Raw genomic sequence first — 56,203 nt, forward strand, 5'->3', positions numbered from 1 at the left:
AGGTCGGCGCGCACATCGTTCGAGCTGCCCTGGTCCCGGCCGTAGCGGTCGAAAAAGCCCTTCAGATAGTAGTTCGACGGGTCTTGCAGATCGATGCCCGTGTAGTCGACGTGCAGGGTGCCGTTCTGGTTGGTATTGATGGTGGCGTTCGGCACGACGGTGATGGCGTCGAGAATCGGATTGCGCCAGGCATACGTGCTTTTGGTGCTGGCCACTTCCGACGTGAAACGCCATTCCGGGTTGATATCCCACAAGCCGCCCACGGCAAACTGATGCGTCTTCGTCTCGTTCTTGTTCGCCTGCGTCGACATGATGGTGTTCACGTTGGTCGAGGTCAGGGTTTGCAGCTGGTTGGTGCCGGGAATTTTTGTTGCCGACACAGGCGTGCCCCACCAGGGCAAGCCGACAAAGTAATCGGACTCCGCGTCGAGCAGGAAGCGCGTGGCCATGCCCTCGGCATACAGCTCGACGTCGGCGTTCGGACGCCATTGCAGCACGGCATTGGCGGTGCTGCGGCGGCGGTCGCCCTTGATCGGCAACAAGCCCACCTGGTCCGGCCCCGTCAAACCGGGCGACAGGAAACCTTTATCCACGGGCGCCGTATTGAATGCGCGTTCCTCATGGTAACGGTGCTGCTGCTGCGACAGACCCAGCAGCGCGCCCACTTCGCCGATGCCCGTCTTCCAGCGGTTCGCCACCATGCCGCTGATGTTCGGGTCCGTGGCTTTCGATTTGTCGCTGTAGACGGCGCGCGTGTTGACGCTGGCCGTGAAATCCTTGAAGTCGAACGGGCGATTCGTGCGCACGTCGATGATGCCGGCCACGCCGCCTTCGACCTGGTCCGCGCCTTGCGACTTGTACACGTCCACGCGCTGCAGCATGGTGGCAGGAATGTCGGCCAGGTTGACGTAGCGTCCCGTCGTCGTGAACAGTTCGCGGCCATTGAGCAGGGTCGTGACATCGCGCAAGCCGCGGATCATGACGGCGCTCGCCTCGCCCGAATCGCGGCGGATCTGGATGCCGGAAATGCGCGCCAGGGTCTCGGCCACGTTGTTATCGGGGAATTTGCCGATGTCGTCGGCCACGATGGAATCGATGACCTGGTCCGAGCGCATCTTGATCTGCTGCGAGTTCTGCGCCGAGCGGCGCACGCCGCTGACGGTCACGACCGACACTTCCGCCGCAGCTTTGTCACTGGCGTCCGCCACCACCGCGTCCTGCGCCCAGACCGAAGCAGTGCTCAGCAAGCCGATACCGGCCAATGCCGCAACGGCTGCCTTCAAGGTGAATGGACGAGGGAAAGTAGCCGCGAGCGGGCCGGTGGCGTTGCGCATCATGAATCTCCAGATATTGTATTGATATTGTTGTACCGCTTGCATGTCGTGCGCATGCTCGGCGTTTATCTTAGGGGCTGGGCGATAATCTCTCCAATCAATTTTTCCACTGTTTCGATATCAATTTTGATATCGGAAGCTGGAGGACTTTGGAGGTTGCAAACAGACAACAGCAGGGGCGTCAGAGGTGTTTCCGAGAGGATGGCGCACATGGCATCCCCGGCAAGCTGGTAAGCTGGCAAGCAGCGATACACGCCTTGTCAGGCTTGCTGAAGTAATAGTGGGGATACAGCATGCAGCCGTATGGCAATGCCGGCTGGATAGAACGGGGGTCTTGATTTGTCTGGTGCGGCTGGCGGGGATCGAACCCACGACCCTTGGCTTCGGAGGCCAATACTCTATCCACTGAGCTACAGCCGCGTAGGGGGAATTTCTGAAGTGATGCGAAGGATACCGTTTTTCTTTACCTACGTCTACGGAAACTGTCGTATCGCTGGCAATTGCATGTCACTGCTCAATTTTTGTGCCTATAATTGTGGGTTTCATAAAGGTTTACATACAAGCATGTAAAAATGCTACCTTACACGGCCATCAGTTTCAAATCTGGACTAAGGACATCATGAGCGACGCACATAACGAACAACAATCAGCGATCAAAACGCCTAAACAATTGCTTGCCGCCGTAGCTGGCTTCTTCCTCGTCACCGTCATCGGCATCATCCTGCTGGTGCAGTTCGTCACGGCGCAAAAACTGACGGGCGCCGGTACGGACAGCCAGTCGCCGGAAGCCATCGCCGAGCGCCTGAGCCCCGTCGCCAACGCTGGCTTTACCTTCAAGGATGCCAGCGGTCCGAAAGTGCTGCAAAGCGGCGAAGCCGTCTACACGGCCACCTGCGTGGCTTGCCATGGCGCCGGCGTGGCTGGCGCACCGAAATTTGGCGATGCGGGCAGCTGGTCGGCCCGCCTGGCCCAGGGCTACGATACGGTCCTGAAACACGCGATCGAAGGCTTGCGCGCGATGCCGGCCAAGGGCGGCAATCCCGACCTCGACGATGTGGAAGTGGCGCGCGCCGTCGTCTACATCGCCAACGCGTCCGGCGGCAAGTTCAAGGAACCGGAAGTGCCGGCACCGGCCACAGCCGCTGATGGCGCCGCTGCGCCTGCCGCGGAACCTGCCAAGTAAGCAGCGCAGCACCCGTCTCCAGGAACCGCCCGCCAGGGCGGTTTTTTTTTACCCGCAGTTTGCGCCAGATCATGCGACGCAAAAAAGCCGCCCGGCTTGCGCGGGGCGGCTGGCAACTTTGGCCTGGGACTAGCGTCTTACCACATGATGACGCGGTCTTTCGGCGGCAGGTACATCTTGTCGCCCGGTTTCACATCGAAGGCTTGATAGAAGCCTGGCTGGTTGCGCATGGTGCCGTTGGCGCGGAACTGGCCTGGCGAGTGCGGGTCCGTTTTCAGCAGCACGAGTTGCTGCGCTTCGCGCATCTTCATGCGCCAGACCTGGGCAAAGCCAGCGTAGAAGCGCTGCTCGCCCGTGAAACCGTCGATGACGGGGGCTTTCTTGCCATTGAGCGACAATTTATACGCTTTGTACGCGATCGCCACGCCGGAATTGTCGGCGATGTTCTCGCCCAAGGTCAGCTCGCCATTGACGAAATGGCCTGGAACGGGGCTGAAGCTGTTGTACTGCGCCACCAATTGCTTGGTTTTCTTGGCGAAGTTTTTATGGTCGGCCTTGGTCCACCAGTCGCGCAGGTTGCCGTCGCCATCGTACTGGGCGCCCTGGTCGTCGAAACCGTGGCTGATTTCATGGCCGATCACGCCGCCGATGGCGCCATAGTTGACGGCGTCGTCCGCGTTGGCGTCGAAGAACGGCGCTTGCAGGATGGCGGCCGGGAAGACGATTTCGTTCAGTTCCGGGTTGTAATAGGCGTTCACGGTCTGGGGTGTCATGCCCCACTCGTCGCGGTCGATAGGCTGGCCCAGCTTGTTCAATTCGCGGTTGTAGTTGAGCAGGTGCGAACGCTGGATGTTGCCGATCAAGTCGTCCGGCGCCACCGTCAGGCCCGAGTAATCGCGCCATTTGTTCGGATAGCCGATCTTGGTGGTGAACTTGGCCAGTTTAATTTGCGCCTGTTTCTTGGTGACAGGGCTCATCCAGTCGAGCTTGTCGATGCTTTGCTTGTAGGCCGTCATCAGGTTTTTCACCAGCGCTTCCATGCGCACCTTGCGCTCGGCCGGGAAGTATTGCTCGACGTACAGCTGGCCCACGGCTTCGCCCAGCGCGCCTTCGACCGCGCCCACGCCGCGTTTCCAGCGCGGACGCATTTCCGTCACGCCCGTCAGGGTGGTGCCATAAAAGGCGAAGTTTTCATCGACATACGCTTTCGGCAGGTAGCCGGCGTTAGCGTGCAGCAAGTGCCACTGGAAATACGCTTTCCATGTCTCCAGCGGGGTCTTGTTGGCGATCTCGGCAAAGCCTTTCAGGTAGCTGGGCTGGCTGACGATCACGTAATTGACCTTGCCGGCGATGCCCGTGTCCTTCAGGTAGCGGGCCCAGTCGTAGCCTGGCGCCACGCTGGCCAGTTTCGCCAGTTCCACCTTGTTGTAGGTCTTGACGGGATCGCGGTTCTGCACATTGCTCCATTGCGCCTTGGCCAGTTCCGTTTCCAGCGCGAGGATGGCTTTCGCATTCGCGGCAGCGTTCGCGTCGCCGGCCAGGCTGAGCATTTTTTCCACGTGGGCCAGGTATTTGGCGCGCGTGTCGGCCTTGCCCTCTTCCAGGTAGTAATCGCGGTCAGGCAGGCCCAGGCCGCTTTGCACGATGTCGGCCACGTATTTGGTGGAATCCTTGGCGTCCTGGTGGATGCCGAAGTCGTACGGCGAGGTCACGCCCAGCTTGCTGAAGTGGGCGATCACGCCCGGCAATTCCGCCTTGTCCTGCAGCGCGGCGATCTTCGCCAGCTCCGCGTTCAAGGGGGTCAGGCCCAGGCTTTCCAGCTTGGCTTCATCCATGAAGCTGTTGTAGAAATCACCGATCTTCTGGGCATTCGAACCGGCCGCGCGGGCCTTGTCGGCCGCCGCGCCTTCGACGATGCCGCGCAACTGGGTTTGCGTATCGTCGGCCAGCTTGGCGAAGCTGCCCCAGCTCGACTTGTCGGCAGGAATCACCGTTTCCGCCAGCCATTTGCCATTCAGGTGCTGGAACAGATCGTCCTGCGCGCGCACGGCAGGGTCGACGTATTCGATGGCGATGCCGGACGTCAGCGCGGCCGGCGCGACGGCTGTGGCGGCTGTGGCGGCGGCTTTCTTGGCAGAATCAGCGGCGCCAGCCATGCCGGATACGCCGGCCAGCAAGCTCAGGGTCAATGCACTTAACAAATAACGATTCACGGTTGTCCTCTATATTGTATTGTGTGAAATATAAGGGTCAGAAGGCCCAAGGCTTCTGGCCCGGTTTTTGACTGTAGCATACCGGCCGAAATGACAGAAAAAACTTTGGCAGGAATACAAAAAAGACCACGTAAGTGGTCCTTTTTGTTGTGACAAGATAACGTTTACATGACGTAGGTCGGCTTAGCCCGGAGGGCGTAAGCCGACAACATTGTTAGTACCGGCGGTATTGTCGGATTACGCGCTGGCGCGCCTCGGCGGCCCCGCTAATCCGACCTACTTAGCTGGATCTAAATGACACTTACCAGATGATCACGCGGTTTTCCGGAGCAACATACATCTTGTCGCCCGGTTTCACGCCAAACGCTTCATAGAATCCAGGCTGGTTGACCATGGTGCCATTGGCGCGGTACTGGCCCGGCGAATGCGGGTCGGTCTTGATCTGCACGATTTGCTGCGCTTCGCGCATCTTGCTGCGCCACACCTGGCCAAAGCCCATGTAGAAGCGCTGGTCGCCCGTCAAGCCATCGAGCACGGGCGCCGGCTTGCCGCCCAGCGAGATTTTATAGGCCTTGTACGCGATCGCCACGCCCGAGTTGTCGGCGATGTTTTCGCCCAGGGTCAGCGCGCCGTTGACGTGGTAGCCAGGCAAGGGGCTGTAACCGTCGTATTGCTTGGTCAGCGCGTCGGCCTTGGCGGCGAAGTTCTTGCGGTCGGCCGGAGTCCACCAGTCGCGCAGGTTGCCGTCGCCATCGGACTGGCTGCCCTTGTCGTCGAAGCCGTGGCTGATTTCATGGCCGATGACGGCGCCGATGGCGCCATAGTTGACGGCGTCGTCCGCGTTGGCATCGAAGAACGGCGGCTGCAGGATGGAGGCGGGGAAGACGATTTCATTCATCGTCGAGCTGTAATAGGCGTTCACCGTTTGCGGCGTCATGCCCCATTCTTCGCGGTCGATCGGTTTGCCGAGCTTGGCCACCTGGCGCGCGGAGCCGAAATTGGCGGCGCGCATCATGTTGCCCACCAGGTCGCCCTGGACGATTTGCAGCTTCGTGTAATCGCGCCATTTGTTCGGATACGCGATCTTCGGCGTGAACTTGGCCAGCTTGGCTTGCGCTTCCTTCTTGGTTTCCGGGCTCATCCAGTCCAGGGTATCGATGCTGTCCTTGTAGGCGGCCAGCACATTTTTCACCAGTTCCTGCATGTGCGCCTTGCGCTCTGCGGGGAAATATTGCGCGACATACAGTTTGCCGACCGCTTCGCCCAGCACGCCTTCGACGGCGCCCACGCCACGCTTCCAGCGCGGCTGGTTTTCCGTCACGCCGCTCAGCACCGTGCCGTAGAAGGCAAAGCTTTCGTCGACGAAGTTTTTCGACAGGTAGCTGGCATAGCTGCGCAGCAACTGCCATTCGAAATACGCTTTCAGGGTATCCAGGTCGGTGGCGGCCAGCACCTTGTCGTAGCCGGCCAGGTAGCTCGGCTGGTTGACGATGACGTAGTCGACCTTGTTGGCGATGCCCAGGGCGGCCAGACCCGACTTCAGGTCGTAGCCCGGGGTCAGGTCGTTCAGTTTGGTGAGGTCGGTCTTGTTGTAGCGTTTCACGGGGTCGCGGTTTTCGACCTTGGTCCATTGCACTTCGGCCAGCGAAGTTTCCAGGGCGACCACGGCCTTGGCGCGCGCGGCGGCGTTCTTGTCGCCCGCCATGGCCAGCATTTTTTCCACGTGCGCCTGGTATTTTTCCTTGACGCCAGCCTGCTTGGCTTCCAGGTAATAGTCGCGGTCCGGCATGCCCAGGCCGCTTTGGCTGACATACGCCGCGTATTTGGTCGACGCGCGCGCATCCTGGCCCACGTAGACGGCGTACGGGGTCGACACGCCCGTCTGGCTCAGGTGGGCGATCAGGGCGGGCACGCCCTTCTTGTCGCGCAACGAGCGGATGCGGTTCAGTTCGCCGGCCAGCGGCTTCGTGCCCAGTGCCTCGAGCTTGGCTTCATCCATGTAGCTGGCGTACAGGTCGGCGATTTTCTGCGCTTCGGAACCGGACTTCTTGTTTTTATCTTGTTGCGTAGCTTCGATGATGCCGCGCAATTGCGGCGTGGTGTCATCGCGCAGCTTGGCGAACGAACCCCAGCTCGACTTGTCGGCCGGAATCTCGGCCGTGGCCAGCCACTTGCCATTCAAATGGGTGAAGAAGTCGTCCTGCACGCGCACGGCAGGGTCGATGTACTGCACATCGATGCCGGAAACGACGCCGGCGGCGGCAGGTGCGGAAGGTGCGACGCCGGGCGCCACGGTCGGGGCGGCAACGGCGGATACGGGTTCGGCGGCATGGGCAAACGCAGCCAACAGGGTCAGGGTCAGACTGCTTAAGAGATAGCGATTCACGGATTGTCCTTATGGGGCATGTCAAAAAGACCGGGCGGATAGCTTCGGGCGGATAGCCTGCCCCGCCGGGCGCTACGGGAATGTAGCACGCGACCATGCCTTTTGGCCATCATTGCCCCGGGAACTGCCCGGGAATCGCCGCTCAGTTCGGCCAGGCTCAAGGGAGTTTCCTTATCCGGTCCAGCGCACATGGCGTGGACGGGAAAAGCGCATGCAGCGCTTATCCATACTGATACAGCAGCTCGTCGATCAGCGCCAGCTCCTGTTGCGTGAACTGCGTGTCGTTGAACCGCCCGATATCTTCGAGCACACCTCGAATCGGCACCTGCCGTGACGGATCCTGAACGATGTCGATCAGCAGGCCCGCATCAGCATCTCGCCCCCGCAGATACTTTTCAATCAGCGCCGTGAGCGCGGCACGTGCCTGCAAATCAGTTAACATTTTTTATCCGCTGCCAAGGAAGAAGCGCCAGTCTAAATGAGCTTGAACCCGCCGACAAAAAAAAGCCTGCGTCCGAAGACGCAGGCAAAACCACTTCGGGTCGAGAATGCGAGTCCACTATAGGGCCGCCGCACACGCTTTTTTTCGACTCTTACAAATGCTTACTCCCCTCAAGAGTAACCATACATCGCATACAAAACTGCAACATATGGCAAGCTGGAGAGCCCGTTTTCGCGCGTAGACTGGGTCCAGGCACGCTTTTTCCGCGGCCGGCCCACGCCGGCAGGGATTCAGGTCTATACTTTCAACAAAGCGCCGCTCCACGGGGACTGGCGCTTGTGCAAGACACGCTAGCTGCAAAGGTGCAATGATGGGCAAACTCAAAAATACCGGCTTGATCGGCCTGGGCGTGGTGGCCGGCGTCGCCGTGTCGCTGCAATTTTCCGCCATGGCGCAAAAAACCGTCGAGCCGCCCCTGCCGCTGGAAGAGCTGCGCCAGCTGGCCGATGTGTTTGGCCTGATCAAATCCGATTACGTCGAGCCGGTGGAAGACAAGAAACTGCTGGAAGACGCCATTTCCGGCATGGTCGCCTCGCTCGACCCCCATTCTGCCTACCTGGACAAGAAAGCCTACGCCGAGCTGCGCGAAGGTTCCGAAGGCAAGTTCGTCGGCCTGGGCATTGAAATCGGCCTGAGCGAAGACGGCTACATCAAGATCGTCTCGCCCATCGAGGATACGCCCGCCTACCGCGCCGGCATCAAGGCGGGCGATCTGATCACCCGCCTCGACGGCCAGCCCGTGAAGGGCGTCAGCCTGGACGACAACGTCAAGCGCATGCGTGGCGAACCGGGCACCAAGGTGTCGTTGACCATTGCCCGCAAGGATGAACCGCAGCCGCTGGCCTTCACCATCACGCGCGAGGAAATCCATCAAAAGAGCGTGAAGGCGAAGATGGTCGAGCCGGGCTACGCCTGGCTGCGCGTGTCGCAATTCCAGGAACCGACCGTCGACGACATGGCCGCGCAGATCACGGCGCTCTACAAGCAGGACCCGAATATCAAGGGCATGGTGCTGGACCTGCGCAACGATCCGGGCGGCGTGCTGCAGGGCGCCATCGGCGTCTCGGCCGCGTTCCTGCCGAAGGACGCGGCCATCGTCTCGACCAACGGCCAGTTGCCGGACTCGAAACAGGTGTTTTACGGCCGCGCCGAATACTATATGTTCCGCTCGGAAGGCGACGCGCTGGCGAAATTGCCGGCCGCCATCAAGAAAGTACCGCTGGTGGTGCTCGTCAACACGGGGTCGGCCTCGGCCTCGGAAATCGTCGCCGGCGCCCTGCAGGACTACAAGCGCGCCACCATCATCGGCACGCAAACCTTCGGCAAAGGTTCCGTGCAAACCATCCGCCAGCTGACGGCCGACACGGCCGTCAAGCTGACGACGGCCCGCTACTACACGCCGAACGGCCGCTCGATCCAGGCCAAGGGCATCGTGCCCGATCTGCTGGTCGACGAGAATGCGGACGGCGACGGCTTGAACGGCTTGCGCATCCGCGAAGCGGACCTGACCAAGCACCTGAGCAACGACCGCGACCAGGAAAGTGCCAAGGCCGCGCCCGTCAACGACGAGATGGAAGAACAATTGCGCATCATCGCCCTGGAAAAGACCCGCAAGCCGCTGGAATTCGGCAGCCAGGACGATTTCCAATTGCACCAGGCGCTGAACCACCTGAAGGGCTTGCCGGTCCAGCTGGCCAAGGCCGAACCGGTGGTGGTGCAGGCCGACGTCAAGAAAGAACAGAAAAAGTAGGTAATTTGGGGACAGACCCGCCGGGTCTGCCCCCAAATTACCCCGTCCACGCGACAAAAATCAATCTTCCGCCACACATCCGCCTTCCCCGCAACACGAAACTCTCTACAGTCGAGCCCGTTTGTGTAAAATTTGCCTCACTTATCGGCGCACGCCGATTGCCAAATTTGAAAGTTGAACCATGAAACAAGTCGTCATCAGCGGTACCGGACTGTACACGCCGCCATTTTCGATCTCCAACGAAGAGCTGGTCACCTGCTTCAATGCCTACGCGGAAAAGTTCAATGCCGACAACGCCGGCGCGATCGCCGCGGGCGAGGTGACGGCGCTGGACCTGTCGAGCGTGGCCTTCATCGAAAAGGCGTCCGGCATCAAGTCGCGCTTCGTGATGGAAAAGGAAGGCATCCTCGACCCCGCGCGCATGGTGTCGCGCATTGCGGAACGGGGCGATGACGAACTGTCCCTGCAGGCGGAAATGGCCGTCGCCGCCGCGCGCGATGCGCTGGCCCGCGCCGGCCGCACGCCGGCCGACATCGACATGGTGCTGGTAGCGTGCAGCAATATGCAGCGCGCCTACCCGGCCATGGCCGTGGAAGTGCAGGATGCGCTGGGCATCGACGGTTATGGTTTTGACATGAACGTGGCGTGTTCGTCCGCCACCTTCGGCATCCAGCAAGCCGTGGCCGCCGTGCAAAGCGGCCAGGCGCGCGCCGTGCTGGTGCTGAATCCGGAAATCACCAGCGGCCACCTGAACTGGCGCGACCGCGACAGCCATTTCATTTTCGGCGACGCCTGCACCGCCATCATCGTCGAAGCGAAAGACACGGCCGTCTCGCAGCACCAGTTCGAGATCATCGGCACGGAACTGAAAACGCGCTTCTCTAACGCCATCCGCAACAATTTCGGTTTCCTCAACCGTTTTGACGAGTCCGGCGTGGGCAAGGCCGACAAATTGTTCCGCCAGCAAGGCCGCAAGGTCTTCAAGGAAGTGTGCCCGATGGCGGCCGAAATGATCAAGACGACCCTGGCCAAGGCCGGCGTGGAAGTGGCGCAAGTCTCCCGCTACTGGCTGCACCAGGCCAACCTGAACATGAACCTGCTGATCGCGCGCCTGATCCTGGGCCGCGACGCGGAGGCCAATGAGGCGCCCGTGATCCTCGACACCTACGCCAACACCTCGTCGGCCGGTTCCATCATCGCCTTCCATACCTATCAGGATGACATGGCGGCAGGCAGCACCGGCGTCATCTGCTCGTTCGGCGCCGGCTATTCCATCGGCTGCGTGGTCGTGCGCAAGCTCTGAGCGCATGGGTGTAACATCGCCTGATTCCTGAATTAGACGATGTTCGTGACGGATAGGCATGCGTTCGCGGCCACCTGGACGAAGATATAGCACAGGTTTTTTGCGATAAAGCCGCAGGAAATTTTCCGGCAAGGGCTTTGATGCGTTTATACTTGGTCGCTGAGCAACATCTTTTTCCATCCGCACGTCCCCATAAGGAACCCCACACGCATGCCCCATGACATCAGCCTGATCACCACCATCGCCGCCGCCCTCGGGTTCGGCCTCATCTTCGGCTTCATCGCCGCGCGCCTGAAACTGCCGGCACTGGTCGGCTATCTGGCCGCCGGCATCATCATCGGACCGGCCACGCCCGGTTTTGTGGCGGATGCGGAAATAGCGGGACAATTGGCGGAAATCGGGGTGATGCTGATGATGTTCGGTGTCGGCTTGCACTTTTCCATCGAAGATTTGTGGGACGTGCGCAAGATCGCGCTGCCTGGCGCCATCCTGCAGATCGGCGTCGCCACGGCGATGGGCATGGGCCTGGCCCACTGGTGGGGCTGGACCCTCGGTGGCGGGCTGATCTTTGGTCTGGCCCTGTCCGTGGCCAGTACCGTGGTGCTGCTGCGCGCGCTGGAAGAACGGGGCATCCTCGACTCGCTCAATGGGCGCATCGCCGTCGGCTGGCTGGTGGTGGAAGACCTGGTCACCGTATTGGTCCTCGTGCTGCTGCCGGCGTTCGCCAGTGTGCTCGGCGGCAAGGTCGCGCCGGATGCCGAAGCCGTCAGCCTGTGGCAAACCCTGGCCGTGACCCTGGGCCAAGTGGCCGGCTTCATCATCTTCATGCTGGTCGTCGGCCGCAAGCTGTTCCCGTGGATTCTGTGGCAGGTGGCGCGCACCGGTTCGCGCGAACTGTTCACCCTGTGCGTGATCGCCGCCGCCGTCGGCATCGCCTACGCCTCGACCAAGCTGTTCGGCGTGTCGTTCGCGCTGGGCGCCTTCTTCGCCGGCATGGTGCTGCGCGAATCGGAACTCAGCCACCGCGCCGCGGAAGAATCGCTGCCCCTGCGCGATGCGTTCGCCGTGCTGTTCTTCGTGTCCGTCGGCATGCTGTTCGAGCCGACCATCCTCATCGACAAGCCCCTGCAAGTGCTGGCCGTGTGCGCCATCATTATCTTCGGCAAGTCGATCGCCGCCTTCCTGCTCGTGATGGCGCTGCGCTATCCGCCGAAAACGGCCATCATCGTCTCGGCCAGCCTGGCGCAGATCGGCGAATTCTCGTTTATTTTGGCCGCCCTGGGCCTGTCGCTGGGCCTGATGCCGCAGGAAGGGCAAAGCCTGATCCTGGCCGGCGCCATCCTCTCCATCGCATTGAATCCCCTCGTGTTCAGCATGGCCAAGCCGCTGCTGCGCGTGATCGGCAACAGCGATTTCGCCCGCAAGTTCGAACGCACCACGGACCCGCTGGCCGAGCTGCCGATGACGGTGCCGCAGGAAAAACTGTCGGGGCAGATCGTGCTGGTCGGCTATGGCCGCGTGGGCCGGCGCATCGCCGCCGCCCTGATGGAGCGGGGCATTCACTTCGTCGTGGCCGAGGAAAACCGCGAAATCGTCGACCAGCTGCGCAAGCAGGGCATTCCGGCCGTGGCCGGCAATGCGGGCGAACCGGCCGTGCTGATCCAGGCGCATATCACGCACGCCACCATGCTCGTCATCGCCACGCCGGACACCTTCCACGTGCGCGCCATGATCGAGACGGCGCGCGCGCTGAACCCGCACATCCTGACGGTGGTGCGCACGCACAGCGAGGAAGAGGCGGAATTGCTGCGCGCGGAAAACGCGGGCAAGGTGTTCATCGGCGAGCACGAGCTGGCCAATGGCATGGCCGAGCACGTGCTGCAGAGTTTTGAGACGGCGAAGAAGGGGCATGGCCATTAAGGTTCTTTGATGCCGAACCTCTTGCCGGGGTCGGTCCTTGCGGGATCGGGATGTGCCCCACTGGGGCGCATCCCCCCATCGGGTCTGACCCCAGCCCTCAATTTACAAACTGGCGGCCAGCTCCGCCCCTTCCCGTATCGCCCGCTTGGCGTCGAGTTCCGCCGCCAGCGCGGCGCCGCCGATTTTATGGAAGCGGGGGCCGCCCGTCTGCAGGGGCTTGCCATCCTTGTCGACGGGCGGCATCAGTTCCGTCAAGCTGTCCTGGCCCGCGCAGATGACCACGTTATCCACCGCCAGCAGGCGCTGCTCGCCGCCCACGGTGATGTGCAAGCCCTGCTCGTCGATCCTGTCGTACGTCACGCCAGCCAGCATGGCCACGCCGTTTCGCGCCAACGCCGCGCGGTGCACCCAGCCCGAGGTCTTGCCCAGCCCCGCGCCCACTTTCGAGGTCTTGCGCTGCAACAGGAAGATTTGCCGCACGGGATGCGGCGCCGCGGGCGGCACCAGGCCGCCGCCCGTCGCCGCATCCAGGTCCACGCCCCACTCGCCCGCCCAGGTAGCCACCGGTTGCGGCAGCGGGTGCGCCGGATCGTGCAGCAGATACTCGCCCACGTCGAAACCGATACCGCCCGCACCGATGATGGCGACACGCGCGCCCACGGGCTTCTTGGCTTGCAGCACGTCCAGGTAGGACAGCACGGTCGGGTGGTCAATGCCGGGAATGGCGGGCAGGCGCACCTTGATGCCGGTGGCGATGATGACGTCGTCATAGCCGCCTGCCAGCAATTGCTCGCGCGTGACGCGCTGGCCCAGGCGCAGCTTGATAGTCGACAAGGCGATGCGGCGTGCAAAATAACGGATGGTTTCCGTAAATTCTTCCTTGCCCGGTATCTGCATGGCCACCTTGAACTGGCCGCCCACGCTGTCGCTGCTGTCGAACAGGGTCACCTCGTGCCCGCATTCGGCCGCCACGGTGGCGGCCGACAAGCCGGCCGGTCCGGCGCCGACGACAGCCACCCGGCGCGGCACGGCTTTTTTCGCATAGACCAGTTCCGTTTCATGGCAGGCGCGCGGGTTGACCAGGCAACTGGCGCGCTTGTTGGCGAACGTGTGGTCGAGGCACGCCTGGTTGCAGCCGATGCAGGTGTTGATCTCGTCCGCGCGCCCTGCGGCCGCCTTGGCGACAAAATCCGGGTCGGCCAGGAAGGGACGCGCCATCGACACGAGGTCGCAGTCGCCCCGCTCGAGGATGGCGTTCGCCTCGTGCGGCATGTTGATGCGGTTCGACGCCACCACGGGAATCGTCACTTCGCGGCGCAGGCGGCCCGCCACGCTGGCAAAGGCGGCGCGCGGCACCGAGGTGACGATGGTGGGCACCCGCGCCTCATGCCAGCCGAAGCCCGTATTGAGTATCGTCACGCCCGCCTGTTCCAGCGCCTTGGCCACCGTCACCACGTCGTCCCAGGTATTGCCGCCTTCGACCAGGTCGAGCAGCGAATGGCGGTACATGATGATGAAGTGGGGACCGACGGCGGCGCGGATACGGCGCACGATCTCCACGGGCAGGCGCATGCGGTTCTCGATCGTGCCGCCCCAGCGGTCCTGGCGCAGATTCGTGCGCGCGCACAGGAACTGGTTCAGCAGATAGCCCTCGCTGCCCATCACTTCGATGCCGTCGTAGCCGGCCTTTTGCGCCAGGCGCGCGCAGCGCACGTAGTCGCAGATGGTGCGCTCTATGCCCCGTTCCGTCAGGGGACGGGGGCGGAACGGCGAGATCGGCGATTTCTTGGCCGACGCCGAGACGACGAACGGCTGATAGCCGTAGCGGCCCGCATGCAGGATCTGCATGACGATCTTGCCGCCCTCCTCGTGCACGGCGCGCGTCACCTTGCGGTGGTTCGGCACATCGCCGAGGAAATTCAAGGTGCCGCCGAACGGCAGCAGCCAGCCCTGGCGGTTCGGTGAGATGCCGCCCGTGACGATCAGGCCCACGCCGCCCCGTGCCCGCTCGCGGTAAAACGCGGCGAGCTTGCCATAATGATAAAAACGGTCTTCCAGGCCCGTGTGCATGGACCCCATGATGACGCGGTTGCGCAAGGTGGTAAAACCCAGGTCGAGCGGGGCCAGCAGATGGGGGTAGGCAGTCATGGTGATCGGTCCGGTAAGGTGGTTGCAGGCCGTACGGTAGCAAGCATTGCCGATCGCCGCAGCGACTTTCTCTAGACCGGGAGTTCTAAATCGCCCCGCCCGCCCGCCGGCGGCGCGTACAGCTTGTGCCGGGCGGTACTTTCCCGTAGGCTAGGTGGCATGAAGCGACTCTTCCTCTGCCTGTTGATGCTGTGCGCCGTCCCCGCTACCGCACTGGCACAGGCGATACGCCTGGACAAGCTGAAGGTCGAGGTCAAGCGCATCGAGGTCGACGGGCAGCGCATGTATGAAGTCGATGCCAGCGGCAGCGTGCAGGCGCCGCCGGCCTCCGTGTGGAAAACCCTGACCACCTACGAGCGCATGAATGAATTCGTGCCCGACCTCAGTTCCTGCCGCGTGCTGTCGCGCAACGGCAATGAAGTCATCATCGAGCAGCAGGGCATGGCGCGCTTCCTGTTCATGAACCACCCCATCCACCTGGTGGTGCGGGCCACGGAAACGCCGTTGACGGCCATCGACATCGCGCTGATCTCGGGCGACATGCGGCATTACGAATCGCGCTGGAACTTGTATCCCGTACCCGAGACGGGCGGCACGCGCATCGTCTTTTCCAGCCGGCTGATGCCGGGCTTCTATGTGCCCGGCATGCTGGGCACGACCATGATACGCGGCGATATCGAGCGCATGATGGCGGCCGTGCTTGCACGCATCGACAGCCAGTACGCCGATAAGTCCGGATAACGACACCGGACAAAACCTACTGCGCGTCGCGATTTGCAGCCTCCGCTGCTCAGCTACAACTCCCATCCGCTCGCTACGGTTTCATCCGGTGTTAAAAAATCAGGCCAAATAGGTATCGCGGTCGCGGATTTCCGCGAAGTTTTCCAGGCTGCCCAATTTCACGGTGACGGGGTTCAGGCTCGCCTGCGGCTGCATCGAGCGCCAGGCAAACAGCCATTCCTGCTCGGGCGCCTCGGCGCGCGTCTTGGTGAAGGCGGCGCCCAGGGCCGCGCGCTGGCCGTATTCGACGAGGCCATCGATGCCGGCCCAGCTGGGCAAGGTGCGCTGCACGGCGCGGTGCAGGCGTTCGCCGAATTCCTCCGTATTGTGGATGATCAGACAGGCGTCGGCCGGGGCGAACAGGTCGAACAGTTGCTTGTCCCACACTTGCGAAAAACTCAGGGTCAAACAATTGCCCGCTGGCATCAGGCGGAACTGGCCCAGGCTCAGCGCCAGCTCGAGTTCGCTGCGCTGGCCGTAGCGGTGCAGGGTGGGGGGACGTTTGTAATCGTGCATGCTGGACTCGTTCTTCAATAGTAGGGTAAACCGGCGCGCCGCCTAGCGGGGCGGGCGGATATGGCGCCGGATGCGCTGGGCCCTGGCAGCCAGGTAAATTTCGCGCAGTAAATAAATAAAACAGCCGATCAGGCAAATCACGGCCAGCACAAAGAAGGCCGCGATGTATTTGTCCAGGGTCAGGTTCAGAATATCGCCCAAAAACAGCATGGCGATGATGACGCAGACGAAGAAACCGCACGCCGTGCTCAGCGAAATCGAATAGTTGATCAGATGGGTACGCCGATACAGGGTATCTAGCTCATCCATATAGAAATCGTTGTAGCCGATGTCGAGCCGGTCTTCCAGCACGCGCGTGCGGTCGATGATGCGGCCCAGGCGGTTGGTCAGTACCACCAGCATGGTGCCGATACCGGTCAACAGGAAGACCGGCGCAATCGCCAGCTGGATGATATGGCCGATGTCGCCGATCTGTATGTTCATGGATAAAAAGTCGTGGGTTCACACCGGCGCCCGACCCTGGCGCCAGCACAGGCCATAGTGTAGCAGGTGGCGCACGCCGGCTGGCCGCTTTGCCAACCGGCGTGCCAGAACGTCATGCGAAGCCGCGCCCCGGCACGAAGCGCTCGGTGGCGCGCACCAGCGCCGAAGCGATGCCATGCTCGAGCGCGCCGTGGCCCGCGTCCGGGATCATTTCCAGCTGCGCGCCGGGCCAGGCCTGCCGCAGGCGGTAGGCCGACAGCGGCGGGCAGATGGCGTCGTAGCGTCCCTGCACGATGACGGCCGGCAAATGCGCGATGCGTCCCATGTTGCGGATCAGCTGGTCCTCCTCGAAGAAACCGAAATTGGCCATGTAATGCGATTCGAGCCGGCCCACGCCCAGGTCGAGCGCATCGTTCGGCGCGTCTTCCGGCTGCGGCATCAGGTACACGCGGCGGCCTTCGAAGCGGCTCCAGGCGCGCGCGGCCGGCCAGTACACGGCCGGGTCGCTGCTGAGGATGCGTTTCACGTAGGCGGCCAGCAAGTCGCCCCGTTCCTCTGCCGGGATGGGCGCGGCGAATTCCGCGTACAGTTCCGGATAAAACCAGCGCACGCCTTCGATGAACCAGTCGATTTCCGCCTGCGTGCACAGAAAAATGCCGCGCAGCACGAAACCGAGGCAAGCCGCCGGGTGCGCCTGGCCATACGCCAGCGCCAGGGTCGAGCCCCAGGAGCCGCCAAACACCAGCCATTGATCGATGCCGAACTGGGCGCGCAGGCGTTCGATGTCGGCGATCAGCAGCTGCGTCGTGTTGTTGCGCCATTCGCCCAGCGGCGTGGACTTGCCGGCGCCGCGCTGGTCGAACAGGATCACGCGGTAGCGCTGCGGATCGAAGAAGCGGCGGTGCTGCGGCGACAGGCCCGCGCCCGGGCCGCCATGCAGGAACAGCACGGGAATGCCGTCGGGGTTGCCGCACTCTTCCCAATAAATGGTGTGGATGTCATCGACCGCCAGCATGCCGTGCCGGTTCGGCGTCAGGGCGGGAAACAGGGGTGACAAAGAATCGGGCATGGCGAGCGGTCCTTGGAATGGCGGTCAGGGCGCCAGGCAAGAATCCTGGCAACTGTTCCAATTATAGTGCGCCCCCGCCGGCTCAGGCCAGCAGCAAGGGCAGGCGGTTCGACGACTTGATTTCGCGCATCGACAGGCTGGACTGGATTTCCGCCACGCCAGGCAGGCGGCGCAGCACGGTCGAGACAAATTCGCCATACGCTTCCAGGTCGCGCGCCACCACTTGCAGGAAATAATCGGCTTCGCCCGCCACATTGTGGCAGGACAGAATTTCGGGAATCGTCGCGATGGCTTGCTCGAACTGCGACGGCTGCTCGCCGCCATGGTTGGCAAACACGACGCGGACGAACGCCACCAGGCCGATGCCCAGCTTCTTGCGGTTGAGCAAAGCCTGGTAGCCGGTAATAAAACCTTCCTCTTCCAGGCGGCGCAGACGGCGCCAGACGGGGGTTTCGCTCAGCTTCAAGCGCTCGGCCAGGCGCGCGTTCGACAGCCGTCCTTCATCCTGCAACAGCCTGAGTATCTGCAAATCGGTGGCATCGAGGCTAACTTCTGGAATTTTCATCTAATTTTTGTGTTGATACGAGTGGAATCCACCCGAATACTAGGGCATGCAGGGCAGGAAAAGCAAGCACATTTCATCGCGGCGAGAACATAATAAGGCCCGGCGAGCAGGCCGCACCGTGCGCATGCTCCCGCTTTTCTTTTCGACCGAGCCATGTCCGATTCTATCTTCCTGATGTACCTGCTGGCACTGGCCGGCGCCTTTTTATTGCCGGGCCCCGACATGGCGCTGGTGCTGGCGACAGGCGCCGCGCGCGGCGTGGCCACGGCGCTGGTGACGGCCGTAGGCATCGCCGGCGCCCGCGCCGTCCATGTGGCGCTGTCGGGCGCGGGCCTGGCGGCGCTGATGGTGACGCATCCGCAAGCCTTGCAATGGGTCAAATGGGCGGGCGCCGCCTATCTGCTGTACCTGGCGCTGCGCCTGCTGCAGTCGGCCCTGTCGACGAAGACAACGCCGGAAAAAGCCGCCCCCGCCACGGCGCACAGCGCCCGCGCCAGCCTCGTGCGCGGTTTCCTGACGAATCTGCTCAATCCGAAGGCACTGCTGTTTTGCAGCATGTTCCTGCCCCAGTTCGTCATCGGCAGCGACAGCGTCGGCATGCAATACCTGCGCCTGGGCGCCGTCCTGGTGCTGGTGGGCCTGCTGTTCGACACCCTGTACGCCGTGCTGGCCGCGCGCCTGGCGCGCCGCCTGCGCGGCAAACCTTCACCTTACGGCAAGTTCGTGCTGCCCACCGTCTTCGTCTTGCTGGCGGGACGGCTGGTGCTGGGCTGAACTGTCGGCGGCAGCGGCGCTCCGCCGGCAAAGAAGGCGGGGTAATCCCTCAGCAAGCCCTGCTCCAGATCGTTGACCTTGCGAAATTGCCGCAACGTGGGCGCCATGGCCCGGCCCGCATCCCAGCTGCGCCAGGCATTCGGCGCATCGAATTGCGCGTATAGCGCGTCCCCCAGGTCCTGGTACGCGGCCGCCATGTGCGGCTTGGCCTGCAGTACTTGCAGATACAAGGCCATCGCTGCCTGCCGTTGCCCCAGCTTGGCGCGCAGATTTCCCTCGAACAAAGCCAGAACCGGCTGCTCCAGGCCGTGCTGCTGGCGCAAGCCCTGCACGGTGGCCAGCGCGGCCTGAATGCCTTCCTTGTCCTTGGCCAGCAGTGCCCGCGTCAAGTCATGGATGGGCTGGCACGCCTGCATGGCCAGTTGCTGCTGCGGCGACAGTTTGTCGACCAGCGCGCCTGTGGAAAAATGATCTTCCAGCATGCTCAAAAAAGCCTCAAAGGGCTTTTCTGCCGCAAACAGGCGCTCCGCTTCGGCGCGCAGCGCCGGATGCGCCTCGGGTCCCGGCGGCGGCAACCGCGCCGCCTGCGCCAGCACGCGTTCGAGCACCGGTGCATCGGCGGCCAGCGGGCGTGGCCGGTAGGCGGCCAGGGAATACGTGGCGGGCGCGCCCGCCGTCATGGCGCTGATACGGAAATGGCGCGCGACTTTGCCAGCAATCTGCTGGTGATGCAAGGTGAATGCGGCAGGAATGCGCTTGCCGTCGGCCAGCATCGTCAGCACCGCCGGGTGGCCGCCCCAGGTGTAGCGCAAATACTGGGCAAACGCCGCAGCATCGTCGCCGCTGACGGGGCTTCCAGCAATATCCAGGCGCAGCAGGGGCTGCCCGTCGAGCGACCACAGTACGGCGCCGTCGAGCACTTGTGGCAGCAAGGGTCCTCGCCGCTTGTTGTCCAGCACCGACAAAGCTTGTTCCTCATACACAGGCGGCGTTGCGTGCTGTTCAAGGCCGCTCAGCTTCAACATGCCGGCGATCCCCTGCCGGTGGTGCAGCTCGGCGGCGCGAGAACCCGCCACGTCGAACAGCGAATACGTGTCGTAGGTGGACGCCGCCGTATCGATCATGTAGCGGCGGCGCGTGGCAAAATCGAGCACGGACAAGGTGTGGCCGTTGCGCACGCTGATGAAATGATCGCCCAGCACCACGTCGCTGTCCTGCGTCTCGCGCGCGGGCAAGCTGGTGTTCACGCCAGGCTGGTTGACGCGCTCGGTCACCACCGTGACGTGGAACGCGACGCTGGCCTGGACAGCGGAAGTGCCCAGGAGAAGGATGGCAGCCACGCTGGCGCGGCGCAAGACAGGAAGCAAAGGCATGGAGGATGATGCAATGGAGAAATGCTGATTCTAAGGCAAAGCACGCGCTTGTCCCGTTTTACTCGCCAGCATAAAAAAAGACAGCCGCAGCTGTCTTTTCTGTTTTACCGCAACAGCGATTACGACATGTGCTGGCCGCCGTTGATGGAAATGTTGGCGCCGGTGACGAACGCCGCTTCATCGGAAGCCAGGTAGGCGACCAGGCCGGCCACTTCTTCCGGCTTGCCCAGGCGCGCCATCGGAATTTGCGGGATGATTTTGCTGTCGAGCACTTCCTGCGGAATCGCCATGACCATCTTGGTGCCGATGTAGCCTGGCGAGATGGTGTTGACGGTGACGTTCTTGCGCGCCACTTCCAGCGCCAGCGACTTGGTGAAGCCATGCATGCCCGCTTTCGCGGCCGCATAGTTGGTCTGGCCGAAAGCGCCCTTCTGGCCGTTCACGGACGAGATATTGATGATGCGGCCCCAGCCGCGTTCCACCATGCCGTCGCAGACGGGCTTGGTCATGTTGAAGACGGAATCGAGATTGGTGCTCATCACGGCATCCCAGTTCGTCTTGTCCATCTTCTTGAACGTCATGTCGCGCGTGATGCCGGCGTTATTCACCAGCACGTCGACAGGACCGATTTCCGCTTCCACGGCCGCCACGCAGGCAGCGGCCGAATCGTAGTCGGCCACGTCGCACGGATACGCCTTGAAGTCGTAGCCCATGTCCTTGGTCGTCGCCAGCCACTCCGCGACCTTCGGATTGCCTGGAGAATATGTGGTCACCACGCGATAGCCGAGCGCCGCCAGCTTGAAACAGACCGCTTCGCCCAGACCACCCATGCCACCAGTTACCAATGCAACTCTTGCCATTATCATCCCCTCAGTGTCGTTCTGTTGCTAAAAAGTTAATCATTTAATCAAAGCAATCCAGCTCCGCCGCGTGACGGCGGCCAACCGCATCGAACCAGGCCGCCGCGCGGTACGCGCAACAGCCTGGATTCGTGCCGGCTACTTAATCGCGCTCAATCGCGAGGGCAACACCCATGCCGCCGCCGATGCACAAGGCTGCCAAGCCTTTCTTGGCGTCGCGGCGTATCATTTCGTGGATCAGGGTGACCAGGATGCGCGCGCCCGAGGCGCCGATCGGGTGGCCGATGGCGATCGCGCCGCCGTTCACGTTGATCTTGCTGGTATCCCAGCCCATTTCCTTGTTGACGGCAATCGCTTGCGCGGCAAACGCTTCGTTGATTTCCATCAGGTCCAGCTCTTCATGCGTCCAGCCGGCTTTTTTCAGGCACAGACGCGATGCGGAGACGGGGCCCATGCCCATGACGGCCGGGTCCAGGCCCGACGAGGCGTAAGCCTTGATGCGCGCCAGCGGCTTCAAGCCCAGTTCTTTCGCTTGCGAGGCCGACATCATGATGACGGCGGCGGCGCCATCGTTCAGGCCGGAAGCATTGCCGGCCGTGACGGTGCCGTCCTTGGCGAACGCGGGGCGCAGGCCGGCCAGCGATTCCAGGGTCGAACCGGGCTTGATGTATTCGTCGCTATCGAAGACCACGGTGCCTTTTTTATTGGCGATTTCCAGCGGCAGGATTTCATCCTTGAACTTGCCCGCCTTTTGCGCCGCTTCCGCCTTCAGTTGCGACTGCAGCGCGAATTCATCCTGCTCGGCGCGCGTCACTTCGTATTTCTTGGCGACGTTTTCCGCCGTGATGCCCATGTGGTACTGGTTGTACACGTCCCACAGGCCGTCGACGATCATGGTGTCGATCATCTTGAAGTCGCCCATGCGGAAACCGTCGCGCGAGCCGTTCATCGCGTGCGGCGAAGCGCTCATGTTTTCCTGGCCGCCGGCAATGATGATGTTGGCGTCGCCGCACTTGATCGCTTGCGCCGCCAGGTGCGTGGCCTTCAGGCCGCTGCCGCAGACCTTGTTGATGGTGAAGGCCGGGATGGAGCTGGGCAGGCCGGCCTTGATGACGGCCTGGCGCGCGGCGTTCTGGCCGACGGCGGCCGTCAGCACCTGGCCCAGGATCGCTTCGCCGATCAGGTTCGGGTCGATGCCGGTTTGTGCCAGCAAGCCTTTGATTACATGCGCGCCCAGTTCGGACGCAGGAATCTTGGCCAGGCTGCCACCGAATTTGCCGACTGCGGTACGGCCGGCGGCCACGATTACGACATCATCCATTTATTTCTCCGATATGCAGGCCACGAGGGCCAAGGTCAAGGTGTTAATAGAATCCAATGAGAATCCGGGAAGACGCAGCACGCTGCGTTTCATTCTAGCGCGGCATGCGCCGCAGTTCCAGCGCCGCACCGCAGGCGGCGGCGATGATAGCCTGCTTGCGGTAACTGGCGGGCGACCTGGCGCGGCGGATAGCCGCTGCCGGGCCGCAAAACGCTTAGGCCTGGCGAGCAGGACGCGTGTTTTTATTTTTATCATACCCTTCATCGGCGCCGCCGAAAGTGGTTTTTAAAAAATTATTGAAGGGAATAATCAGGGGCACGGGCGTTTGCTTTACCACCTGCAACAGCTCGCCAAATTTTTGACGCGATGCAGCAAACTCACCCTTTGTCACAGTCTCAAATTTCTCCTGGGTTTCTTGAGCAACATCCTTTGCCTGGCGGCCATATGCACCGATGCGTTCGATGGCCAGTTGCGACTGCGTGCGCGACAGTTGCAGCAGCGCTTGCGGGTCCTTCACGGACAGCAGCTGATTGCCCGCCACCGTAGCGGCCGCCAGCGCCGCGCGGGCCGCATCGAGCTGCAAGTCCAGCACGCTGGCGCCGCTGTCGACGGCGGCCTGGGCATACGCTTGCGCGCTGATCAATTGCGCTTCCACCACGGCCTTGCCAGCCAGTGCCCATTGTTCGGAAAATGAAAACATCGTGTTCCTCCCCCAAAGAGTAGGCAGCGCCATGTTGCGCCGCACAGTGCTCAACTGTAAGCGGTGGTTCATTGCTGAACCTTGATATTTATCAAGCTTTGCTGTTGGTTTGTTTCCAACTCAACGTTGATCAAGACAACAACTTGATACCATCGAGCGAAGCCGCGCACTGCTCGCGTATCACGCTGACGAAATCGCGCACATAGGCCTTGTCCTGCAACTGCTCCGGCACGGACACGTACAAATCGCTCCACAAGCCGTGCTCGCCCACCGGGCGCGCCACCACATAATCGTAATCGACGTAATTCTTGATGGCCCAGTTCGGCAAGGCGGCGATGCCGCGCCGGCTCGCCACCAGCTGCAGCACGGCCACCGTCAATTCGGCCGTGCGGCGCTCGAAGACGATGCCGGCGGGCTTCAGCACTTCGCGGATCAGGTCGATGCGCTCTTCCGGCACGGGATAGGTGATCAACGTCTCGCCCGTAAAGTCGGCCGCCACCAGCCGGCGCTGCGCCTGCAGCCGGTGCTTCTGCGCCATCACCACCAGCATTTCATAGCGGAACAGGGGAAACACGGTGAAATCGGGGCCGTACGGCGAGCCGATCACGAGGTCCGCCTCGCCCGAGCGCAGCAAGTCCGCCGGTTCGCTGTGAAAGCCGGAGACCAGGTCGATCTCCACTTCCGGCCAGCGCTGGCGGAACGCATCCATCACGGGCATGAGCCAGTCGAAACAGGTATGGCATTCGAGCGCCACGCGCAACTGGCCCTTGTCGCCCTGCGACAGGCGCGCCACGTCGCGCTCGGCCAGTTCGATCTCGGGCAACAGCTTGTCGGCCAGCTCCAGCAATCGGCTGCCCGTGGCCGTGAAGGCGATCGGCATCGACTTGCGCTCGAACAGGGGCGCGTTATAGCGCTCTTCGAGCAAACGGATCTGGTGCGACAGGGCCGACTGGGTCAGGTTGAGCAGCTGCGCGGCGCGCACCAGGCTGCCGGACGAACGCAAGGCACTCAGGGTGCGCAGGTGGCGGATTTCTAGCATCGGAAAAGTGGGGGCTGTACGTGAATTATTTTCATGTTATTCGGCAAAATGTTTCGTTTTGATTATAGACCAAGTTGCCGCACACTCTAGCGCATTCACATTAAATCTCGATGACATCATGACCATTCGTACCCACATTCTTGGCTTTCCCCGCATCGGCGCCGCGCGTGAGCTGAAACTGGCGCTGGAAAGCCACTGGCGCGGCGAGCTGTCCGAGGCGGCGCTGGAAGCGACGGGCCAGCAATTGCGCGCGCGCCACTGGGCCTTGCAACGCGATGCCGGTCTCGACTACGTCACCGTGGGCGACTTCGCCTTGTATGATCAGGTGGCCAGCCATATTCAGCTGCTGGGCTGCGAACCGCCCCGTTTCAGCTTTGCGCCGGAGCAGTCGTCCCTGTCGCGCTATTTCACCATGGCGCGCGGTGCAGAGACGCACGCGGAGCACGCGGGCTGCGGCCACGCGCACCATGCACACGCCGCAGGCACTGCCGCGCTGGAAATGACCAAGTGGTTTGACACCAATTACCATTATCTGGTGCCCGAATGGTCGCCGCAGACCCAATTCTCTCTGGCTTGCGAGCGCCTGCTGGCGGAAGTGGCCGAGGCGCAGGCGCTCGGCCACCAGGTCAAGGCGGCCCTGATCGGCCCCCTCACCTTCCTGTGGCTGGGCAAGGAAAAGACAGCAGGCTTCGAGCGCCTGGCCCTGCTGGAACAATTGCTGCCCGTCTACGGCGCCCTGCTCGACCGATTGAAACAGCAGGGCGTGACGTGGGTGCAGCTCGACGAACCGATCCTGGGCCTGGACTTGCCCCATGCGTGGCGCAGCGCCTTCGAAAGCACCTACTGGCAGCTGAACCAGGTGGGCGTCAACATTTTGCTGGCCACGTATTTTTCGCCGCTGGAAGAAAACCTCAGCCTGGCATGCCGCCTGCCCGTGGCCGGCCTGCACGTGGACGGCATCCGCGCGCCGCATGAACTGATCAGTGTCACGGACTGGCTGCCCGCGCATAAAGTCTTGTCGATCGGCATCGTCGATGGCCGCAACATCTGGCGCACCGACCTCGACGCGGCCCTGTGCGTGCTGCAGCCGCTGGCCGCCAAGCGCAAGGGGCACCTGTGGCTGGCGCCGTCGTGCTCCCTGCTGCACGTGCCGTTCAGCCTGGAAGCGGAAACGGCGCTCGACGGTGAAATCACGAGCTGGCTGGCGTTTGCCACGGAAAAACTGACGGAACTGTCGCTGCTGAAGGGCGCGCTGGCGGGCCACCCCGACGATACCGCGCTGGCCATTTCCCGCCTGGCCATTGCCGGGCGCCGTGGCAGCGCCCGCGTGCACCGCCCGCAAGTGGCGCAGCGCTTGCGCACGCTCACCCCCACCGTGGACCGCCGCGATTCCAGCTTCCCGCTGCGCCAGGCCGTGCAGCGTACACGCTTCCAACTGCCCGACTTCCCGACGACGACCATCGGATCATTCCCGCAGACGGCAGCCATCCGCGCCGCCCGCGCCAGCCATCAACGGGGCGAGCTGACGAGCGCCGAATATGAACAGCAGATGCGCGCCGAAATCGCCCACGCCGTGGCACGCCAGGAAGCGCTGGGCCTGGACGTGCTCGTGCATGGCGAAGCGGAACGCAATGACATGGTCGAATACTTCGGCGAGCAACTCGACGGTTTTATCTTCACGCGCCTGGGCTGGGTGCAATCGTACGGCTCGCGCTGCGTCAAGCCGCCCATCATCTACGGCGACGTGCAGCGCCCGGCCCCCATGACCGTCGCATGGACGGTCCATGCGCAAAGCCTGACGAGCAAACCGATGAAGGGCATGCTGACGGGCCCGGTGACACTCTTGCAATGGTCGTTCGTGCGCGACGACCAGCCGCGCGCCGCCACGGCGCTGCAGCTGGCCCTGGCCATCCGCGACGAGGTGGCCGACCTGGAAACGGCCGGCATCGGCATCATCCAGATCGACGAGCCGGCCATCCGCGAAGGCTTGCCGCTGCGCCGCGGCCAGTGGGACGCCTATCTGGACTGGGCCACGCGCGCCTTTCGCATCGCCGCGTCCGTCGTCAGCGACGCGACGCAGATCCATACCCACATGTGCTATGCCGAGTTCAACGACATCCTGCCGCAGATCGCCGCCATGGACGCCGACGTCATCACGATCGAGACGAGCCGTTCGGACATGGAGTTGCTGACGGGTTTAGACCCGTTCCAGTATCCGAACGAAATCGGCCCCGGCGTGTACGACATCCACTCGCCGCGCATCCCCTCGACTCCCGACATGGTCAAATTGCTGCAAAAAGCCAGCGCGGTCATTCCGCCGGCCCATTTATGGGTAAACCCGGACTGCGGCCTGAAGACGCGTGGCTGGGTGGAAACGGAAACAGCGTTGCGTAATATGGTGGAGGCGGCACGGCAGATGCGCGCAGCGTAATCGGACATGGCGCCTGAGGGCGCATGGGCGGCGGCTTTCGGGGCGGCGCACCGGTTTTCCGGGGCGCCGCCCGTTTTTTTTGACATGAAGTAGGTATTGCCCTGCGGAATAGCACGCGCCAGGCCCCTGACGCTGATTTTTTTGCAGTAGAATGCAAGAAATTTACTGCTCCCATTGTTGCCTTACGGAACATCTGGCCTGCCGCAGTTTCACTTTGATAAATGTTTATGTCCAAAAGCCCGTCGCAGAAGCCTATCGAAATCAAGATTTCCACCGTCGTTGCTGTCTCCGCCATTCTGCATAGCGCCGATACGCAGGCACTCGATGCCGCCTTGCGCGACATGACGGGAGGCGTGGCGGACTTTTTCGAGGACGACCTGGCCGTGCTGGACGTGGCGGCCTTGCCGCCCGGCAGCGTGCCCATCGACTGGGCCGCCCTGGTGGCCCTGCTGAAAAAATACCGTTTGAATGCCGTGGCCGTGCGCAATGCGCCGGCCGACATGCATGACGCCATCCTGGCGCAAGGCTTGAGCCTCGACAGCGGCAAGACGCGCGACGATGCCCCGCCCAAGGATGGCCCCAAGGATACGCCCACGGCGGCGGCGCAGTCGGGCGCCGACGCCCAGGTGATGGTGATCGACACGCCCGTGCGGGCCGGCCAGCGCATCTATGCGCGCGGCTGCGACCTGATCATCACCGCTGTCGTCAACAATGGCGCCGAAATCATCGCCGACGGCAGCATCCACGTGTATTCCTCGCTGTACGGCCGCGCGCTGGCCGGCGCCTCGGGCAATCCCCAGGCGCGCATCTTCGCGCTGGCCATGGAACCGGAACTGGTCTCGATCGCGGGTGTCTACCGCACGTTCGAGGATGGTTTCCCTGCAGAAATGGCGCGCGGACCCGCGCAAATTCGTTTGGCTGGAGACAGAATCGATATACACTCTGTCAATCCGGTCACTCCCGTGAACCGCTCTTAAGCTGCACAATTCAAGAGATATCTGAAAAGGATTATTTGTGGCAAGAATTATTGTTGTGACGTCCGGCAAGGGCGGTGTCGGCAAGACGACCTCTAGCGCCAGTTTTTCCACTGGCCTGGCCATGCGCGGCCACAAGACAGCCGTGCTCGATTTCGACGTAGGCCTGCGTAACCTCGACCTGATCATGGGTTGCGAGCGCCGCGTCGTGTATGACTTGATCAATGTGATCAATAAAGAAGCGACCCTGAACCAGGCCCTGATCAAGGACAAGCACTGCGACAATCTGTTCATTCTGCCCGCCTCGCAGACGCGCGACAAGGATGCCTTGTCGGAAGAAGGCGTGGAACGCGTGTTGAACGACCTGATCAACATGGGTTTCGAGTTCATCATCTGCGATTCGCCGGCCGGCATCGAGCATGGCGCGCTGATGGCGCTGACGTTCGCCGACGAGGCCATCATCGTCACCAACCCGGAAGTGTCGTCGGTGCGCGATTCGGACCGCATCCTCGGCATCCTGCAAGCCAAGTCGCGCCGCGCGCAGACGGGCGGCGAACCGGTCAAGGAACATTTGCTGATCACCCGCTACTCGCCGAAACGCGTGGAATCGGATGAAATGCTGTCCTACCAGGACGTGCAGGAAATCCTGCGCATCCCGCTGGTGGGCATCATTCCGGAATCGGAGCAAGTGCTGGCCGCCTCGAACCAGGGCAATCCGGCCATCCATTTCACGGGCACGGACGTGGCGCAAGCCTATGAAGACGTGGTCTCGCGTTTCCTCGGCGAAGAAGTCGAGTTGCGCTTTACCAACTATGAAAAGCCTGGATTACTCCAGCGCATTTTTGGGGCGAAGTGATATGGCCTTGCTTTCTTTCCTCTTCCCCCCCAAGCCGAAGACGGCCACCGCGGCCAAGGAACGCCTGCAGATCATCATCGCCCGCGAACGCAGCGGACGCGATGGTCCGGACTTCCTGCCCGCCCTGCACAAGGAATTGATCGCCGTCATTTCCAAGTACACGAAGGTGAATGCCGACGACATCAAAATCTCGCTGGACCGCCAGGGCAACCTGGAAGTGCTCGACGTGAACGTGGTGCTGCCGGACGCATAAGGTCTACTCCGGCCTGACCGTGAGCAATTCCTGCGCCACCGAGGCGCAGGCGTTCACGTGCTGGTTGCCGATCTGGCGGAACACGGCGTAGCCGATGGCTGCCGCCACCGCCTGGCCGGCGAACGGCACGAAGCGCGCCACCTGCTTGGTGGCGATCTTGACGCCACTGCGCTTGAGCAGGTGGAGGATCAGTTCGCGCGACACCAGCTTTCCTACCAGCATGCCCCCCATGCCCACCGCCGCGCGGTAGGCCATCATCTTGAACTGCGGGTTCAGGCGCTCGATCTGCTCGGGCGTCAGGCCGAATTCGTGGTTGATATCGTTGATCAACATGGAAAACAGACCCACATCGGACATCAGGTCGATGCCGGGAATGGGAATGGCCGAGGCGCCGGCCGACATCATGGCGCGCCGCTGCACCAGGCGCCGGCAACGCTCGCGCACTTGCTCGATTTCGGCACGGCTGGCCGGTATCAGTGTCCAATCGGTAGTGCTCTTGTCTGGCATGGCCGCTTCTCCGCTAGTAGGGGTAGATGAACAAGTGTAACGTAAAGGATCTGCCCTCCGATTTCACTGGACACAGTTGCAATCTCTGTTATATTTCACTTCAGCATTCCTTAACATTACGATAAGCAGAGCAGACCGTCTGTTTGTTGCTACACACTCCAGCCCATTATGCGAATTGCCGTACTCGATAGCGACCATAGCCAGGCAGAACTGATCTGCCAGGTGCTCACCGCCGCCGGCCACGCTTGCCACGAGTTTCAGAGTGGCAAGGAAATGCTGGGGCAGCTGCGCAAGGACAGTTGCGACATGCTCATCCTTGACTGGCATGTGAGCGATCTGGACGGTGCGGAAGTCTTGCGCCGTGCCCGGGAAAAACTGGCGCCGAAGGCGCCCGTGTTGTTTATGACCAACAGTTCCGGCGAAGACGACGTGGTGGCGGGCATGACGGCGGGCGCCGACGACTACATGATCAAGCCCCTGCGGCGCAGCGAACTGACCTTGCGCACCCAGGCGCTGCTGCGCGTGGCGTACCCGGCCCAGAATGGCGCCGAGTACTTGCAATTTGGTCATTACACGTTTGAAACCCGTCCCGGCCGCCTGCTGCGCGATGGCGAAGTGCTGGACGTGACGCACAAGGAATTCGCCCTGGCGCTGCTGTTTTTCCGCAACCTGGGCCGTCCCCTGTCGCGCGCCTACATCCACGAAGCCGTGTGGCAGCGCGACACGGCCTTGCCCTCGCGCACCATGGATACCCACGTCTCGCGCGTGCGCAACAAGCTGCAGCTGAAACCGGAACACGGCTACAGGCTCGTGCCCGTCTACAGCTACGGTTATCGCCTGGAAAAACTGGGCGGCTGAACGGCGGCAAACGGCTGACCTGCTCAAAGCGCGGGCACAAAGCGTTATAATGTCGCCATAAGTCATCCAACAGCCCTGAAATGCAACTGCTCGCCGTCGGCCTCAACCATACCACCGCTCCAGTGTCGCTCCGCGAACAGCTGGCGTTTGCGCCTGAGCACTTGGGTTCGGCGGTGATGGCGGCGCGCACCTGGTTCCAGCGCATCGACTTGCGCGACAACGACGAAGCGGCCATCCTCTCGACCTGCAACCGCACCGAGCTGTATGCGGCCAGCCATGTGCCCAACCCGCTCGACGCGGGCGCGCATTTCTTGGCCGACTACCACCAGCTCAACTACAGCGAGCTGCGCCCCCACTTGTATATGCTGCCGCAGCACGATGCCGTGCGCCACACCTTCCGCGTCGCCTCCGGGCTCGACTCGATGGTGCTGGGCGAAACGCAGATCCTGGGCCAGATCAAGGACGCCATCCGCACGGCCGACGAAGCGGGCGGCCTGGGCACGTATCTGCATCAGTTGTTCCAGCGCAGCTTTTCGGTGGCCAAGGAAGTGCGCAGCAGCACGGAAATTGGCGCCCACAGCGTATCCATGGCGGCCGCCGCCGTGCGCCTGTCGCAGCGCATCTTCGACAAGATCGCCGAGCAGAACGTGCTGTTCATCGGCGCCGGCGAAATGATCGAATTGTGCGCCACGCACTTTGCCGCGCAAAACCCGAAAAGCATCACCATTGCCAACCGCACCATGGAGCGGGGCGAGGAACTCGCGCACCGCTTCAACGGCAAGGCGATCCGCCTGGCCGACCTGCCGGAGCAGCTACACCAGTTCGACATCGTCATCTCATGCACGGCGTCATCGTTGCCGCTGCTGGGCCTGGGCCTGGTCGAGCGCGCCATCAAGGCGCGCCGCCACAAGCCCATGTTCATGGTCGACCTGGCCGTGCCGCGCGACATCGAGGCGGAAGTGGGCCGTTTGAACGACGTCTTCCTGTACACGGTCGACGACCTGGGCAAGGTCGTGCAGACGGGCCTGGAAAGCCGGCAGGCGGCCGTGGCGCAAGCCGAGGCCATCATCGAGACGCGCGTGCAATCGTTCATGAGCTGGGTCGACGACCGCGCCATGGTGCCCGTCATCCAGCATTTGCATGAAAACAGCGAAACCTTGCGCCTGATGGAAGTGGAACGGGCGCGCAAGATGCTGGCCAAGGGCGCCGACATCGACGCCGTGCTCGAAGCGCTGTCGAAAGGCTTGACGGCCAAGTTCCTGCACGGCCCGCAGCAGGCGCTGCACCATGCGCAAGGCGACGAGCGCAAGCAGCTGGTCACCCTGCTGCCGAAACTGTTCCGCCCCCGCCGTTAGCGCAGCCCCGCTGGCCGCCCGCGCGCGGCTACCTCTGCCCGCCTGCCGGGCTTGCATCATTCCTACACTCTTTTTACCGCGAATCGCTATGAAACCATCCATGCTGGCCAAACTCGATCAACTGGCGAACCGCCTGGTCGAACTCGACGAACTGCTGATGCACCCGGACGCCACGTCGAACATGGACAGCTACCGCAAGATGACGCGCGAGCACGCCGAGCTGGGCCCGCTGGTGGCCCTGTACCGTTCCTACCAGGAGGCGGGCAACGACATCACCACGGCGCAAGAGATGCTGGGCGATCCGGACATGAAGGAATTCGCCCAGGAAGAGATCGAGGCAGCCAAGGCCACCATGGCGCGGCTCGAACGCGAACTGCAGACCATGCTGCTGCCGAAGGACGTCAACGATGAGCGCAATATCTTCCTGGAAATTCGCGCCGGCACGGGCGGCGATGAATCGGCCCTGTTCGCCGGCGACCTGCTGCGCATGTACACGCGCTTTGCCGAGCGCAACCGCTGGCAGGTGGAGCTGGTATCGTCGTCCGATTCCGACCTGGGCGGCTACCGCGAGGTGATCGTGCGCGTGGTCGGCAATGGCGCGTATTCAAAGCTGAAATTCGAGTCGGGCGGCCACCGCGTGCAGCGCGTGCCGGCCACGGAAACGCAGGGCCGCATCCACACGTCGGCCTGCACGGTGGCCGTGATGCCGGAAGCCGATGAAGTGGAAGACGTCAACATCAACCCGGCCGACCTGCGCATCGACACCTACCGCGCCTCGGGCGCCGGTGGACAGCACATCAACAAGACGGATTCGGCCGTGCGCATCACCCACTTGCCGACCGGCATCGTGGTCGAGTGCCAGGATGACCGCAGCCAGCACAAGAACAAGGCGCAAGCGATGAAAGTGCTGGCCGCGCGCATCAAGGACGTGCAATTGCGCGAGCAGCAGTCGAAGGAAGCGGCCACGCGCAAGAGCCTGATCGGCTCGGGCGACCGCAGCGAGCGCATCCGCACTTATAATTTCCCGCAAGGCCGCCTGACGGACCACCGCATCAATCTGACCTTGTACAAGCTCGACTTCATCATGGATGGGGATTTGACGGAACTGACGAATGCGCTGGCGGCGGAGCACCAGGCCGAGTTGCTCGCGGCGCTGGGAGACTAAACGCTGGCGCCGTTGTGTCGGCTTACGCTGCGCTAAGCCGACCTACGCCGACCTACGCCGACCTACGCCGCAATTTGTAGGTCGGCTTGGCGCGCAGCGCGTAAGCCGACAGCTTTAAGTAGCGGCTAAGCAATAAAAATCGGCCCTTGTGCGAAAATGACCAGCTCGATTCCATCCACCTCACCGTGTCGCCCATGAAAAATTCACGCACCGTCCTCCTGTTGACCGCCGCCCTGTGTTTCCTGATGCTGGGCGTGGCCATGTATTTGCAGCATGCCATGAACATGGCGCCGTGTCCGCTGTGCGTGATCCAACGCTACCTGTTCCTCGCCATCGGCATCGCCTGCCTGGCCGGCGCGGCCGCGAACAAGCCGAAAATCGGCGCCGGCATCGGTCTGTTGGCGGCCCTGGGCGGCTTGGGCGTGGGCGCCAAGCATTTGTACGTGCTGGCCAACCCCGGCTTCTCGTGCGGCATCGACCCGGTGGAAACGGCCCTGAACAAGGTCTTCACGGCCGAACTCATGCCCTTCATGTTTGAATCGTACGGCGCCTGCGAAAACGCCGGCGAGCCGTTTTTCGGCCTGTCGATCCCGCAATGGGCCTTCGCCTGGTTCGCCATCTTCGCCATTGCCATGCTGTGGACTTTGCTGCGCCGCAAACAATAATCAATTATCTATGCCAGAAACACTGATCCCCGCCGGCAGCACTGTCGGCGCCTTGCAAATCCGTCCGCTGCTCGACCCGCTCGACAACCGCATCCTGCTGGGCCATGCGCTGGGCTTGTCGCGCGTCTCGCTGATCACACAATCGGAGCGCGTGCTCACTGCCGCTGAAGCCGAACGACTGTCCGGCTTGCTGGCGCGCCGCCTGCAGGGCGAGCCGATCGCCTACATCGTCGGGCGGCGCGAGTTTTTCGGCTTGCCCTTCGAAGTCAACGACGCCGTGCTGATTCCCCGTCCCGACACGGAAGTGCTGGTGGAACTGGCGCTCGAGCGCCTGCCGCCGGGCGGACGGGTGCTCGACATGGGCACGGGCAGCGGCGCCATCGCCGTCGCGCTGGCCCACACGCGGCCCGACGCCGTCGTCACGGCCCTGGACGTGAGCAGCACGGCGCTGGCCGTGGCGCGCCGCAACGCCAGCGCCAACGGCGTCAACATCACCTTCATGGCCAGCGACTGGTTCGAAGCGCTGGGCACGGAAAAATTCGACCTGATCGTCTCCAATCCCCCGTACATCGCCAGCGGCGACCGTCACCTGGCCGAAGGCGATCTGCGCTTCGAGCCGGCGGGCGCGCTGACCGATCATGCCGATGGCCTGTCGGCCCTGCGCACCATCGTTGCCGGCGCCGCGCGCCACCTGGCAACGGGCGCCTGGCTGCTGATGGAGCACGGCTATGACCAGGCTGCCCAGGTGCGCGAGCTGCTGGCCGCTGCCGGCTACAACAAGGTGCAAAGCTGGCGCGACCTGGCCGGCATCGAACGGGTCAGCGGCGCCCGCCTGGGCTGACCGTTGCCACCTGCGCAAAGCTTGACCCGGCGGCGCGCCAGATCCCTCCGCAGTTTGTTAAAATATCAAGCGAATTCCTGACCGAAGCGCCGTCCCCGTTCCCCGGGGCGGACGCTGGCGACGCGGCGTTTTTTGGGCCGGCGCCGACGCATTTGCCAAAATTCGGTTAATCTCAGCACAAATTATTTATATGCTGCACAAGAAAGGAAGCTCAAATTGCCCAACCTGTTGACTCGCCGCCTGGCATTGCTGACCGAAGATGCCAACCGCGCGCTGCTGGGCGGCTTGCGCGGCATCGAGCGTGAAACCCTGCGCGTCGACGCCGCCGGCCATCTGGCTTCCACGCCCCACCCCGCCGCCCTGGGCTCGGCGCTGACGCACCCTGAAATCACCACCGACTACGCCGAAGCGCTGCTCGAATTCATCACCCCGGCCGAAGCCGACATCGCCACGACATTAAGCAAGCTCGATACCGTGCACCGCCACGCCTACAGCCGCCTCGGCGACGAGTTGCTGTGGAGCCAGTCGATGCCGTGCCAGCTGCCGCCCGAGGAGGATATCGAGATCGCCAACTACGGCACGTCGAACATGGGCATGCTCAAGCACGTCTACCGGCGCGGCCTGGCCTTGCGCTACGGCAAGGCCATGCAATGCATCGCCGGCATCCATTACAACTATTCGCTCGACGAGCAGCTGTGGCAAGTGCTGGCCAGCCATCCGCACACCAGCGCCAGCCCGCAGCACGCGGCGGCCACGCCGAAAGATGTGCAATCGGAAAGCTACCTGGCGACGATCCGCAATTTCCGCCGCTACAGCTGGCTGCTGATGTATCTGTTCGGCGCTTCGCCGGCCCTGTCCGCCGGCTTCCTGCGCGGCCGCGCGCACAAGCTCGACACCTTGTCCGACGACACCCTGTTCCTGCCGTATGCGACCAGCCTGCGCATGAGCGACCTCGGCTACCAGAACGACGCCCAGTCCGGCCTGCGCCCGCACGAAAACAGCCTGGAAGACTACGTCAACGCCCTCACGCATGCCGTCAACGACCCGTATCCGCCGTACGCGGCGCTGGGCACAAAAAAAGATGGCGAGTGGATACAGTTGTCCACCAACGTGCTGCAGATCGAAAATGAATACTATTCGACCATCCGCCCGAAGCGCGTGATCCGCACGGGCGAGCGGCCGATCCAGGCCCTGTGCCTGCGCGGCGTGCAATACATCGAAGTGCGCTGCATGGATGTCGACCCGTTCGAACCGGTGGGCATCAGCCTGGAAACGGGCCGCTTCCTCGACGCGTTTTTGCTGTTCTGCGCGCTCGACGACAGCGGTCCCATCTCGGCCGAGCAAAGCGCCTGCTACACGAACAATTTCGCCCGCACCGTCAAGGAAGGCCGCAAGCCCGGCCTGACCCTGCGCCGGGATGGCGAAGAGATCAGCCTGCAGGCATGGGGCGAGGAATTGCTGACGCGTATCGCGCCTGTGGCGGCGCTGCTCGACTCTCGCATTGGCGGCACGCAGCACGCGGACAGCCTGGCCGCGCAAGCCCGCAAGCTGGCCGACCCGGACGCGACGCCATCGGCGAAGGTACTGGCCGAGCTGCGCGCCAACGGCGGCTCATTTGCCGCCTTCGGCCTGCAGCAAAGCGAACGCCATGCGGCGTTTTTCCGCGCACATCACCCCACACCCGAGCAAAGCGCGTATTTCGACGAGATGGCCGCCAGCTCGCTGGCCGAGCAGCGCGCCATGGAAGCGGCGCCCGCCGGCAGCTTCGACGATTTCGTCGCTGCCTACCGCGCCAGCACCCTGTGTTCGCACACCTGATCCTGCCTGACTTTTTGCCTGGCGCCCCATGCTGACCTTCTACAATGAATTGCACGGCCAGCACCGGGGCCGCTTCGAGCTGTTTCGCGGCACCATGGTGCCCTGCTTCGAGACGCCGGAGCGGGCCGACATGGTGGTGGCCGAGCTGGGGCGGCGCAACCTGGGCCGTATCGTCACGCCGCACGGCGTGCCGCTGACGTCGCTCGAACGCATCCACACGCCCCGTTATCTGCATTTTTTACGCCATGCCTGGCACGACTGGCTGGCGCTCGACCCGGACAATGCCAACAAGGATGCCTTGCCCTCCGTCTGGCCCGTGCGCACCTTGCGCAGCGACATCGAACCGGACGACTTCACGGCCAAGCTGGGGCTGTACTCGATGGACAACGGCACGCCGCTGACGGCCGGCACCTGGACGGCGGCCAAGACGGGCGCCGACTGCGCCGTCAACGCGGCCCACGCGCTGCGCCTGGGAGAACGGGCCACGTTCGCCCTGACGCGCCCGCCGGGCCACCACGCGGGCAGCGATTTCTTTGGCGGTTACTGCTTTCTGAACAACGCGGCCCTGGCCGCGCAGCACCTGCTCGACGACGGCGCGCGCAAGGTCGCCATCCTCGATATCGATTACCACCACGGCAACGGCACGCAGAGCATCTTTTACCAGCGCGACGACGTGCTGTTCGCCTCCGTCCACGCCGACCCGCGCGGCGAATATCCGTTTTACCTCGGTCACGCCGACGAGACGGGCAGCGGCGCGGGGCTCGGCTACAACGTCAACCTGCCGCTGCCGGCCGGCACGTCCGCGGCCAGCTGGTTCGCCGCGCTGGAAACGGCTTGCCTGCGCATCAATATGTATGCGCCCGACGCGCTGGTGGTCTCGCTCGGCGTCGACACCTTCGTGGGCGACCCGCTGTCGCACTTCGCCTTGCAAAGCGGCGACTACCTGCGCGTGGGCGAACGCCTCGCGCACCTGAACCTGCCCACCGCCTTCATCCTCGAAGGGGGCTATGCGGTAAAGGAAATCGGCATCAATGTGGTCAATGTGCTCGAAGGCTTTGAAACGGCGGAGTAATTCTGGGGTCAGACCCCCGTCCACGTTGACGGTGAGCCTGGCGTTAGCGGTGTTGAGGGTCTGACCCCGGCTTTAGCAGCTCTACATATTCCTGAACAGCGCCATGAACGGCTGGCTCACGGCCAGGGTTTCCGGCCGCGTCTTCAGGCGCAGGACGCCGCGTCCCACCTCGTCGCGCGTCACCGACGCCACCATCTTCATGTTGACGATGGTGGAGCGGTGGATCTGCTTGAAGATGGCCGGATCGAGCACGTCGAGCAGTTCGCGGATCGGCTTGCGCAGCAGCGCCTCGCCGTCCGCCGTCATCACGGCCGTGTACTTGGTGTCGGATTGAAAATAGGCGATGTCTTCGACCATGATCAGACGCGTATCCTTGCCGCTGCTGGCCGTCAGCCACACCAGCGGCGGCGACTTGGCGGCCGCCGGCAAGGCGCTGCTCAATTGCTGCAGCAGGCCGGCGAGCGCGCCGTCGCCCGCCCGGGTCTTGCCGGCCCGCGCCTGCACGCGCTGCAGGGTCGCCTGCAGGCGCTCGCGGGCGACCGGTTTCAATAAATAATCGACGGCGCCCTTGTCGAAGGCGTCGATCGCGTACTGGTCGTAGGCGGTGACGAACACCACCTGCGTGGCGGGACTGGCGTCGAGCGCGCCGGCAGCCACTTCCAGCCCCGTCAAGCCCGGCATGCGGATGTCGAGGAAGGCGACGTCCGGCTTGCGCGTGGCGATGGCATCGAGCGCCGTGCCGCCGTCGTCGCAGGCGGCGACGATGCGCAAGTTGGGCCACTCTTCGGCCAGCAGGGCCACCAGCGCGTCGCGCAGCAGGGTTTCGTCTTCGGCGATGACGCAGGTCATCTCAGGCGGATGCATACGACACTCCTTGCGCCGTGCTGTCGGGCACCGTGATGGTGGCCGTCACGCCATCGGGGAAATTGGCGACGATGGCAAACGCGGCGGCATTGCCGTAGATCAGGCGCAGGCGTTCGCGCACATTGCGCAGGCCAATGCCCGTGCCGGCGCCGTCGTCGCTGAAGCCCTTGCCGTCGTCGGCCACCGTGACGATCACCGTGCCATTGCCGCTGCGCGCCATGATCCAGATGGTGCCGCCGCCGCTTTTCGGCTCCAGGCCATGCTTGATGGCGTTTTCCACCAGGGTTTGCAGCATCATCGGCGGCAGCTCCACCTGGCGCAGGTATTGCGGTACCTCGATCTGCAGGTTCAGGCGCGCGCCCATGCGGATTTTCAGGATGTCGAGGTAGGCGCGCGCCCTTTCCAGCTCCGTGCCCAGGGTCGACATTGCTTGCTCCGTGCGCGGCAGCGAGTGGCGCAGGTACAGGATCAGGTTGCCCAGCATCGCGTCGGCGCGCACGGGGTCGCTGCGCGTGAGCAGCTGCGCGCTGGCCAGGGTGTTGTACAGGAAGTGCGGCTCCACCTGCGCATGCAGCAAGCTCAGCTTGGCCACCGTGAGTTCCTTTTCCGTCACCGTCTGGCGCGCCTCGGCCTGCTCGCCGCGCCGGCGCTGCGCCACCCGGCGCGTCATCGCCCGCGTCACCGCCTCCGCGTTTTCCAGGTTGCTGCCATGGTCGACGAGGAACCAGTCGGTCCAGGCATTGCGCGCCGGCTCGCAGATCAGGGTCACGCTGCCCGCCTCGCCATTCGGCGTGACGGTGGCGAGGATCTGGTTCGGCCGCGGCTCGAGGAAACCGAGCACGCGCATGCGGGGCAAGCCCGTGTGCGTGTAGGGCGCGGCGCGGCGCACGCGGGCCTGCACCTGCAGGCTGTCGCGCGCGCTCTCGACCACTTCGCTGCCCGGCAATTCGCGGATGGCCGCATCGATCATGTCGAACGCCTCGCCCGCCTCGAACGGGATCTCGATCTGGCGCCGCTGCCGGCTCGACAGGGTGCCGGCATTGACGGCGCCGGCGATCAGGCGCACGCGCCGCACGTGCGAAAACGCATTCGTGACGACGGCGCAGGCCAGCAGCGCACCGACGATGACAAAGAAGCCTTCCGTGTGTCCGAAAATATGGCGCAGAAAGTTCTCGACCAGGATCGCCGTGGCGATGATGTATGTGAGCATCGCGGCCAGGGTGAGGCGCAGGATAAAGAAGAGGCTGGTCATGATTTTTCCTTGGGTATTGAAGTGGGGCCAGCATAATCATCGGCCCCGGCAGCGGTGGCCATTATGCGATGGAAGGGCAATACTGGCGACCAAGGCAAGAAAATAAAGCGTCAATGCGCGCCAACCCCAAATAAAATCGCTTGCAATTAAATAGTGCGCGATATATATTGTGTACATGGACGCCGCACATTGCTTCTGCAGACAGGCATCCTGGGGCGACAGCCCGCGAAACAAGTAGTACACTATTTAGTAGTTACCTATTTACCTATCTAAAGGAAACCATCATGTCGATCAAACAAGTCCTGTACCGCGCTGTAGCCACCGCCACCGGAGGCCGCGAAGGCCGTGCCGTGTCGTCCGACAATGTGCTCGACGTCAAGCTGACCACGCCAAAAGAACTGGGCGGCAATGGCGCCGTCGGCACCAATCCGGAACAACTGTTTGCCGCTGGTTACTCGGCCTGCTTCATCGGCGCCATGAAATTCGTCGGCGGCCGCGACAAGATCGCCATCCCGGCGGACCTGTCCATCGAAGGCAACGTCGGCATCGGCGCCATCGAGACGGGCTTCGGCATCGAAGTGGAATTGAAAATCTCGCTGCCAGGCATGGAACGCGCCGCCGCCGAAGCACTGGTCGCCGCCGCCCACATCGTGTGCCCGTACTCGAACGCCACGCGCGGCAACATCGACGTCACCCTGACGATCGTCTGAGCGCACCTGAACCAGGCTGCTGCGCGTCGCGCTTTGCCATCCAAACCGCACTGCCTTCATGGCAATGCGGTTTTTTTGCGTACGCCTTTAGAATGACGCTCTTTCCCTGATTTTTCGGAGTATGCATGATCGCCTGGCAATGGAACACGTTCGACGAACTCGGCCCCCACGATTTGTACCAGGTGCTGGCCTTGCGCCAGCGCGTGTTCGTCATCGAACAGCAGTGCATTTACCCGGACCTGGACGGCCATGACCAGCAGGCGATGCACTTGCTGGGCTGGCAAACGGCCGATGGCCAGCGCCGGCTGGCCGCCTACCTGCGCGTGCTGGCGCCGGGCGCCAAGTATGTGGAAATGTCGCTGGGCCGCGTGCTGACGGCACCCGAGGCGCGCAGCAGCGGCGTCGGCAAGCAGTTGTTGCTTGAGGGCATCGCCCGGGCCGAACGCCGGCACCCGGGCCACGCCATCCGCATCGGCGCGCAGCACTACCTGGAACGCTTTTATCAATCCTTCGGCTTTGTCACCGTCAGCGCGCCGTATGACGAAGACGGCATACAGCACGTCGACATGCTGCGCGCGGTGCAGCCGGGAGCGGCGGCATGATGACGGCCCTCATTTCCTGGAGCGGCGGCAAGGATTCCTGCCTGGCCCTGTGGCGCGCCCGCAACGCCGGCCTGGACGTGCCGCTCTTGATCACGGCCATGGATGAAGATGGCCGCAAATCGCGCTCGCACGGCGTGCCGCCCGAGCTGCTCGAAGCGCAGGCGGCCAGCCTGGGCGCGCGCCTGCAGCGCTATCACGCCAGCTGGGCCAGCTACGAAGAACAATTCATCGCCATGCTGCGCGCGGCCAAGGCCGAGGGCATAGCCCACGCCCTGTTTGGCGACATCGATTTGCAGCCGCACCGCGACTGGGAAGAAAAAGTCTGCGCCGCGGCCGGCCTGACGGCGCACCTGCCCCTGTGGGGCGGGGAACGGCGCGCGCTGGTCGACGAATTTCTCGCCGCCGGCTTCAAGGCCATCGTCGTGTGCATCAACGGCCAGCATCTGCCGCGCGAATTTTGCGGACGCGAATTCGACGCCGCCTTCCTGGCCGACCTGCCGCCCGGCGTCGACGCCTGCGGCGAAAACGGCGAATTCCACACCTTCGTCTACGACGGCCCCGCCTTCAGCGCCCCCGTGGCGCTGCGCCGCACACAAGTGCTGCAATATGACGCGCCGGCCAATCTGGGCGGCGCCACGTATTACTTCCAGGAGCTGGCGCCCGCTTAAACCGGGCAGCAAAGCAAAAAGGGCGATTCCGTGGAATCGCCCTTTGTATTTGCTGCCCTGCACGCTTACTTTTTCGTCACGCTCACCAGCTTGATCTCGAACAGCAAGCCGGCGTAGCCAGGAATCTTCGGCGGGCTGCCCGCCTTGCCATAACCCAGGTCATACGGAATGGCCAGGGTGCGCGTGCCGCCGACCTGCATGCCGACCAGGCCGCGGTCCCAGCCCAGGATGACCCGGCCGATACCCAGAGGGAAAGTAAAACCGCTGCCTGCCGGGCTCGCATCGAACTGCACGCCCTTGTTGCCCGGCTTGCTTGCGTCATACAGCCAGCCCGTGTAGGTCACCAGCAGGGTGTCGCCCGCTGCCGCCGCCGTGCCGGTACCGATCACCGTATCGGTAATTGTCAGTTCTTTCACTTGCGTATTCGGGTCGAGCACGACCGGCTTCTCGGTGTTGGCAGCGGCGCCGCAAGCGGTCAGGGCCACGGCGCAGACGAGCATGGCGATCTTTTGAAATACCGATTTCATGGTTTCCCTTTAAATATTGGTGTGTGGCTCGGCCCGTACGGTGCGGGCCAGTGCGAGCAGCAGTTTAACAGGAGTCGCGCAGCCAATTTGTAAGCAGACGTAAGCACGGCGGAAGATTGCGCAACAATACAACATTGCCACAATAATCATTGCGCCGCGCCGTCACGTCTAGATTTCCACCTGCGTGCCCAGTTCGATCACCCGGTTGCTCGGGATCTGATAGTAGTCGGCCGCCGTACGCGCATTGCGCGACATGGTAACAAACAGGTGCTCGCGCCACGGCATCATGCCGGCGCCCGGCGTCGAAATGATGGTCTGGCGCGCGATAAAGAACGACGTTTCCATCATCTCGAAGTCCAGTCCCTGCTGCGCGCACTGCGCCAGCGCGGACGGAATGTCCGGTTCATCCTTGAAGCCGTAATGCACGTTGACCTGGTAGCACTGGTGGCCCAGTTCCACCACGCGCACGCGCTCCGATGGCGCCACCCACGGCTCTTCATGCATGAAGACGGTAAGGAAAATGACGCGCTCATGCAACACCTTGTTATGCAGCAAGTTATGCAGTAACGCATGCGGCACGCCATCCGTTTCGCCGCGCAGGAAGATGGCCGTGCCGGGCACGCGCATCGGTGGCGCGATGAACAGCGACGAGAGGAATTCGTTGAGCGGAATCGCATGCTTTTCCAGGTTCTGGAATACCAGCTGGCGGCCCCGTTTCCAGGTCAGCATGATGATGAACAGGATGGCGCCCAGCAGCAGCGGGAACCAGCCGCCGTGGAACAGTTTCAGGGAACTGGCGGCGAACAAGTTCACATCGATGATCAGGAAGAAGCCCGTGGCGGCCCAGCACAGCAGCAAATTCATCTTCCAGCGGTAGCGGATGACGAAGAAGGTCAGGATGGTGGTCGCCAGCATGGTGGCCGTCACCGCGATGCCGTAGGCGGCGGCCAGCTTTTCAGACGAACCGAAACCGACGACGGCCATCAGCACCACGGCCAGCTGCAGCCAGTTGACGGCGGGGATGTAGATCTGCCCGATTTCGCTTTCCGACGTGTGGCGCACGCGCATGCGCGGCAAAAAGCCCAGCGCGATCGCTTGCTTGGTCATCGAGAAGGTGCCGGAAATGGTTGCCTGCGAAGCGATGACGGTGGCCATGGTCGACAGGATCACCAGCGGATACACGCTCCAGGCGCCCAGCTGCTGGTAGAACGGATTGGAAATGGCTTCCGGGTGCGCCAGCAGCAGCCCGCCCTGCCCCAGGTAATTCAGCGCCAGCGCGGGGAAGGCGATCAGAAACCAGGCCATGCGGATCGGCTTCTTGCCGAAGTGGCCCATGTCGGCGTACAGCGCCTCGGCGCCCGTCAGCGCCAGCACCACAGCGCCCAGCGACAGGAAGGCGATGCGGCCGTTGTCCAGCAGGAAGGCCACTGCATGCAGCGGATTGATGGCGGCCAGGATGGCCGGCGATTTGACGATGTTGACCACGCCCATGCAGGCCAGCGCGACAAACCAGATCAGCATGATGGGAGCGAAGAAGCGGCCGATACCGGCCGTGCCGTGCGACTGCACCGAGTACAGGGCCACCAGCACCACGATCGTCAGCCACACCACATACGGACTGAAGGCGGGCGTGGCCACTTCCAGGCCCTCGATGGCCGACAGCACGGAAATGGCCGGCGTGATCACGCTGTCGCCATAGAACAGGGTGGCGCCAAAGACGCCGATCACCATCAGCGGCACATGCCAGCGCGACGACTTGCTGACGGACGACAGCACCAGCGCCATCAGGGCCATGATGCCGCCCTCGCCGCGGTTGTCGGCGCGCAGCACCAGGGTCACGTACTTGAGCGAGACGATCAGGGTCAGGCCCCAGAAGATCAGCGAGACGATGCCCAGCAGGTTGTTATGCGTGACCGCCAGGCCGTGGGCAGGATCGAAGACCGTCTTCAGGGTGTACAGCGGACTGGTGCCGATATCGCCGTAAACGATGCCGACGGCCGCCAGCGTCAAGCCGACCAGGCCGCTTTTTTTGTGTTCCGACGTCAAGATTGCACCCGTTTTTGTTTTGTTGCATCGCACAATATGATAGGTATTAGCAAATAGCAAGAGTATTTTTGCATGGTTCCGCAGCTGCCCCAAAGTCGTGGTTTTGTACCGCTCCGCCTTGCTGCACGGGCTTGCGGCCATTGATGTGTTGCCATTCTACGCTTCGCCAGCGGCGCCGGGCAGCCCCCGATGTTTTCAGCCATAATGACAGACTGTCTACTCTCCAGCGAAGCCCATCATGAATCCAGGCATGTTGTACGCCTCCCTCGCCTTCCTGTGCTGGGGTCTGTTTCCCCTGTATTTCCACGCCATCGGCGAGATTGCACCACAGGAAATCCTGGCGCACCGCATGGTCTGGTCGCTGTTGTTTCTAGGCATCGTGCTGACCGTGCGCCGCCAGTGGAGCTGGCTGGGCGCCCTGAAAGGCCAGCCGAAGGTGGTGGCCAGCTTCGTCGCCAGTGCTTTCTTGCTGTCCGCCAACTGGTTCATCTATATCTGGGCCGTCAACAACGGCCATGTGGTCGACGCCAGCCTCGGCTACTTCATTACGCCCCTGATCAATGTCATGCTGGGCTTCCTGCTGCTGCACGAACGCCTGCGCCGCCTGCAGTGGCTGGCTATCGCCCTGGCCGCCTGCGGCGTGGCCTGGCTCACGTGGCAGGCCGGGCAGGTGCCGTGGATCGCCCTGCTGCTGGCCGCCACCTTCGGCGGCTATGGCTTGCTGCGCAAGACGGCCGCGCTGGGCGCGCTGGAAGGCTTGTCGTTCGAAACCTTGATTCTGTTCCCTTTGGCGCTGGCCTACATGCTGTGGCTGGCATGGCATGGCCAGAGCGGCTTCGTCAACACGGATTCCACCGCCACGCGCGCGCTGCTGCTGGCGTCCGGCCCCATCACGGCCATTCCCCTGCTGCTGTTCGCCGCCGGCGCGCGCCGCCTGCCGCTGGCCGTGCTGGGGCTATTGCAATACATCGCCCCCACGGGCCAGCTCCTGATCGGCGTATGGGTCTTCCACGAATCGTTCACGCCCGAGCGCATGCTGGGTTTCCTCGTCATCTGGACGGCGCTGGGCCTGTATGCGGCCGAGGGGCTGTGGACGGCCCACCGCGCGCGCGCCGCCGCCTAACCCTGCCTCTGGGGCCCGTTTCCGCAGCGCGCAGCGCTGGCCGGAAGCGGGCGTTTACCGTATCCTGTCCGTCTTTGTATATCACCCGAGATTTCTAATGGCAAATTACGTCTACACCATGAATCGCGTGGGCAAAATCGTCCCGCCCAAGCGCCAGATTCTGAAAGATATTTCCCTCTCCTTCTTCCCAGGCGCGAAGATCGGCGTGCTGGGCCTGAACGGCTCCGGCAAATCGACCCTGCTGAAAATCATGGCCGGCATCGACACCGACATCCAGGGCGAAGCCGTGCCGATGCCGGGCCTGAACATCGGCTACCTGCCGCAGGAACCGCTGCTGGACCCGGCAAAAACCGTGCGCCAGGAAGTCGAGTCGGGCCTGGGCGAAGTGTTTGAAGCACAAGCCAAGCTGGAAGCCGTGTACGCCGCCTATGCCGAGGAAGACGCCGATTTCGACGCCCTGGCCACGGAACAGGCACGCCTGGAAGCGATCATCTCGACCTCCGACGGCGGCAATCTGAATTTACAGCTGGAAATGGCCGCCGACGCGCTGCGCCTGCCGCCATGGGACGCCACCATCGGCGTGCTGTCCGGCGGTGAAAAGCGCCGCGTGGCGCTGTGCAAGCTGCTGCTGTCGAAACCCGACATGCTGCTGCTCGACGAGCCGACCAACCATCTGGATGCGGAATCGGTCGACTGGCTGGAACAATTCCTGCTGCGCTTCCCCGGCACCGTCGTCGCCATCACCCATGACCGCTACTTCCTCGACAACGCGGCCGAGTGGATCCTGGAGCTGGACCGCGGCCACGGCATTCCATGGAAGGGTAACTACTCGACCTGGCTGGACCAGAAGCAAGCCCGCCTGAAGCAGGAAGAAGCGACGGAATCGGCGCGCCAGAAAGCGCTGCAGAAGGAATTGGAATGGTCGCGCCAGAACCCGAAAGCGCGCCAGGCCAAGTCGAAAGCCCGCCTGGCCCGCTTCAACGAGCTGTCCGAGCACGAATACCAGAAACGCAATGAAACGCAGGAGATTTTCATTCCCGTGGCAGAACGCCTGGGCAATGAAGTCATCGAGTTCAAGAACGTGTCGAAAGCGTTCGGCGACCGCCTGCTGATCGACAACCTGAGCTTTACCGTGCCGCCAGGCGCCATCGTCGGCATCATCGGCCCCAACGGCGCCGGTAAGTCGACCCTGTTCAAGATGATCACCGGCAAGGAAACACCGGACAGCGGCGAAGTGGCCATCGGCCAGACGGCGCGCGTGTCCATCGTCGACCAGAACCGCGATTCGCTGGCCGACAACAAGTCCGTGTTCGAAGACGTCTCCGGCGGCGCCGACATGCTGACGGTCGGCCGCTTCGAAATGCCGTCGCGCGCTTACCTGGGCCGCTTCAACTTCAAGGGTTCGGACCAGCAAAAGCAGGTGGGCAATCTGTCCGGCGGTGAACGCGGACGTCTGCACCTGGCAAAAACGTTGTTGATGGGCGGCAACGTCCTGCTGCTCGATGAACCGTCGAACGATCTGGACGTGGAAACCTTGCGCGCGCTGGAAGACGCCTTGCTGGAATTTGCCGGCAGCGTCATGGTCATTTCCCATGATCGCTGGTTCCTCGACCGTATCGCCACGCACATCCTGGCCTTCGAAGGCAATTCGCAGGTCACCTTCTTTGACGGCAACTATCAGGAATACGAAGCCGACAAGAAGAAACGCCTGGGCGAAGAAGGCGCGAAGCCGAAGCGTATCCGCTACAAGCCTTTGACCACGTAATTTCGGTCCGGCAATGCAAAAAGGCAGTTACCTCGCGGTAACTGCCTTTTTTTTCAGTAAACTTCCGGTAAATTAGAAGTTGTAGCGTGCGCCTAATGCGAGACCGGTCGCCTTGCGGCCCTGGTCGGCGCTCTTGCCGAAGTGTTCCACTTCCGCCGTCAGCGAAACTTTCTCGTTGATCGCGTACTGGGCCCCGACGGAAGCGTACACGCCCGTCTTGTCGTTGCCGCTGATGCCGGTCGACAGGCCCGTGCCGCTCAAGCTGTTCTTGACCTTGGCCACGCCCAGCTTGCCGAACACGCCGACCTTGTCGCTCACCGGCATGGTGGCCTTGCCAGCCAGGTAGTAGCCGTGCGAATCGCTTTTCACGGAACCGTTGCCGGCGCCCGTGACATAGCTGTAATCCTTGCTGCCGAAATCGGCGTAGCCGCCCTCGACCGCCCAGGTCTTATCGAAATCGTAACCGGCGAAAATCTTGGCGCCGGCCTTGTAGCCGCTGTGATTATCGGCGCTGGTGGCGCCAGGAATATCGAAGTTGTAGCGGTTGCCCGTGACACCGGCGCCCACATAGGCGCCTTCGGCGTGCGCCGCGCTCATGCCGGTCAGTGCGGTAACGGAAGCGATCATCGCAAACAGGATTTTCTTCTTCATCATGTTCTCTCTCTCAATTAGTGAATGGTGCCTGGATTCGCAGTTCAGCGAAGTGCGATGACTACACAATAACAGCCGAAAAAAGCCACGTCTTTCTCCATTCCGTAAGAACTGTGACAAGATGTAAGCGAACGTTCCAAACTGACAATAACGGTAAAATGCGCACCGTTGAGCGAACTTAAGATAGACTTAAGAACATTAGCGATTTTCAGTCCAGAGGAGACGTGCATGCACAAACGCCAGTTTCTCGCCGCCGCCATGGCGGCGGCCACCCTGCCGGCCATCGGCCGGGCGGCGCCCGCCGGCCTGCGCGGTCCGGCCCTGCTGACCGTCACGGGCAGCGTCGACAAGCCGAACCGGGGCCCGTTCGACGCCGTGCGCGACCAGATGATGCACAAGCAAAAGATCAGTTTTGAGCGGGCGCGGGCATTCGACTTTGCGGCGCTGACGAACTTGCCGGCTCGCACGATCCACCCCACCCTGGAGTACGACGGCAAGGCGCATGCGCTGCGCGGTCCGCTGCTGGTCGATGTATTGAAGGCGGCGGGCGCGCCCGAGGAAGATGCCGTGCGGCTGCTGCTGCGGGCCGTCGATGGCTATGCGGCGGCGCTGACCATGGCGCAGGCGCGCGCCCAGCGTTTTATCGTCGCCACCCACCTCGATGGGCAGCCGATGGCGCTGGGCGGCCTGGGGCCGCTATGGGCGATCCACGATGCCGAACGCATCGCGGCCGTGGCGGCGCTGCCCCTGGCCGAACGCTTCGCCAGTTGCCCGTGGGCGCTGTATCACGTCGGCGTGGAGGCGGGTTGACGCTACTTAAAACGCCAAACAAAACCGTAGCGAGCGGAAGGAAGAGGTGACTGAGCAGCGGAGCTGTGCTAATGCACGGGGCCGCCGAGGCAGTGAGCATCGCAGGCCGCCTATACCGACGCGCAGTAGGTTTTGATCGGCGTTTAGGCGTAGGCTTCGGCCATCGACATCACCCTCGGAGCGATGGTGATGCCGTGTTCCTCGAACAGGGCGGTGATGGCCGCCAGGTTGTGCGTGCACTCCTCGGTTTTCCAGCCCTTGAAGATATCCGTGCCATCCTTCTGGAAATGCAGGTCCAGCACTTTGCCCGAATCCTTGTGCAGGTAGGGCGAACTATAGGTGTTCTCGAAACCGAGCGCCTTCAATTGCTCCAGCAAGGCCAGCGGCGGATGGTCGGGATCGGTGGCAAGAAAAATGCCGAAGGTCTTGCCAGGCGGTTTGGCGGCGATGTCGACCTCGTAGATGCCGGGGGCCTTGCTAACGGACGTACTCTTTAAAAATAACATGCAACACTCCCTGCGCGGAATGTCCCGCGCCTGAAACGGGCGGCAAGACAGGGGCGATGCGCAATGATTCCCCTCATCAAATCTTATTGCTAATTTGCATCTTTGTCGACAAATCGGCACTTTTATTTGGTAAGTCGTGGTTATCTTGTCGCGTTCGCCAGCATAAATTGTCAATAAAACCAGTTATCATTGCGCCAATATCCGCCCTGCTGCATACTTTTAGCTTGCCTCACCATGGCCTTCCCGCCTGCCACTGCCTCGTCTCCATGCGTCTTCTGTCGATCAAATACCGCCTGCTCATCCTCCTGACCCTGATCCTGGGGGCGGGCTTCCTGGCCACCAGCCTGGCCAGCTACCTGGCTTCGCGCCAGGCCATCGAGCACGGCATCGCCGATCAGACCCTGCCGCTGACGGGCGACAACATTTACTCGGAAATCCAGAAGGACATGCTGCGCCCCGTCTTCATCTCCTCGCTGATGGCGCACGACACCTTCGTGCGCGACTGGATACTGGCCGGCGAAAACAAGCCGGAACAGATCGTGCGCTACCTGGCCGAAGTCAAGAAGAAATACGGCGCCATCACCAGCTTTCTCGTCTCGGACAAGAGCGGCAAATATTATTACGCGGAAGGCACCTTGAAATCCGTCAGTCCAGAGGCGACCCGCGACATCTGGTACTACCGCGTGCGCGCCATGGACAAGACCGACTATGAAACGAATGTCGACGTGGACATGGCCAACCGCGACAGCATGACCATCTTCATCAACCACCGCGTGGTCGACTACGATGGCCAGTTCATCGGCGCCACCGGCATCGGTCTGACCCTGGCCACCATGAGCCACATCATCGACCGCTACCAGGCGCGCTTCCACCGCAACATCTATTTTGTCGATGCCGCCGGCACTCTGGTGCTGGCAGGCAAAAGCGTGCGCAACGGGCATGGCAACATCCGCAGCCTGCCCGGCGTGAGCGCCGTTGCCGAGCAGATCATCAACCACCGCAGCGAGCCGACGCATCTGTCGTACCAGCTGGGCAGCGCGCAAATCCTCGTCAATTCGCGTTTCATTCCCGAACTGGGCTGGTACCTGGTGGTCGAGCAGAACGTCAGCGACGAAGTCCAGTCGCTGCAGCGCGTCTTCATCTTCAACCTGGCCATCAGCTTCGGCGTCACCTTGCTGGTACTGGTCTTGACCCTGCTGACGGTGAACCGCTACCAGCGCCGCATCGAGCGCATCGCCTCGACGGATGCCCTGACCGGGCTATTGAACCGCCAATCGCTGGAATTGCTGTTTCAGCGCGCGATGTTATTGTCCAAACGCAACGAGCAGCCGATGTCGGCCATCCTCTTCGACATCGATTTCTTCAAGCGCGTCAACGATACCCACGGCCACCTGTGGGGCGACAAGGTCATCCGTGGCGTGGCGGACGTGGCGCGCGCCACCGTGCGCGAAAGCGACGTCATCACGCGCTGGGGCGGCGAGGAATACCTGGTGCTGCTGAATAACTGCAGCCTGGCCAAAGCGGCGGAAGTGGCGGAAAACCTGCGCGCCGCCATCGAAGGCCACGATTTCGGCCTGCCCGAACCGCGCGTCCCCGTGACGATCAGCCTGGGCGTGACCGAGTACCGGCCGGAGGAAAGCGAATCGGCCTTCTTTTCGCGCGCCGACAGCGCCTTGTACCAGGCCAAGGAGCAGGGCCGCAACCGCCTGCACGCCGCCTAAAGCGCGGACTTGCGCCGGGCCAGATCCTGCGTGGGCGCCACCAGCGCCCGGTACAACTCGCCCGTGGCCGCATCCCAGCTTTGCACGGCCAGCTGCTGGCGCCGCACGGTGGCCGAATCGCCGCGCGCGATGGGGCCGGACAGCGCGGGCGCGGCGCCCAGGCGGAACACGTTCGCCACCGCTTCCGTCACCAGCGGCTGCGCCAGTTCGCGCGCCACGGGTTCGGGAATGCCGGCCGCCTGGTAGGCGCGCAAGGCCGCGTCGAGCACCGTCACCAGGTAATTGCTGGCGAAGACGGCAGCGGCGTGATACAGGGTCTTGGCGGCCGGATCGATGGGCACGGGGCGCGCGCCGATGGCGATCAAGGCCGGCGTGAGGAAAACCAGCGCCAGCGGGTCCCCTTCGACGCCGCAAAACGTGCCGTCGAAGGTGGCGGCCACTTGCCGCGGGTCGGCAAAGCTGCGGATCGGGTGGGCGCTGGCGACAAACGCGCCGGCCTGCGTGGCGGCCAGCAGCACGTTCGAGGCCAGCGCGCCGCTGCAGTGGAACACGATGGCGCCCGCCTGGCGTCCCTCGGCCACCAGCGCCGCGCTGGCCGGGCCGATCTGGTCGTCGGAGACGGCCAGCATGGTGACATCGGCGTGGCGCAAGGCCGCATAACTGTCGACGGGGGTGCCGGCGCCGATGAAGTCCACGGCCGCCTGCGCCGACGCCATCGAGCGCGTCAGCACATCCTGCACCGCGATCCCGTCCACGCCGGCGAACAAACGGCCCAGCACCTTGCCCACGTGGCCGGCGCCGATGATATTCAATGTCACGTTCATGATGATTGTCTAAAAGCTCGATCCCGGCTGGCGCAGGAATTCCACTTCTTCGGGAGTCGAGGGGCGACCGAGGATGGCGTTGCGGTGCGGGAAGCGGCCGAAGCGGGCGATCACTTCCTGGTGCCGCTCGGCGTAGTCGAGCATGCTGTCAAAACCGGGCTGCGCCTGCGACAACCGCTGGAACAGCTCGACGGCGCGCGCCTGCATGGCCAGGTCTTCCGCATGTTCGAACGGCAGGTAGGCAAAGGCGCGCAGCATGGGCGGCAGCTGCCGGTCTTGCCCCGCTTGCGTCAAGGCGACGGCCAGCGCCAGCGCCCTGGCGTCGCCGGCAAAGGCGCGCGGCGTGCCGCGATACACATTGCGCGTGAACTGATCGAGCACGATGAGACGCGCCAGCGCGCCGAGCGGCGTGGCATCCCAATCGCGCAAGCCGCCGTCGATGGCGGCATCGATCGGCGCGCCGAAACGCGCGCGTATCTGCGCATCGAAGCCGTCATCCTTGCGGAACCATTCCACGCGCGACTGGCCATAGCCCGGGTGTTCCGGCGGCAGGAACCAGAAATCGAGTACCTCTTGGGCCTGGGGGTCCATGTCCATCCTCTCAGCATCCGTATCAATTGCGGGCATGCGACAGCTGGAAGCCGGCGATGCCTTCGAAGGCGGCCAGTTCGGCCGACATGGCCGACAGGCTGGCGCCCGTGTTCTTGCCATGCGCGATGGCGACAAAGCGCCATTCCTGCATGCCGTCCGTGCTGCCTATGGTCAGCGAGCCGCCGGCGATGTCGTAGCCGCGCTTGGCGGCCATGCGCCGCAGCGCATCCTCGCGTGGAATAAACCCTTGCTTGAAGCGCATGGTGATGGCCACCGCGTGGCGCGACGGCAGCCAGTTCTCCAATTTTGACAGAAAAATCATCGCCATCGCGCACAAAAAGGCCAGGCCCATGGCCGACAGATAAAAGCCGATACCGACCATGATGCCGATCACGGACGAGGCCCAGATCGAGGCGGCCGTCGTCAGGCCGCTGATATTGAAGCCCTCGCGCATGATGACGCCGGCGCCGAGGAAACCCACGCCCGTGACGATGCCCTGGATGACGCGCGTGGGATCGCTGCCGACGATGGCGCCATGGCCGCCGTACCAGAACTCGGGATAGCCGCCCAGCACGGTCAGCGCGGCCGAGGCCATGCACACGAGGCTGTAGGTGCGCATGCCCGCCGCGCGCCCGTGATACGAACGCTCGTACCCCACCAGCAAGCCCAGCAGCAGCGCGCCCAGCAGGTTCAGCAGGATCACGCCATTCGTCGCCAGCTCGGCCGGCGACCAGTAGGCGCGCAGGAAGTCGATGGTCGGCATCTAGGGCTTTTTCGTCAGCTGCTTTTCAAACGCCACGTCGAGCTTGCTGACGCGGCGCGCCTTTTGCGGTCCCAGGCCGTTCACGAAGGCGACAAAGGCGTCCAGTTCCAGCGGCGGGCACAGGGGCGGCAAGCCGGGGCCTTCCGTGAGGAAGAACAGTTCATCGCCCGTGCGCGCCATCGTGTAGAGGCGGTTGCCGGTGCGTTCCTTGAGCCGCTCGATGGCGGAGGTGGCGCGGGTCGAGCGCATCAGATGGCTCCCGTGCGCTGTTCCAGCCACGCCAGCGCAGGCGCATCGGCCTGCGCGGCCAGGTGCGGCGCCAGGCGCGCGCGCACGGTGGCGTGGTAGTCGTTGAGCCAGGCCGCCTCGTCGTCGCGCAACAGCGAGCGTTCCACGCAGCGCGTGTCGATCGGGCACAGGGTCAATGTCTCAAAACGCAGGAATTCGCCGAAGGGCGTCGTCCCCGCCGGCACATTCAGCACCAGGTTCTCGATGCGGATGCCCCACTGGCCGGGTCGGTAGATGCCCGGCTCGACGGAGGTGATCATGCCCGGTTCCATGGCCGTCTGCGGCTCCGGCATGGCGGACTGGGAAATCGATTGCGGCCCTTCGTGCACGTTCAGGAAGAAACCCACGCCGTGGCCCGTGCCGTGGCCAAAGTCGATGCCTTCGGCCCACAGCGGTGCGCGGGCGATGGAATCGAGCATGGGCGACTTCACGCCGCGCGGGAACTGCGCGCGCGACAGGGCGATCATGCTGCGCAAGACCAGGGTGAAATCGCGCCGGTGTTCTGCCGTGATCTTGCCGACGGGGACCACGCGCGTGATGTCCGTGGTGCCGCCCCAGTACTGGCCGCCCGAGTCGATCAGCAGCAAGCCGTCACCTTCGACGGTGGCCTCACTGCCCGCATGGGCGTGGTAATGCATGATGGCGCCATGCGCATTGAAGCCGGCGATGGTGCCGAAACTGGGGCTGACAAAACCGGCGCGGCGGGCGCGGGCGGCCGTCAGGTGTTCATCGACGCCGATTTCCGTCAACGGCGCGCGTTGCGGGTCGGCCAGGGTGGCGTCCAGCCAGCTGAAAAACTCGCACAGGGCGGCGCCGTCCTGCTCCATGACGGCGCGCACGTGCGCCGCTTCGGCATCCGTCTTGCGCGACTTGGCCAGGGTGGTCGGGTTGATGGCTTCCACCACCTGCACGCCCTCGGCCACGGCCTGGCGCGTGCCGAACGTGATGCGGCGCGGATCGAGCAGCAAGGTGGCGCCGGACGGCAAGGCGGCCAGTGCGGCCGCCGCGCGGTCATACGCGGCCACGTCCACACCTTCGCTCTCCAGAGTGGCGCGCAGGGCGGCAGGCACCTTGCCGTCGGCAACAAACACGGTGGCGCGCTCGGGGCCCACCAGCGCATGGGCGAGGAAGACGGGGTTGTAATTGACGTCGGCGCCGCGCAGGTTGAACAGGTAAGCGATATCGTCGAGCGTGGAAATCACGTGATAGCTGGCGCCGTGCGCCGCCATGCCGGTGCGCAGGGCTGCCAGTTTCTGCGCGCGCGACAGCGATGGATACGCGGCCGCATGCTCGTACACGGGCGCGGCGGGCATGGCCGGGCGATCCGGCCAGACGGCTTGCAGCACATCGGTATCCGTGCGCAGGGTCACTTGCGCGCCCAGGGCCTGCTGCAGCAGGCGCGCATTGGCCAGGCCCAGCACGGCGCCGTCGACGGCTACCGTCTGCCCCGGCCGCATGGTTTCGCCCAGCCAGTCGATATACAGCACGCTGGCGCCGGACGGGATTTTCTTCAGGACGATGCCGCTGCCGGCCAGCTCCGTTTCTGCCTGCTCCCAGTAGCGGCCATCAGTCCACACGCCGGCGAAATCCTGCGTCACGACCAGGGTACCGACGGAACCCGTAAAGCCCGACAGCCACTCGCGGCCCTGCCAGCGGGCCGGCAGGTACTCGGACAAATGCGGGTCGGCCGACGGCACGATCAGGGCATCGATGTGCTGCGCGCGCATGGCGGCGCGCAGCTGCGACAAACGGGAGGCGGGAGTGGATTGGTCTGGTGTCTGCATGGGAGCGAAAATGGAGCGGTGCTGGGAAGCGTCTATGATACCGCGATTAGCAGCCGGGCTGCACTTGGTGCAGCGCCAGCAGCGCCCCGGCGGCGGCGGCGATTTTTTCCAGCAGCGCCTCGTCGTAGGGCAGCCACGGCACGGCGCCCAGCTTGCTCCCCTGCGCTACCACCTCGATCACCGCCTCGGCGCCATCCTTCGTGACCCTGCCGGTGGTCAGGTGGATCGCATGCCGGCCCACCATCACGTGGCGCGCTTGCAGCGCCATTCGGCCATCCTCGATCTGGTCCGCGAATACCTGTTCCAGCACGGCGCGCCGCATGCCCGCCATCGGCCCCGGCGCCAGGTTGGCCAGGTAACACAGGCGCTGTTCGCGCTCCACGCTTTGCTCTTCGTCCACCAGCGCCAAGGCGCTGGCGCTGACCAGCAGGTCCACCGCGCGGCACGCTTCCGAATAGGCCACGGGCGCCATCGGCATCATCTGCGCGGGCGCCAGCCCGTTGGACGTGCAGGCGCCGCCCGCGCCTGGATAGACGCGTCCCTCGAGGCGCAGCAATACGCGCCAGGCGCCGAACTGGCGCGACAAGCCTTCATCGTCGTCCAGGCGCCAGCCTTCGCGGCGCGCCAGTCCCAGCAAGGTAGGCAGCGACAGCTGGTAACCGGCAAATGGGGCGCCGCCGTCGCCGGGCGGCGCATATATTTCGCGATACACCTGGCGCAGCGGCTGGCGCAGGCGCCGCTGCGCGACCAGCGATTGCCAGGCGGCGCGCTCTTCCCCGCTGCCATGCAAGGGGTGCCACAGGCCGATCTCGCCTTGCTCAGGCAAATCCACTGACAGCCCCTGCGCATCGATGGCGCCCTTCCCGTCGAGCATGAAGGCCATCCCATCGCGCGTGCGCCAGACCAGCGCGCGCGCCACCGCGTCGATATCGGCATCGTCGCGCAGGCCACGCCACTGGTCCAGGCCAAACCACACCTCGCTGGCGTAGCCCGCTTCCAGGCGGCGCGCCAGCATGGCCTGGCGCCGCTTGCCCATGGGACCCGGCATGCCGATCCTCCAGGCGATATCGGGCCGTTCGGCCAGCGCCCGTTCGGCCGGTTTCAGATTGCGTTCCAGTTTCTTGCGGATGCCCGCATGGCGTACCTGGGCCAGCGCCGCACGCAGGGCCTGCAGGCTTTCGGGCGTGGGAATGGTTTCCACCGCATGGCCCAGCGCCATCGCCAACGACTGCGACGGCGCGCTCTTGGCCGCGCCGGGCGCCACGCATGCCAAGGGCAGCAGGACGGTGATCACGGGCCTGAACCATGCATCATCGCGATAGGACGCCACCCGCGCGGCGCGCGCCAGCACCGGAGAGTCTGCCGTGGCAAAGGCGGCATCGGCCGCATACGGCACGCTGCCGTCGTGGATGGCGGCGATATGGCGCGCCGCCTGCTCCAGTATCGTGCGCGCAAAATCCACATATGCCGCATCGTCGGCCAGCACGTCGGCGGGATCGGCCTCGCCGATGCTGTCGCGGTTCCAGTGGCCGCTGTAGCGCGAGCCGGCCAGCGCCAGCAGTGATGTTTTCGCCAGTTGCGGCAGCAATTCCAATTCATGCAACGTCAATGGCATCGGATAAAGGGCGTGACGCTCCTCCATTGCCTGCGTAAATTGCGCAGGGGCGTCGCCACCAGCAAGGCGCGCCAGCAGG

51 protein-coding genes and 1 tRNA gene (2 of these 52 cut by a window edge) are annotated in these 56,203 nt (G+C 63.4%); 24 read left to right on the top strand and 28 right to left on the bottom strand.

Features of this window, described 5'->3' with window-relative positions:
- A protein-coding gene (locus ACQ4W4_RS15875; RefSeq protein ID WP_436542816.1) for a TonB-dependent receptor crosses the window boundary here: on the bottom strand, positions 1–1,337 show its 5' portion. It extends 1,321 nt beyond the left edge of the window; the window shows 1,337 of its 2,658 coding nt (coding positions 1–1,337); the start codon lies at positions 1,335–1,337; its stop codon lies beyond the left edge, outside the window.
- A 341-nt stretch (positions 1,338–1,678) separates the two neighbouring features.
- Positions 1,679–1,754 (bottom strand) — tRNA-Arg (locus ACQ4W4_RS15880).
- A gap of 199 nt (positions 1,755–1,953) precedes the next feature.
- Here ACQ4W4_RS15880 and ACQ4W4_RS15885 point away from each other — a divergent pair.
- Positions 1,954–2,517 (top strand): c-type cytochrome, encoded by a 564-nt coding sequence (locus tag ACQ4W4_RS15885; RefSeq protein WP_436542817.1) that lies wholly within the window; start codon positions 1,954–1,956, stop codon positions 2,515–2,517.
- 137 nt (positions 2,518–2,654) lie between these two features.
- On the opposite strand, the gene ACQ4W4_RS15890 is transcribed toward ACQ4W4_RS15885, so the two are convergent.
- The 3 genes from ACQ4W4_RS15890 to ACQ4W4_RS15900 form a co-directional block, all read right to left on the bottom strand.
- The gene (locus ACQ4W4_RS15890; protein WP_436542818.1) at positions 2,655–4,730 is read right to left on the bottom strand and encodes a M13 family metallopeptidase; all 2,076 of its coding nucleotides are present in this window, start codon (positions 4,728–4,730) and stop codon (positions 2,655–2,657) included.
- 301 nt (positions 4,731–5,031) lie between these two features.
- The gene (locus ACQ4W4_RS15895; protein WP_436542819.1) at positions 5,032–7,116 is read right to left on the bottom strand and encodes a M13 family metallopeptidase; all 2,085 of its coding nucleotides are present in this window, start codon (positions 7,114–7,116) and stop codon (positions 5,032–5,034) included.
- 220 nt (positions 7,117–7,336) lie between these two features.
- On the bottom strand, positions 7,337–7,558 hold the full coding sequence (locus ACQ4W4_RS15900) for a hypothetical protein (RefSeq protein ID WP_436542820.1): 222 nt from the start codon (positions 7,556–7,558) through the stop codon (positions 7,337–7,339).
- 367 nt (positions 7,559–7,925) lie between these two features.
- On the opposite strand from ACQ4W4_RS15900, the gene ACQ4W4_RS15905 reads away from it, so the two are divergent.
- From ACQ4W4_RS15905 to ACQ4W4_RS15915, 3 genes are all read left to right on the top strand, one after another.
- Complete coding sequence (locus tag ACQ4W4_RS15905; RefSeq protein ID WP_436542821.1) at positions 7,926–9,368, top strand: S41 family peptidase; 1,443 nt, start codon at positions 7,926–7,928, stop codon at positions 9,366–9,368.
- A gap of 181 nt (positions 9,369–9,549) precedes the next feature.
- The gene (locus ACQ4W4_RS15910) at positions 9,550–10,671 is read left to right on the top strand and encodes a beta-ketoacyl-ACP synthase III (protein ID WP_436542822.1); all 1,122 of its coding nucleotides are present in this window, start codon (positions 9,550–9,552) and stop codon (positions 10,669–10,671) included.
- A gap of 210 nt (positions 10,672–10,881) precedes the next feature.
- Complete coding sequence (locus ACQ4W4_RS15915) at positions 10,882–12,591, top strand: cation:proton antiporter domain-containing protein (protein WP_436542823.1); 1,710 nt, start codon at positions 10,882–10,884, stop codon at positions 12,589–12,591.
- 102 nt (positions 12,592–12,693) lie between these two features.
- Here ACQ4W4_RS15915 and ACQ4W4_RS15920 read toward each other — a convergent pair whose 3' ends face one another.
- A complete protein-coding gene (locus tag ACQ4W4_RS15920) occupies positions 12,694–14,739 on the bottom strand; it encodes an oxidoreductase (RefSeq protein ID WP_436542824.1) in 2,046 nt (681 codons plus the stop codon).
- Positions 14,740–14,898: 159 nt separating this feature from the next.
- Between ACQ4W4_RS15920 and ACQ4W4_RS15925 the strand changes: the two genes are divergently transcribed.
- Complete coding sequence (locus ACQ4W4_RS15925; protein WP_436542825.1) at positions 14,899–15,480, top strand: SRPBCC family protein; 582 nt, start codon at positions 14,899–14,901, stop codon at positions 15,478–15,480.
- Between the two features lie 99 nt (positions 15,481–15,579).
- Here the strand turns inward: ACQ4W4_RS15925 and ACQ4W4_RS15930 are convergent, their stop codons facing one another.
- From ACQ4W4_RS15930 to ACQ4W4_RS15945, 4 genes are all read right to left on the bottom strand, one after another.
- Positions 15,580–16,035: a hypothetical protein gene (locus tag ACQ4W4_RS15930; protein WP_099408108.1), complete on the bottom strand. Its 456-nt coding sequence runs from the start codon at positions 16,033–16,035 to the stop codon at positions 15,580–15,582.
- A 42-nt stretch (positions 16,036–16,077) separates the two neighbouring features.
- Complete coding sequence (locus tag ACQ4W4_RS15935; RefSeq protein WP_070219003.1) at positions 16,078–16,518, bottom strand: DUF2721 domain-containing protein; 441 nt, start codon at positions 16,516–16,518, stop codon at positions 16,078–16,080.
- Positions 16,519–16,630: 112 nt separating this feature from the next.
- Positions 16,631–17,587 carry a prolyl aminopeptidase gene (pip, locus tag ACQ4W4_RS15940; RefSeq protein WP_436542826.1) on the bottom strand — a complete coding sequence of 319 codons (957 nt, stop codon included), beginning with the start codon at positions 17,585–17,587 and terminating at the stop codon, positions 16,631–16,633.
- Between the two features lie 82 nt (positions 17,588–17,669).
- Positions 17,670–18,152, bottom strand: coding sequence for an Lrp/AsnC family transcriptional regulator (locus ACQ4W4_RS15945; protein ID WP_034783718.1), 483 nt, complete (start codon positions 18,150–18,152; stop codon positions 17,670–17,672).
- A gap of 153 nt (positions 18,153–18,305) precedes the next feature.
- Between ACQ4W4_RS15945 and ACQ4W4_RS15950 the strand changes: the two genes are divergently transcribed.
- Complete coding sequence (locus ACQ4W4_RS15950) at positions 18,306–18,926, top strand: LysE family translocator (RefSeq protein WP_436542827.1); 621 nt, start codon at positions 18,306–18,308, stop codon at positions 18,924–18,926.
- Here the strand turns inward: ACQ4W4_RS15950 and ACQ4W4_RS15955 are convergent.
- The 5 genes from ACQ4W4_RS15955 to ACQ4W4_RS15975 all read right to left on the bottom strand — a co-directional run bounded on the left by ACQ4W4_RS15955 (position 18,863) and on the right by ACQ4W4_RS15975 (position 24,219).
- Entirely contained in the window at positions 18,863–20,299 is a 1,437-nt protein-coding gene (locus tag ACQ4W4_RS15955) for a tetratricopeptide repeat protein (protein WP_436542828.1), read from the bottom strand. The two genes, ACQ4W4_RS15950 and ACQ4W4_RS15955, sit on opposite strands and share 64 nt — an antisense overlap.
- A 119-nt stretch (positions 20,300–20,418) precedes the next feature.
- Positions 20,419–21,159 carry an acetoacetyl-CoA reductase gene (phbB, locus tag ACQ4W4_RS15960; protein ID WP_086137253.1) on the bottom strand — a complete coding sequence of 247 codons (741 nt, stop codon included), beginning with the start codon at positions 21,157–21,159 and terminating at the stop codon, positions 20,419–20,421.
- A 142-nt stretch (positions 21,160–21,301) separates the two neighbouring features.
- The gene (locus ACQ4W4_RS15965) at positions 21,302–22,480 is read right to left on the bottom strand and encodes an acetyl-CoA C-acetyltransferase (protein WP_034783723.1); all 1,179 of its coding nucleotides are present in this window, start codon (positions 22,478–22,480) and stop codon (positions 21,302–21,304) included.
- Between the two features lie 214 nt (positions 22,481–22,694).
- Entirely contained in the window at positions 22,695–23,180 is a 486-nt protein-coding gene (phaP, locus tag ACQ4W4_RS15970) for a TIGR01841 family phasin (protein WP_436542829.1), read from the bottom strand.
- Between the two features lie 130 nt (positions 23,181–23,310).
- Positions 23,311–24,219: a LysR family transcriptional regulator gene (locus tag ACQ4W4_RS15975; RefSeq protein WP_436542830.1), complete on the bottom strand. Its 909-nt coding sequence runs from the start codon at positions 24,217–24,219 to the stop codon at positions 23,311–23,313.
- Between the two features lie 118 nt (positions 24,220–24,337).
- Here ACQ4W4_RS15975 and metE point away from each other — a divergent pair, with 118 nt between their 5' ends.
- The 4 genes from metE to minE all read left to right on the top strand — a co-directional run bounded on the left by metE (position 24,338) and on the right by minE (position 28,733).
- A complete protein-coding gene (metE, locus tag ACQ4W4_RS15980; protein WP_436542831.1) occupies positions 24,338–26,650 on the top strand; it encodes a 5-methyltetrahydropteroyltriglutamate--homocysteine S-methyltransferase in 2,313 nt (770 codons plus the stop codon).
- Between the two features lie 227 nt (positions 26,651–26,877).
- On the top strand, positions 26,878–27,627 hold the full coding sequence (gene minC, locus ACQ4W4_RS15985) for a septum site-determining protein MinC (protein ID WP_070289408.1): 750 nt from the start codon (positions 26,878–26,880) through the stop codon (positions 27,625–27,627).
- 37 nt (positions 27,628–27,664) lie between these two features.
- Entirely contained in the window at positions 27,665–28,480 is an 816-nt protein-coding gene (gene minD, locus ACQ4W4_RS15990) for a septum site-determining protein MinD (RefSeq protein WP_034752889.1), read from the top strand.
- A 1-nt stretch (position 28,481) separates the two neighbouring features.
- On the top strand, positions 28,482–28,733 hold the full coding sequence (gene minE / locus ACQ4W4_RS15995) for a cell division topological specificity factor MinE (RefSeq protein ID WP_034752886.1): 252 nt from the start codon (positions 28,482–28,484) through the stop codon (positions 28,731–28,733).
- Positions 28,734–28,736: 3 nt separating this feature from the next.
- On the opposite strand, the gene ACQ4W4_RS16000 is transcribed toward minE, so the two are convergent.
- Positions 28,737–29,240 carry a hypothetical protein gene (locus tag ACQ4W4_RS16000; RefSeq protein WP_436542832.1) on the bottom strand — a complete coding sequence of 168 codons (504 nt, stop codon included), beginning with the start codon at positions 29,238–29,240 and terminating at the stop codon, positions 28,737–28,739.
- A gap of 168 nt (positions 29,241–29,408) precedes the next feature.
- On the opposite strand from ACQ4W4_RS16000, the gene ACQ4W4_RS16005 reads away from it, so the two are divergent.
- The 7 genes from ACQ4W4_RS16005 to ACQ4W4_RS16035 all read left to right on the top strand — a co-directional run bounded on the left by ACQ4W4_RS16005 (position 29,409) and on the right by ACQ4W4_RS16035 (position 37,014).
- Positions 29,409–30,098 (top strand): response regulator transcription factor, encoded by a 690-nt coding sequence (locus ACQ4W4_RS16005; RefSeq protein WP_046681910.1) that lies wholly within the window; start codon positions 29,409–29,411, stop codon positions 30,096–30,098.
- 80 nt (positions 30,099–30,178) lie between these two features.
- The gene (hemA, locus tag ACQ4W4_RS16010) at positions 30,179–31,453 is read left to right on the top strand and encodes a glutamyl-tRNA reductase (RefSeq protein ID WP_436542833.1); all 1,275 of its coding nucleotides are present in this window, start codon (positions 30,179–30,181) and stop codon (positions 31,451–31,453) included.
- Between the two features lie 88 nt (positions 31,454–31,541).
- Entirely contained in the window at positions 31,542–32,618 is a 1,077-nt protein-coding gene (gene prfA, locus ACQ4W4_RS16015) for a peptide chain release factor 1 (RefSeq protein ID WP_436542834.1), read from the top strand.
- Positions 32,619–32,812: 194 nt separating this feature from the next.
- Complete coding sequence (locus ACQ4W4_RS16020) at positions 32,813–33,283, top strand: disulfide bond formation protein B (protein ID WP_436542835.1); 471 nt, start codon at positions 32,813–32,815, stop codon at positions 33,281–33,283.
- 10 nt (positions 33,284–33,293) lie between these two features.
- Positions 33,294–34,124 (top strand): peptide chain release factor N(5)-glutamine methyltransferase, encoded by an 831-nt coding sequence (prmC, locus tag ACQ4W4_RS16025; protein ID WP_436542836.1) that lies wholly within the window; start codon positions 33,294–33,296, stop codon positions 34,122–34,124.
- A gap of 216 nt (positions 34,125–34,340) precedes the next feature.
- Positions 34,341–35,942 (top strand): glutamate--cysteine ligase, encoded by a 1,602-nt coding sequence (gene gshA / locus ACQ4W4_RS16030; protein WP_436542837.1) that lies wholly within the window; start codon positions 34,341–34,343, stop codon positions 35,940–35,942.
- A 28-nt stretch (positions 35,943–35,970) separates the two neighbouring features.
- Positions 35,971–37,014, top strand: coding sequence for a histone deacetylase family protein (locus tag ACQ4W4_RS16035; protein WP_436542838.1), 1,044 nt, complete (start codon positions 35,971–35,973; stop codon positions 37,012–37,014).
- A gap of 81 nt (positions 37,015–37,095) precedes the next feature.
- Here ACQ4W4_RS16035 and ACQ4W4_RS16040 read toward each other — a convergent pair whose 3' ends face one another.
- Entirely contained in the window at positions 37,096–37,878 is a 783-nt protein-coding gene (locus tag ACQ4W4_RS16040) for a LytR/AlgR family response regulator transcription factor (RefSeq protein ID WP_436542839.1), read from the bottom strand.
- Entirely contained in the window at positions 37,865–39,130 is a 1,266-nt protein-coding gene (locus ACQ4W4_RS16045) for a histidine kinase (protein ID WP_436542840.1), read from the bottom strand. The genes ACQ4W4_RS16040 and ACQ4W4_RS16045 overlap by 14 nt, the downstream gene beginning before the upstream one ends.
- Positions 39,131–39,414: 284 nt before the next feature.
- Here ACQ4W4_RS16045 and ACQ4W4_RS16050 point away from each other — a divergent pair, with 284 nt between their 5' ends.
- The 3 genes from ACQ4W4_RS16050 (at position 39,415) to ACQ4W4_RS16060 (ending at position 41,110) form a co-directional block, all read left to right on the top strand.
- A complete protein-coding gene (locus ACQ4W4_RS16050) occupies positions 39,415–39,840 on the top strand; it encodes an organic hydroperoxide resistance protein (RefSeq protein ID WP_436542841.1) in 426 nt (141 codons plus the stop codon).
- A gap of 125 nt (positions 39,841–39,965) precedes the next feature.
- A complete protein-coding gene (locus ACQ4W4_RS16055) occupies positions 39,966–40,442 on the top strand; it encodes a GNAT family N-acetyltransferase (protein WP_436542842.1) in 477 nt (158 codons plus the stop codon).
- Positions 40,439–41,110, top strand: coding sequence for a Dph6-related ATP pyrophosphatase (locus ACQ4W4_RS16060; RefSeq protein ID WP_436542843.1), 672 nt, complete (start codon positions 40,439–40,441; stop codon positions 41,108–41,110). The genes ACQ4W4_RS16055 and ACQ4W4_RS16060 overlap by 4 nt, the downstream gene beginning before the upstream one ends.
- A 65-nt stretch (positions 41,111–41,175) precedes the next feature.
- On the opposite strand, the gene ACQ4W4_RS16065 is transcribed toward ACQ4W4_RS16060, so the two are convergent.
- Together ACQ4W4_RS16065 and ACQ4W4_RS16070 are read right to left on the bottom strand one after the other, a co-directional pair.
- The gene (locus tag ACQ4W4_RS16065; RefSeq protein WP_436542844.1) at positions 41,176–41,637 is read right to left on the bottom strand and encodes an FKBP-type peptidyl-prolyl cis-trans isomerase; all 462 of its coding nucleotides are present in this window, start codon (positions 41,635–41,637) and stop codon (positions 41,176–41,178) included.
- 168 nt (positions 41,638–41,805) lie between these two features.
- Complete coding sequence (locus ACQ4W4_RS16070; protein ID WP_436542845.1) at positions 41,806–43,683, bottom strand: potassium transporter Kup; 1,878 nt, start codon at positions 43,681–43,683, stop codon at positions 41,806–41,808.
- 238 nt (positions 43,684–43,921) lie between these two features.
- Here ACQ4W4_RS16070 and rarD point away from each other — a divergent pair, with 238 nt between their 5' ends.
- Positions 43,922–44,806 (top strand): EamA family transporter RarD, encoded by an 885-nt coding sequence (gene rarD / locus ACQ4W4_RS16075; RefSeq protein WP_436542846.1) that lies wholly within the window; start codon positions 43,922–43,924, stop codon positions 44,804–44,806.
- A gap of 97 nt (positions 44,807–44,903) precedes the next feature.
- Positions 44,904–46,571 (top strand): energy-dependent translational throttle protein EttA, encoded by a 1,668-nt coding sequence (gene ettA / locus ACQ4W4_RS16080; RefSeq protein ID WP_436542847.1) that lies wholly within the window; start codon positions 44,904–44,906, stop codon positions 46,569–46,571.
- 72 nt (positions 46,572–46,643) lie between these two features.
- On the opposite strand, the gene ACQ4W4_RS16085 is transcribed toward ettA, so the two are convergent.
- Positions 46,644–47,225: a porin family protein gene (locus ACQ4W4_RS16085; protein WP_070218982.1), complete on the bottom strand. Its 582-nt coding sequence runs from the start codon at positions 47,223–47,225 to the stop codon at positions 46,644–46,646.
- A gap of 225 nt (positions 47,226–47,450) precedes the next feature.
- Here ACQ4W4_RS16085 and ACQ4W4_RS16090 point away from each other — a divergent pair, with 225 nt between their 5' ends.
- Entirely contained in the window at positions 47,451–48,032 is a 582-nt protein-coding gene (locus ACQ4W4_RS16090; RefSeq protein WP_436542848.1) for a putative pterin-binding protein, read from the top strand.
- A gap of 143 nt (positions 48,033–48,175) precedes the next feature.
- On the opposite strand, the gene ACQ4W4_RS16095 is transcribed toward ACQ4W4_RS16090, so the two are convergent.
- A complete protein-coding gene (locus ACQ4W4_RS16095) occupies positions 48,176–48,538 on the bottom strand; it encodes a hypothetical protein (RefSeq protein ID WP_070218980.1) in 363 nt (120 codons plus the stop codon).
- Between the two features lie 266 nt (positions 48,539–48,804).
- On the opposite strand from ACQ4W4_RS16095, the gene ACQ4W4_RS16100 reads away from it, so the two are divergent.
- Positions 48,805–50,259 (top strand): sensor domain-containing diguanylate cyclase, encoded by a 1,455-nt coding sequence (locus ACQ4W4_RS16100; protein ID WP_436542849.1) that lies wholly within the window; start codon positions 48,805–48,807, stop codon positions 50,257–50,259.
- Here ACQ4W4_RS16100 and ACQ4W4_RS16105 read toward each other — a convergent pair.
- The 6 genes in view from ACQ4W4_RS16105 to ACQ4W4_RS16130 are tightly spaced (at most 46 nt apart) and all read right to left on the bottom strand, a layout consistent with a single transcriptional unit that may run on beyond the window.
- Positions 50,256–51,083: a Rossmann-like and DUF2520 domain-containing protein gene (locus ACQ4W4_RS16105; RefSeq protein WP_436542850.1), complete on the bottom strand. Its 828-nt coding sequence runs from the start codon at positions 51,081–51,083 to the stop codon at positions 50,256–50,258. The genes ACQ4W4_RS16100 and ACQ4W4_RS16105 overlap by 4 nt on opposite strands.
- Before the next feature lie 9 nt (positions 51,084–51,092).
- Positions 51,093–51,680: a DUF924 family protein gene (locus tag ACQ4W4_RS16110; RefSeq protein WP_436542851.1), complete on the bottom strand. Its 588-nt coding sequence runs from the start codon at positions 51,678–51,680 to the stop codon at positions 51,093–51,095.
- 16 nt (positions 51,681–51,696) lie between these two features.
- A complete protein-coding gene (locus tag ACQ4W4_RS16115) occupies positions 51,697–52,437 on the bottom strand; it encodes an MgtC/SapB family protein (RefSeq protein WP_086137278.1) in 741 nt (246 codons plus the stop codon).
- Positions 52,438–52,686: a hypothetical protein gene (locus ACQ4W4_RS16120; RefSeq protein ID WP_034752831.1), complete on the bottom strand. Its 249-nt coding sequence runs from the start codon at positions 52,684–52,686 to the stop codon at positions 52,438–52,440.
- Entirely contained in the window at positions 52,686–54,509 is a 1,824-nt protein-coding gene (locus ACQ4W4_RS16125) for an aminopeptidase P family protein (RefSeq protein ID WP_436542852.1), read from the bottom strand. Before ACQ4W4_RS16125 ends, ACQ4W4_RS16120 begins: the two co-directional genes overlap by 1 nt.
- 46 nt (positions 54,510–54,555) lie before the next feature.
- A protein-coding gene (locus ACQ4W4_RS16130) for a DUF4132 domain-containing protein (RefSeq protein WP_436542853.1) crosses the window boundary here: on the bottom strand, positions 54,556–56,203 show its 3' portion. Its footprint extends 419 nt past the window's final position; the window shows 1,648 of its 2,067 coding nt (coding positions 420–2,067); its start codon lies beyond the right edge, outside the window — the gene reads right to left on this strand; it ends in the stop codon at positions 54,556–54,558.

Source organism: Janthinobacterium glycogeni (assembly GCF_051380725.1).
Classification (GTDB): Bacteria; Pseudomonadota; Gammaproteobacteria; order Burkholderiales; family Burkholderiaceae_D; genus Janthinobacterium.

What these genes read in the sequence shown, in the direction of transcription:
- ACQ4W4_RS16120 (WP_034752831.1), bottom strand. Translation starts at nt 52,686, where the DNA reads ATGCGCTCGACCCGCGCCACCTCCGCCATCGAGCGGCTCAAGGAACGC.
- ACQ4W4_RS16110 (WP_436542851.1), bottom strand. Translation starts at nt 51,680, where the DNA reads ATGGACATGGACCCCCAGGCCCAAGAGGTACTCGATTTCTGGTTCCTG.
- ACQ4W4_RS15915 (WP_436542823.1), top strand. Translation starts at nt 10,882, where the DNA reads ATGCCCCATGACATCAGCCTGATCACCACCATCGCCGCCGCCCTCGGG.
- ACQ4W4_RS15935 (WP_070219003.1), bottom strand. Translation starts at nt 16,518, where the DNA reads ATGAACATACAGATCGGCGACATCGGCCATATCATCCAGCTGGCGATT.
- minE (WP_034752886.1), top strand. Translation starts at nt 28,482, where the DNA reads ATGGCCTTGCTTTCTTTCCTCTTCCCCCCCAAGCCGAAGACGGCCACC.
- ACQ4W4_RS16090 (WP_436542848.1), top strand. Translation starts at nt 47,451, where the DNA reads ATGCACAAACGCCAGTTTCTCGCCGCCGCCATGGCGGCGGCCACCCTG.
- hemA (WP_436542833.1), top strand. Translation starts at nt 30,179, where the DNA reads ATGCAACTGCTCGCCGTCGGCCTCAACCATACCACCGCTCCAGTGTCG.
- phaP (WP_436542829.1), bottom strand. Translation starts at nt 23,180, where the DNA reads ATGTTTTCATTTTCCGAACAATGGGCACTGGCTGGCAAGGCCGTGGTG.
- ACQ4W4_RS16000 (WP_436542832.1), bottom strand. Translation starts at nt 29,240, where the DNA reads ATGCCAGACAAGAGCACTACCGATTGGACACTGATACCGGCCAGCCGT.
- rarD (WP_436542846.1), top strand. Translation starts at nt 43,922, where the DNA reads ATGAATCCAGGCATGTTGTACGCCTCCCTCGCCTTCCTGTGCTGGGGT.
- ACQ4W4_RS15900 (WP_436542820.1), bottom strand. Translation starts at nt 7,558, where the DNA reads ATGTTAACTGATTTGCAGGCACGTGCCGCGCTCACGGCGCTGATTGAA.
- ACQ4W4_RS16095 (WP_070218980.1), bottom strand. Translation starts at nt 48,538, where the DNA reads ATGTTATTTTTAAAGAGTACGTCCGTTAGCAAGGCCCCCGGCATCTAC.
- ACQ4W4_RS15920 (WP_436542824.1), bottom strand. Translation starts at nt 14,739, where the DNA reads ATGACTGCCTACCCCCATCTGCTGGCCCCGCTCGACCTGGGTTTTACC.
- pip (WP_436542826.1), bottom strand. Translation starts at nt 17,587, where the DNA reads ATGCCCGATTCTTTGTCACCCCTGTTTCCCGCCCTGACGCCGAACCGG.
- ACQ4W4_RS16115 (WP_086137278.1), bottom strand. Translation starts at nt 52,437, where the DNA reads ATGCCGACCATCGACTTCCTGCGCGCCTACTGGTCGCCGGCCGAGCTG.
- metE (WP_436542831.1), top strand. Translation starts at nt 24,338, where the DNA reads ATGACCATTCGTACCCACATTCTTGGCTTTCCCCGCATCGGCGCCGCG.
- phbB (WP_086137253.1), bottom strand. Translation starts at nt 21,159, where the DNA reads ATGGCAAGAGTTGCATTGGTAACTGGTGGCATGGGTGGTCTGGGCGAA.
- ACQ4W4_RS16045 (WP_436542840.1), bottom strand. Translation starts at nt 39,130, where the DNA reads ATGACCAGCCTCTTCTTTATCCTGCGCCTCACCCTGGCCGCGATGCTC.
- ACQ4W4_RS16085 (WP_070218982.1), bottom strand. Translation starts at nt 47,225, where the DNA reads ATGATGAAGAAGAAAATCCTGTTTGCGATGATCGCTTCCGTTACCGCA.
- ACQ4W4_RS15955 (WP_436542828.1), bottom strand. Translation starts at nt 20,299, where the DNA reads ATGCCTTTGCTTCCTGTCTTGCGCCGCGCCAGCGTGGCTGCCATCCTT.
- minC (WP_070289408.1), top strand. Translation starts at nt 26,878, where the DNA reads ATGTCCAAAAGCCCGTCGCAGAAGCCTATCGAAATCAAGATTTCCACC.
- ACQ4W4_RS15975 (WP_436542830.1), bottom strand. Translation starts at nt 24,219, where the DNA reads ATGCTAGAAATCCGCCACCTGCGCACCCTGAGTGCCTTGCGTTCGTCC.
- ACQ4W4_RS16005 (WP_046681910.1), top strand. Translation starts at nt 29,409, where the DNA reads ATGCGAATTGCCGTACTCGATAGCGACCATAGCCAGGCAGAACTGATC.
- ACQ4W4_RS15910 (WP_436542822.1), top strand. Translation starts at nt 9,550, where the DNA reads ATGAAACAAGTCGTCATCAGCGGTACCGGACTGTACACGCCGCCATTT.
- ACQ4W4_RS16040 (WP_436542839.1), bottom strand. Translation starts at nt 37,878, where the DNA reads ATGCATCCGCCTGAGATGACCTGCGTCATCGCCGAAGACGAAACCCTG.
- ACQ4W4_RS15925 (WP_436542825.1), top strand. Translation starts at nt 14,899, where the DNA reads ATGAAGCGACTCTTCCTCTGCCTGTTGATGCTGTGCGCCGTCCCCGCT.
- ettA (WP_436542847.1), top strand. Translation starts at nt 44,904, where the DNA reads ATGGCAAATTACGTCTACACCATGAATCGCGTGGGCAAAATCGTCCCG.
- ACQ4W4_RS15965 (WP_034783723.1), bottom strand. Translation starts at nt 22,480, where the DNA reads ATGGATGATGTCGTAATCGTGGCCGCCGGCCGTACCGCAGTCGGCAAA.
- ACQ4W4_RS16105 (WP_436542850.1), bottom strand. Translation starts at nt 51,083, where the DNA reads ATGAACGTGACATTGAATATCATCGGCGCCGGCCACGTGGGCAAGGTG.
- ACQ4W4_RS16035 (WP_436542838.1), top strand. Translation starts at nt 35,971, where the DNA reads ATGCTGACCTTCTACAATGAATTGCACGGCCAGCACCGGGGCCGCTTC.
- ACQ4W4_RS16100 (WP_436542849.1), top strand. Translation starts at nt 48,805, where the DNA reads ATGCGTCTTCTGTCGATCAAATACCGCCTGCTCATCCTCCTGACCCTG.
- ACQ4W4_RS16125 (WP_436542852.1), bottom strand. Translation starts at nt 54,509, where the DNA reads ATGCAGACACCAGACCAATCCACTCCCGCCTCCCGTTTGTCGCAGCTG.
- ACQ4W4_RS16050 (WP_436542841.1), top strand. Translation starts at nt 39,415, where the DNA reads ATGTCGATCAAACAAGTCCTGTACCGCGCTGTAGCCACCGCCACCGGA.
- ACQ4W4_RS15885 (WP_436542817.1), top strand. Translation starts at nt 1,954, where the DNA reads ATGAGCGACGCACATAACGAACAACAATCAGCGATCAAAACGCCTAAA.
- ACQ4W4_RS16020 (WP_436542835.1), top strand. Translation starts at nt 32,813, where the DNA reads ATGAAAAATTCACGCACCGTCCTCCTGTTGACCGCCGCCCTGTGTTTC.
- ACQ4W4_RS15905 (WP_436542821.1), top strand. Translation starts at nt 7,926, where the DNA reads ATGATGGGCAAACTCAAAAATACCGGCTTGATCGGCCTGGGCGTGGTG.
- prmC (WP_436542836.1), top strand. Translation starts at nt 33,294, where the DNA reads ATGCCAGAAACACTGATCCCCGCCGGCAGCACTGTCGGCGCCTTGCAA.
- ACQ4W4_RS15930 (WP_099408108.1), bottom strand. Translation starts at nt 16,035, where the DNA reads ATGCACGATTACAAACGTCCCCCCACCCTGCACCGCTACGGCCAGCGC.
- ACQ4W4_RS16065 (WP_436542844.1), bottom strand. Translation starts at nt 41,637, where the DNA reads ATGAAATCGGTATTTCAAAAGATCGCCATGCTCGTCTGCGCCGTGGCC.
- ACQ4W4_RS15945 (WP_034783718.1), bottom strand. Translation starts at nt 18,152, where the DNA reads ATGAAAATTCCAGAAGTTAGCCTCGATGCCACCGATTTGCAGATACTC.
- ACQ4W4_RS16055 (WP_436542842.1), top strand. Translation starts at nt 39,966, where the DNA reads ATGATCGCCTGGCAATGGAACACGTTCGACGAACTCGGCCCCCACGAT.
- ACQ4W4_RS15950 (WP_436542827.1), top strand. Translation starts at nt 18,306, where the DNA reads ATGTCCGATTCTATCTTCCTGATGTACCTGCTGGCACTGGCCGGCGCC.
- ACQ4W4_RS16060 (WP_436542843.1), top strand. Translation starts at nt 40,439, where the DNA reads ATGATGACGGCCCTCATTTCCTGGAGCGGCGGCAAGGATTCCTGCCTG.
- prfA (WP_436542834.1), top strand. Translation starts at nt 31,542, where the DNA reads ATGAAACCATCCATGCTGGCCAAACTCGATCAACTGGCGAACCGCCTG.